Genomic DNA, 55,570 nt, shown 5'->3' with positions numbered 1-55,570 from the left:
CTCTCGCGGGTGACGTCCTCGGTCCCCATCATCAGCCGCAGCCACAGGCCTTCCAGCATGGCGCTCAGCACCAAGGCGATGACTTGCGGCTCATAGGCATAGCCGCCACTCTCTTTGAGCGTTGCGCAGAGATCGATGAAGATCTTCTGGTAGGCCGCGTCGCGCGCGCCGCAGAGCGCCTGATAGGTCGGCCGCGACTTGGCCTCGCCCCAAAAGGCGCACCAGGCGGCCAGCTTGCGCTTGTTGCAGATCGAACGGTCGAAATCGGCAGCGACCAGCGCCCGCAACTGGTGGGCCGGATCCTCGCCGGCCTTGGTCAATGCGGCACGCCAGTGCGCGGCATATTCGTCGGCCATGTATTGCAACGTGGCGACGAGCAGCTTGTCCTTGCTTTCGAAGTGAAAGTTGACGATGCCGCGCGACAGGCCCGCGCCATCGGCGACATCGGCCATCGTCGTTTCCGAATAGCCGCGCTTGGCCAGCGAATCGATCGTCGCCTCGATCAACTGCTGCTGCCGGACCTCCTTCGAGGCCTTGCGGCCGCGCTTTTCAGCGTCACCTTTTCGCGGTGGTTCAGGCGGAACATCCCTGGCTTCTGCGGTCTTCATCGGCGTCATGATCTCCAGCATTGCCGGCTACCCAACCGGCTTTCGACCGCGAAGATGAGTGGGACGGTGTTCACCACTGTCAAGCACCTTCTGCATGGCTTCCCAGGTCCGGATGTTCTTGTCGACATAGGCCGCGCCGACCGCGGCCGCGACCGTCGGATAGAGCGGACCTTTCAGCCTCTCCAACTCGCCGCGGGCGACCTCGCGATACCAGGGATTGCGGTCGCGAATGGTGACGTCGGCAAAGCCTGCCCGCCGCATCGCCTCAGCGTAGCGTACCGGCGAGGCCATGGCGAAGGACAGGCCTTCGGCCGCGACATAGGCCTTCATCTCGGGCGACGGTTCGCCATCATGCGAGATCATCCAGTTCGATGCCGCAAACATTCCGCCCGGCTTCAGCACGCGAAAGATTTCGGCAAACAGCGCGTCCTTGTCGGACACATGCAGCAGCGCATCCTTGGAGAAAACGACGTCGAAGGAAGCATCCGTGAAAGGCAACGGACCGGGCGGCGCCTGGACGAAGCTGACGCGGTCGCCGAGACTTTGTGCGGCCGCGCGCCGGCGTGCCGTCTCGATCACTGGCCGTTCGACATCGAAGCCGATGGCGTGAGCGGTACCGTGGTGCTCGACCAAATGCAATGTAGTGCCGCCGGCGCCGCAGCCGATGTCGAGGATCGTCTTGCCCGCGAGCGACAGGCCTTCGACGACCCGGTCGACCTCGTCGGGCCCGCCCGGCGACAGATAGCCGGCGCCCCAAAGCGCCTCCAGGAAGCGGATGGCGGCGTCGTCATATTCCGGCTCGGCGTCCGCCGTTTCGATCATCTGACCTCAGCTCCGACTGCCTGCTGGACAGTCCAGAATGTCGGCAAAGCCTAGCGCATAAACAGGAAAATGCAACATCATTTGTTGAACATTCATTCAATATGACTGGACAAAACGACTGAAGCCGTGCCAAATTCCGAGCATTCGGGAACAGATCACATAAAAATGAACGGTGAGATCGCCATGAAGGCTCGGCGTATATGAAGGCGTGGGATGCGATCGTCATCGGTGGCGGCCACAACGGGCTGGTCAACGCCTGCTACCTGCAGCGCGCCGGCCTCGACGTGCTGGTGGTGGAGAAGAACGACTGGGTCGGCGGTGCGGCCACCAGCAGGGAACTGACGCCCGGTTTTCTCTATTCCAACTGCTCCTATGTCTGCTCGCTGTTCCGGCCCGAGATCATGCGCGACCTCGAGCTGCCGCGCTTCGGCCTGCAGGTGATTTCCTATGAAGGTGGTGCGGTGTTCACCAGGGATGGCGACTATCTCGCAAACTACCGCGATCACGACGCCCATCGGCGCGAGTTCGCCCGTTTCTCCAAACGCGATGCCGAAGCCTATGACCGCTATGCCCGAGACGTGACGCGGCAGTGCCGCTTCATTCAGCCGCTGCTGATGCGCACCGCGCCGGACCCGACAAGCTTGCGGCCGCGCGACATCGGCGAGTTGCTCTATCTCGGCAAGAAATTCGCCGGACTGTCGGCGGAAGAAATGGCGCTGACGCTGCGCTTCTGGACCATGTCGATCTCGGACTTCCTCGACGAATATTTCGAGACCGACGTCATCAAGGCGAACTTCGCGCTGTCAGGCATCATCGGCACCGCGCTTGGGCCGATGTCGCCCGGCACGGCCTACGTGCTGCTCCACCACTATATGGGCGAGGTCGACGGTTCGGTCGGCGCCTGGGGCTATGCGCGCGGCGGCATGGGCGCTGTCACCAAGGCGCTTGCCGCCTCCTTCAAGGCTTCCGGCGGCACGATCCGCACGGGAGCCGAGGTCGATCACGTGCTGGTCAAGCGCGGCAAGGCGAAAGGCGTGGTGCTGGCCGGCGGCGAGGAGATTTATGGCAAGCTCGTCGTCTCCAACGCCGACGTGAAACGCACCTTCTTGAAACTGGTCGAAGAAAAGGAACTGCCCGACATCTTCCTGCGCCGGGTCAGGAATTTCAAGATCCGGGGCTCGTCGGGCAAGGTCAACATCGCGCTGGATTCGCTGCCCGAATTCCCGGCGCTGCCGAAGGATTCGCCGGTCTATCGCGGCGATATGCATTTCACCGATTCGATGGAACGCATGGAGCGCGCCTATGACGACTGGAAGGCCGGGCGCTGGTCGGCCGACCCGTTCCTCGACATGGTCATCCCGACGACGCTCGACCCGACCATGGCTCCGCCGGGCAAGCATTTCATGAGCTGCTTTGTGCAATACGCGCCACCCAAGGTGAACGGCCACGACTGGACCGACGCCGATCGCGACGGGTTCGCGGAAAGCGTGATTGCGCAGATCGCCGAGTACTCGCCTGGCTTCCGCGACCGCATCGTCCACATGGAGGTGCGCACGCCGCGCGAAATCGAGGCCGAGGTCGGGCTGACCGAAGGCAACATCTTCCAGGGCGAACTGACTTTCGACCAGCTTCTGTTCAATCGTCCGGTGCCCGGCTACGCGCAATACCGCTCGCCGCTCAGTGGGCTCTATATGTGCGGCTCCTCCACTCATCCCGGCGGCGGTGTCATGGGCGCGCCCGGCCGCAATGCCGCCGCCGAAATCCTGCGCGATCTCGCTAAATCAACCTCGCATATGAGCCCCGCCCATGACGTCATTTGATGCGATCATCATCGGCGGCGGCCATAATGGCCTTGTCGCCGCTGCAGTGCTGGCGAAGAGCGGCCGCAAGGTGCTCGTGCTGGAGGCTGCCGACGATGTCGGCGGCGCTGCCCGCACCGAGGAGTTCGCGCAGGGCTTTCGTGTCTCCTCCGTCGCCCATGTGCTCAACCGGCTGCATCCCGATGTGGTGAAGACGCTTGAGTTGGAAAGACACGGCCTGCAGGTCGCGCGCGACGATTTCGCCCCGTCCGTGGCGCTGTCGAAGGACGGTCCGCTCGTCCTCTATGGCGCCTATGGCGAGGTGCTGACCGGCGCCAGTTCGTCCGAGCAATCGGCATGGAAGGAATTGCGCGCGCAACTGCTGCGCTATGCCGGCATTTTGAAGCCGTTCTTGTCACGCCGCCCACCTGATCTCGCCGGCATGTCGCTGCTTGAGACGGCAGCACTTGGCCAGACAGCGCTGGCGCTGAAGAAACTCGGCAAGGAGGACATGCGCGATTTCCTGCGCGTGCTTTTAATGAATGTCGCCGACCTGATCGACGAGCAGCTCTCGGACGACCGGCTGAAAGGTCTGCTTGCCTTCGATGCCACGCTCGGCAGCCATCTCGGTCCGCGTTCGCCGACCTCATTGCTCGGCCTCTACTACCGGCTTGCGGGCGAAACGGGCGGCATCGCCGGCGCGCAGATGCTGCCGAAAGGCGGCATGGGCGCGGTCGTCGCCGCCATCCGCGCAGCGGCGGAGAGGGCCGGCGTAACCATCCGCGCAGCGTCACCTGTCGCCAGGATCATCGTCGAAGAAGGTCGCGCCGTCGGGGTCGCGCTCGAGAGCGGCGATGTGCTGCATGCGAAAACGATCGTCTCCGCGGTCAATCCGGCAACAACCATCCTCGATCTCGTCGGACCGCGCGAGGTCGACACCGGCTTCGTGCGCAAGGTGAAAAATATCCGCATGAAGGGCGATGCGGCCAAGCTCAATCTGGCGCTCGACCGGCCGCCGCAGTTCGCCGGTGTCGACGCCGCCGGCCACAAGGGCCGCCTGGTCATCGCGCCCTCGCCCGATCAAGTCGAGCGTGCCTTCAATCCCTGCAAATATGGCGAGTTCTCACCTGAACCCGTGATGGAGATTACGCTGCCCAGCCTCGCCGATCCGTCGCTTGCGCCCGCCGGCGCCTGCGTGCTGTCGGCGGTCGTGCAATATGCGCCCTATGTGCTGAAGGAAGGCTGGAGCGCGGGCAAACCGAAATTCCTGAAGGCGACTATGGCTCAGCTCGAGACTTACGCGCCGGGCATTTCCAAGACCGTGCTTCACATCGAACTTTTGACACCGGCCGACATCGAGGCGCGTTACCGGATGCCCGGCGGTCACTGGCATCACGGCGAATTGCAGGCCGACCAGATGCTGATGTCGCGGCCAGTCTCCGGGTGGTCGGGCTACGACACGCCGGTCGAAGGGCTATTCCTCGCCGGCGCAGGCTCGCACCCAGGCGGCGGCGTTTCCGGCGCTCCGGGTTTGAATGCCGCGCGGCGCATTATCGCGATGAGGGGGTAGGGATGATCAACCAATCGGCCAAGCCCGTGCTCTACGACGCCCCCCTCTGTCCTGCCGGACATCTCCCCCACTTGGGGGGAGATTGGCTCTCATCAACGCTTTCGCCAATCACCAACGCTGCAGGAGATGAGCCGGCCATACGGCCAGCCGATCTCCCCCCTTGTGGGGGAGATGTCCGGCAGGACAGAGGGGGGCGCGAAGGAACGCCGTCATGAACCATCATCCTACCATGAACCCAACGACCGCCCGCACCGCTGCGCAATCTCATTTCCGCACCTTGCGCCTCGACACGCCGTTCCAGCCGCGCATCGATGCATTGGCGAGGACCCAGGACTGGTACAATTGGGCCGGCTACCGCGCCCCGCATTCGCTGTGGGACGAGGAACTGGAATATTTCGCCATCCGCAGTCAGGCCGCCCTGTTCGACATCTCGCCAATGACGAAATACCGCATCGAGGGTCCCGACGCCGAGGCCTTCCTCAACCGCGTCACCTTGCGCGACGTGACCAAGCTCAAGCCGGGCCGCGTCCACTACACCGCCTGGTGCGACGACGAAGGTTTTGTCCTCGATGACGGCACGCTGTTTAGGCTTTCCCCGACACGCTTCCGGTTATGCTCGCAGGAGCGGCATCTGCCCTGGCTACTCGACAGCGCCATAGGCTTCGGTGTGAGCATCGAGGAAGAAACTGAAGCCGTTGCCGGCCTCGCCCTGCAAGGCCCAACCTCGTTCGCCGTGCTGCGCGATGCCGGTTTCGCAGGCGTGGAAAAACTGAAGATTTTCGACCTCGCCGAGTTCCCACATGATGGCGACACGATCACCATTTCGCGCACCGGCTTCACCGGCGACCTCGGCTACGAACTGTTCGTGCCAACCGAGAAGGCGCTAAGCCTCTGGGACCGGCTGATGACTGCCGGCGAATTGCGCGGCATCCGCGCCATCGGCTACACGGCGCTGAACCGCGCCCGGCTGGAGGCCGGGCTGATCGTCGCCAATGCCGACTTCACCACCGCCGGGCACGCCATCCGCGCCGACCGCTTGCGCATGCCCGACGAGATCGGCCTCGGCTTCATGATCGACGTGGAGAAAGGCCATTTCAACGGCCGCCGCGCCATCCTCGAAGCGCGGACGAAGCGGAAGCTGCGTCATGTGCTGGTCGGGCTGGAGATCGAAGGCAACATCCCGGCCGAACATGCCATCGTCTACCACAAGAGGAGCCAGGAGGTCGGGCTGGTCAGCGCCGCCATGTGGTCGCCGATGGCCAAGCGCAACATCGCCATCGCGTCGCTGGCAAGGCCTTTCGGCGACACGATGGTCGAAGACCTTTGGGTCGAGATCTACGCCATGCGCGAGCTGCAGTACCAGAAGCTGATGAAACGGGCCAAGGTGGTGCAGCGCCCCTTCATCAAGCTCGACCGCCGCACCGCCAACCCGCCGGCGGACTTCTGACCATGATCGACGAGGCCGAGCTAGAAGCCTCTGAGCAGTGGCAACTGGTCAACACGCCGCTCGGTGAAAAATGGTCGGGCCGCACGCGCTATGCCGCTGCCATGTTCTTCTACAAGCGCGGCGAGATGAGCGCCGAGACGCTCGAGGTCTATCGCATCTGCGCGCGGCTGGATTCCACCGATCCGTTACCGATCATCCGCGACCGCGGCGGCGGCCAGGATTGGCTGAAGCGCATGGGATCAGGCCAGTAGCGCCGATCTACCCTATTGTCCGCTCGAGCATGCCGATCCAGTTGCGGTAGGCGATCTTTTCGATCAACGCGCGCCCGAAGCCCCGCGCGGCGAGCGCGTCGATCAGCTTCGGCAGGCCGGCGACATCGCCTATGACGGCCGGAATCATCGCGCCGTCGAAGTCCGATCCCAGCCCGACGCCGTCCTCACCCAACGCCTGCAGCAGCGAGTCGACATGGCGCACCATGATCTCGAGTGAGGTGTCGGCGTTCATCCTGCCGTCCTCGCGCAGGAAGCCGGTGGCGAAGTTCAGCCCGACCATGCCGCCACTTTCGCGGATGGCGCCGAGCTGCCAGTCGGTAAGGTTGCGGGAATGGCCGCAGATCGCGTGCACGTTGGAATGCGTGGCGACCAGCGGCGCATCACTGATTTCAGCGACGTCGCGAAAACCCTTCTCGTTGAGATGCGAGAGGTCGACCATGATCTTGAGCTGGTTGCACGCCTTGACCAGCGCCTTGCCGGCATCGGTCAGACCGGGTCCGGTGTCGGGCGAGGACGGAAAACGGAACGGCACGCCGTTGCCGAAGGCATTCGGGCGGCTCCAGACGATGCCGAGCGAACGCAGGCCGGCGGCGTGCAGAACGTCGAGCATGGTGAGTTCGGGATCGATCGCCTCGACGCCCTCGATGTGGAACACCGCCGCGATCGAGTCTTTCGCCATCGCGTCGCGCACATCGCCGGCGCTGCGGCAGACGGTCAGCGCTCCGGCCCGCTCCAGCCGAAACAGGATCGAGGCCATGGCGATGGTCGAGGTGAGGGCTTCACTGCGCGGAAGCTCGGGCGGCAAGGGCTCGTTGTCGCTCGGCGCCGGCGGCACCGCGGCGCGTTTGGTTTTCTCGACCGGCGGCGGGAAGATCGCGAACATGCCGCCGGCAAAGCCGCCCTTGTTGGCGCGCGGCAGGTCGATATGGCCGCCCTGCGTCCCCTCGATGAATAGCTTTTCGACATCCGCACCCTTCGACTGATAGAGCCTCAGCAACGTATCGTTGTGGCCGTCGAAGACGGGGACGAGATCGGTTTCGGTCATCAGGAAGCCATTCGGTTGAGGGGCCGCAGGCCGGGAGCAAGCCTGCGGGCGATACCTCTACTTAGGCAAGATGGACAAATCGCGCAAATGCCAGACAGGTGATTGCGTTTGTTTCTGCCCGCGCGGCCGTGTGTCTCCGCGCGGACAAACGCCTATTGCTTCAGCACGTCGGCCCATTCCGGATGGCGGCGGAACTGGGCGTTGGCGAAAGGGCAGAGCGGGATGATCTTCTTGCCGGCCGCGCGCGCGTCCTCTACGGCGCGGGTGACGAGCCGAAGCCCCGCGCCCTGGCCGCGAAACGCATCCGGCACCTCGGTGTGGTCGATGATGAGCTGGTGCTCGCCGATCTTGGTGAAGGTCATCTCGGCCTCGGCACCGCCAGGTCCGCGCAAGAAATAACGACCCTTGGAGCCGCGGTCCTCCAGTTCGATCTCAGGCAATTGGTCAGGCATTGCTTAGGCTCCTTCAACAGGCACGCCGGCGAAGAACCGCCGGGCGGCCTCGATTTCATTCGGCCGCACCTCGTGCCCGCCCTCATGCCACTCCACAGTGACATCGGCGCCATCGGCGCGCAAATAGGCCTCGAGCCGCGACGTCAGGTTGGGCGGACAGATCGGGTCGCGCTTGCCGGCAGTGACCAGGATGTGGCGGCCGGCAAGGCTGCCTTTCACCTCCGGCTCGAACGGGATCAGCGGATGCATCAGCACCGAGGCATCGAACAGGTCGGGTGCCGCGAACACCACCGAGGCCAGGATGTTGGCGCCGTTGGAATAGCCGAGCCCAAGCACCGACGACGGCTTTGCTGCCTCGACCTGCGCCCTGACGAAGCCCGCCATCTTGTCCGTGGCCCGAGACAGGTCATCCATGTCGTAGACGCCCTCGGCGGTGCGGCGGAAAAAGCGTGCGGCGCCCATTTCGGCAACGTCGCCGCGCGGCGACACTATCGTTCCGTCTGGAACGAGATCGCGCCCGAGCGAAAGCAACTGGCTCTCGTCTCCGCCGGTGCCATGGAAGACGAAGAGCAGCGGGCCGCCCGGCGAACCGGGCAGCAGCTTGTGGATGTAGGCGTCCTTGCTCATAGCCCTCAACCCTCCAGCTTCTGCAGATGCTGTTCGAGATAGGGCCTCAGATGCTGGTGCTGCGCCGGCAGCTTCAGCGCCTCGCCGAGATGGGCAGTGTCCTCATCGCGGTCGAAGCCCGGCTCATTGGTGGCGACTTCGAACAGCACGCCACCCGGCGTGCGGAAATAGATCGCCCAGAAATAATCGCGGTCGATCACCGGCGTCACCTGATAGCCAGTCTCCATCAGCGCCTTGCGCACTTCGAGCTGCTTCGCGCGGTTTTCGACGGCGAAGGCGACATGGTGGACCGAACCGGCGCCGAGATTGGCGAAAGCGGCACCCGGCAGCGATTCGATGTCGACGACATCGGCGCCGTTGCCGTTCTTGACCGCCAGCCGCCGGACATTGCCGGACTTGTCGACCTCCTCATAGCCCATGAACTTCAGCAGCTCCTCGGTGGCACCGCCATCTTTCAGGCGCAGCGACACCGAGTGGAAGCCACGGATCGCTTCGTCGGCAGGTACGCCGCCCTTCACCCACGGCGCACGGCTGTCCGCCTTGTCCTCGACCAGCGCGAAGCCGTCGCCATCGGGACCGGTAAAGGCCAACCGCTTCTCGCCGAACGCTTCTTCGCGGGACAGCCCGGCAACGCCCTCATCGGCAAAACGCTTCTCCCAATAGGCAAGCGTGCCTTCGGGCACGGAATAGACGGTGGTGCCGACTTCGCCGACGCCATGGCGGCCCTTGCCGATGTTCGGGAACGGAAAACAGGTCATCACCGAACCCGGCGTGCCGACCTCGTCGGCATAGTAGAGGTGGTAGACGTCGGGCGCGTCGAAATTGACGGTTTTCTTGACCCGGCGCAGGCCAAGCTTCTTGGTGAAGAATTCATTGTTCTGGCGCGCATCGCTGGCCATCGAGGTGACGTGATGCAGGCCCTTGATCTGGTCGAGCATTTTTCTGCTCCTTCCCTTGGTACTTGTGCGGCCCATGCCGCTGTCCATGCCAATATGAGGATAGGCACGCCGGCGGCCAAGGACGCAAACACAGAATGGACTGTGCTGTAAAAGTGAACGAAGAAGCGCGTTTTGTTCACCAGTCACGAACCTACTCCGGCTTGCAACGGTCCGGAATTTCGGCTCCATGAGCGGCGCGCCTTCATCCAGTGAGGAGACCCAGATTGGCCAAGTCCGGTAGACGCCCAAACATTCTCCTAATCACCTGCGACCAATGGCGCGGCGATTGCCTGTCCGCCGCCGGCCATCCCGTGGTGAGGACTCCGAACGCCGACGCGCTTGCTGCCGACGGCGTCCTGTTCCGACGCCACTATGGCGGAGCCGCACCATGCTCGCCGGCGCGTGCCTGCCTCTACACCGGCCTCTACCAGATGAACAACCGCGTCTGCCGCAACGGCACGCCGATCGACGCTCGCCACGGCAACATCGCGCTCGCGGTCAGGGCCCTCGGTTATGATCCGACGCTATTCGGCTACACCGACGTCTCGCTCGACCCGCGCCGCCTGGCGCCTGGTGACCCCAGGCTGAAGAGCTACGAGGGCGTGCTGCCCGGCTTCAGCGTACGACAGTTCCTGCCCGAGCACCAGAAACCCTGGCTGTCATGGCTGAAGGCGCGCGGCGTCGAAACCGGCGCCGGCTTTCCCGACATCCATCGCCCTGTTGGTGGAGAGGCCGGAGATGACGTGACCCTAACGCCGCCCGTCTATTCGAAGGACGAGACGCCGACGGCCTTCCTCGCCGGAGAGTTCATCCGCTGGCTCGGCGAACAGGAAGGCGGCGCGCCATGGTTCGCACATCTCTCCTTCATCAGTCCGCACCCGCCCTTCATCGTGCCGGAGCCCTACAACACACTATACGATCCCGCCGACGGTCCGGCCTTCCGCCGTGCCGAGAACTGGCAAGCCGAGGCCGAGAGCCACCCTTATCTGGTTTACGATCTCGGCCGGCAGAAGCGAAAAAACTTCCGGCCTGGCAGCGAAGGCAAGGTGCGCGACTGGGGCGACGACAATTTTCGCGCCATCCGCGCGCTCTATTACGGCATGATCTCGGAAGCGGACGCACAACTCGGCCGCCTCTGGCAAGCGCTCAAGGCGGCAGGAGCCTGGGACGACACAATCATCGTGCTGACCTCGGACCACGCCGAGATGATGGGTGATCATTTCATGCTGGGCAAAGGCGGCTTCTTCGACGGCAGCTTTCACATCCCGCTGATCATCCGCGACCCGCGCCTGAGCGATGTATCAGGCAGCCAGGTCGACCGCTTCACCGAGGCCGTGGACATACTGCCGACGCTGCTCGACCTGCTCGGCCAGGATCCGCCGCCACATCTCGACGGATTTTCGCTGAAGCCGTTCCTGGAGGGCGAGACGCCCAAGGACTGGCGCGACGCAGCACACTGGGAATTCGATTTCCGCTCGATCGCCGGCGGCGAACCCGAACGCCATTTCGGCATTGGCTCGCGCCAGTGCAATCTTGCCGTCATCCGCACGGAAGATTTCAAATATGTGCATTTCGGCGGCGGCCTGCCGCCCCTGCTGTTCGACCTGACGAAGGACCCCGGCGAGTTGACCAACATGGCCACCGATCCGGCCTATGTCGCGGTGCGGCTCGAGTTTGCCGAAAAACTCCTAGCCTGGCGCGCCGCCCATCTCGACCAGTCACTAGCGCTGGCCGAACTGACGGAAAATGGCGTTGTGGGATACATCAGTAGGCAGTAGGCAGTAGAACATCCCGAACGACCTGGTGCTTGGCCAGTTCTTCTTCGCCTACTGCCCCATTGCCTACTCCCTACTCCCTATTCCCTTACTTCACCATCATCCGCTGCTGGTCGCGCTTCTCGGCGTAGCTGCCCTTGTCGTAGGCGGCCTGTGCCTCAAGCTGCTCCTTGGTGAAGGTGGTGTAGAGATACTTCTTGCCGTCCTTGTCGGTCATGAATTTGAGATTGTCCATGCCGACAGCCACTTCCTTCTCCCCGACGCCGAGGAAGCCTCCAACGTCGACGATGACCGCGTCAGTCTTGCTGTCCGGCGCCAGCACGACATCGCCAATCTCGCCGACCTTGACGTCGTTGGCGCCGTAGACGGTCGTCCCTTTGAGGTCATCACCTCTGATTTCGCCGACCGGCATCTCTGTCAGCGTCGACTTGTCGATCGCCGCGGTTTGCGTGGGGTCGGTTGCCTTCACATCGGGCGCGGGGGCAGCCGGAGCCTCAGCTGTTACTTCGGGCGCAGGGGCGGCCGGAGCCTCAGCTGTCTTCTCCCCCGGGGCCGGAGCGGTCGTTGTCGGGGCGGCGGCCTTCGGGACCTCGTTCGAGGCCGTGCTGGCCGCCGGTGCCGGATCATAGGCCTTGCGGTTGAAGTCCGGCTGCGCCTGCAGCTCTTCCTTCGTCGTCTGCACGACCAGCCAGCGATCGCCGTTCCGTTCGGCCCATTGCGTCTTTGCGAAGTCATAGGCGACGTTCTTTTCGCCCAGGCCAAGGAATCCACCGACGCCGATCACAAGCGACTGCGCCTGGTTGTCCTTGGTCAGAACGATGTCGTTCACATCGCCAATACTCTGGGCGTCGTCAGCGGTGCCGTTATAGACGGATTCGCCAATGATGTTGGTAGCCAGGTTCCCATCCGCCTTCTTCACGACAGGTTCGGCCGGCGCTGCATTCATGTCGACGGGCTTCTGTGCTCCGGTAGCGTCGGTGGAAGACGTATCGGTCGTTGCTGGCGGGACAGGATCGTAAGGCTTCCTGTCGAAGTCCGGCAGCGCCGTCAGCGCTTCCTTCGTCGTCTCCGCGACCAGCCAGCGGTCGCCGTTCTTCTCGACCCATTGCAGCTTGTCGTAGTCGAACGCGACATCCTTCGCCCCGATGCCAAGAAAGCCGCCGACGCCGATGACAGCGGATTTCGCCTTGCCGTTTTCGTCAAAGGCAATATCGCTGACCTCGCCGATGCTTTGGGCATCGTCGGCCGTGCCATTATAGACGGATTCACCGATGATGTTGGTCATCAGGCTGCCTTCTGCGCGCACCACCGGAGCCGCGGGAGCAGTCTCGGTGGCGGGTGCCTCTGCAGGCGCTGGGGTTGTTGCTGTCTGTGCGAAAGCACCGGTTGCAATCAGCGTTGCCAGCGCGGTCGTCGCTAAAAGAGTGCGGATCATGATCGTCTCTCCTCGTGCCTGATTTCTGTGTGCCGAGCCCAGACGAGACGTCCGCCTCGGCATCCTCCTACTGGTTCACAACGTCGTGACCACGCTGTTGTTCCGAAATTAGGCGTGCTCGGCACATCCGGATAAGTCGCAGGAAACCTTGCGGGATTTCGCCCCCAGCCAGGGGAACCTTTCATCGGCCACTTCGTTTCAGCCTTTGGCTGGGACCTTCCCGGCCCGATGGATTGTGAAGAAAATCGGAGCGGGTATGCGATTTGCAGCGGTGCTGAACCGGGACGGCGGCACCTTGCGCACGACCGATCTCCCGGCCTTTTCCGATCAAATGCGCAGGACGCTGGAGGCAGCGGGCCATTCCATCGACGTCGATATCGTTGCCGGCGGCGACATCGAGGCCGCGCTGGAGAAAGCCGCGGCGCGGCGTGGTGTCGACGTCGTGCTTGCCGGTGGCGGCGACGGCACCATCTCGGCCGCGGCGGCCCTGCTGATGAACCGCAAGAAGGCATTGGCCATCCTGCCCGCCGGCACCATGAACCTTTTCGCCCGTGGGCTCGGCATCCCGCAAACGCTCGACGCCGCCGTGAAATCCTTTGCCGACGGTGAGGTGATCGCCGTCGACATTGCCAGCGCCAACGGCCGGCCTTTCGTGCATCAGCTCTCGATCGGCCTGCATGCAAAAATCGTGCAACTGCGCCAGAAGATGGAGTTCGGCTCACGCCTGGGAAAGATGCGGGCCTCGGTACGTGCCGCCTGGGCAACCATCAAGAACCCGCCGGCCATGAAGGTGACGCTGACCATTGGCGAAGCCGAGATCGTCACCCGTACGACCGGCATCGGCATCTCCAACAATCTGTTCGGCGAGGGCCACCTGCCCTATGCCGAAAATCCTACCGGCGGCGTGCTCGGCATCTACGTTGCAGTGGCGCGGCAGCGTGGCGAGTTGGCCAGGTTCTTCCTCGACATGGCGCGCGGCAGATGGCGCGACAGCGAGCATGTCGAAATCCACCAGGCCGACAGGGCGGTCCTGAAAATCCATTCGGCAGCAAAAAAATTCCGCGCCGTCATGGACGGCGAGCTGATCAGGCTCGAGCGTGAAACGGAAATCCGGATCCACCCCGGCGCGTTGAACGTGCTTGTGCCCGCGCGCGCCGCTCAGGCCAGGGCGGCGTGATGCAGCCCGACGCCATGAAGCCGCAGCTAGCCGGCGGGTGCCTGGTCTTGTTCGGCGGGCGTGTTGGTGTCGATCATCTCGCCATAAATCTCGGCGATGCCCCATGCGACAAAAGCCAGAAGCAGGGCCGCGATCAGAATCCTGAGGCCGTGCCGCCCCCAACGTCCTTGACGGGCCTTATCTTCAGGGATGATTTTCATAGTCGGCTCCCCCATGGTTTTGCGCCGGCGGACGAGACTGGCAAAGCATGGTCGGGTAACGATTCCTTGCTACGAAGGTTCCGCGGGCAGCCGCGTCTGACGGCATGGCGGCTTGCGACCACAAACCCGGGTATTTGGGGGCTCGGTGGACAACAGGGTTGAAAAAGCACCGGCTCTGCCGGCCGAAGTCTTCGACGCCGTAACCGCGCCGGACCGGCTTGCCGTCCTCCATGGCCTCGATGCGCTCGATACGGCAGCTGATCCAGACTTCGATCGCATCAGCGGCCTCGCCGCGGCCGTCATGCAGGCGCCTGTCGCGCTGATCACCCTGGTTGATGCCGAGCGGCAGTGGTTCAAATCCTGCATTGGCTTCGACGAGACCGAAACGGCGACCGAAATATCCTTCTGCGCCCATGCGATCGCCGCCGGCGACGAGCCGATGGTGGTGGCCGACGCCACCCTCGACCCTCGCTTCGCCGGCAATCCGCTGGTCACCGGCCAGCACCATGTCCGTTTCTACGCCGGCGCGCCGATGGTGGTGGCCGGCACCCGCATCGGCACGCTCTGCGTGCTCGACCGCAAGCCTCACGCCTTTCCTTCGGCCGCCAAGCTCGAGCAATTGAAGGCGCTTGCCGGCCTTGCCGCCAGCCTGTTCACGCTGAAGGACGCCACCCGCAATGGCGCCATCGCCGCGGCCGCACTTGAGCGCGAGGAAAAGCGCCGCGCCATCGCGCTAGACGCCGCATCGCTCGCCAGCTGGGCCTGGGACATCCGCACCGACATCATCGAATGCGATGTGCTGCTGTCGGAGCTGTTCAACCTGCCGCATTCCAACCGCCTGAGGGCCCGCGACATCCTGGCCGCCATCGACCCGCGCGACGTCTACCAGACCGAGACTCGCTTTCGCGACGCGCTGACCGGTAGCGACGACTACTTTGGCGAATATCGCGTCAAGGGCATACATCCGCCGCGCTGGGTTGCCACGCGCGGCCGTGTCATCGAGCGCGATGGCGACGGCAAACCGACACTGATCTTCGGCGTCAACTACGACATCACCGAGCGCAAGCTCGGCGACGAGCGGCAAAGGTTGCTGTTGCGCGAGCTGAACCACCGCGTCAAGAACACGCTGGCGACCGTGCAGGCGCTGGCGACACAGACCGTTCGCCATGCCCGCCAGCCCAGCGAATTCCTCGAAGCCTTCGGCGCCAGACTGCAGGCGCTGGGAGTTGCCCACAATCTGTTGTCGGACCGTGAATGGCGCGGCATCGGCATCAGGGAGCTGGTGCAGATCGAGGTCAAACCGTTCGACAGCACCGAGCGGCCGCGCATGACAATTTCCGGCGTCGATCTCCTGCTGACGCCCGACCAGGCGGTTGGGCTGGGCCTGATCCTGCACGAGCTTGCCAGCAATGCGCTGCAATACGGATCGCTGTCGGTGGCGTCCGGAAGGGTCGATCTCACCTGGAAGGCCGAAGGCAAAAGAGGCGCGCGGCGCCTGGTGCTGACCTGGCGCGAAAGCGGCGGCCCGCAGGTGGAGCCCCCTGACCGCCACGGCTTTGGCTCGATCCTGATCCGCCGAAGCCTGGCCAAGGTCATCTCCAGCGAGGTGACCCACGAATACCGCCCCGAGGGCGTCTTTGCCGAAATCTCCATGCCGCTGGAGGATCTGCCGAAGTAAGCCCGAATCTAATTTAGTCAGCTTCGCCGGTATCCTTGTCGTCGGCGTCGGGCTTCACATTCTCGCGGTAGATGGCGTAAGCGGCGAGCGCCACCGCAGGGCCAAGAATGGCGCCCAGGCCGCCCTTGCCCTTGAGCAGCGCCGGCAATACGGCAAGGGCGGCCGTGATGCCGATCGCTTTCATGTCGGCGCTACGCCTGCGCGCCCGGCGCCGCGCGCGGGCACCGGCCGACAACTGATAGACGATGAGGATAAGCCCTGCTACCGCCAGGAAACCGACGCCGAAGCCTATGGCGGCGGCCAACGAGCCATAGCGTTCTGCCGCCCAGATGTAGGCCGCGCCGATCAGGAAGCCGAGGCCGCATAGTGCGGCAATCGCGGCAACTGCATAGACGATTGCGGCCGTGCGCGCACGGCGCAGGGCCGCAACCGTTTCGCCTGTGGCGAGGGCTGAGATCAGCGATGCCAGCATTCCCATCTGTGCAGGGACTAGCGCCGCGCCAGCAGCGCGAAGAGGAAGCCTACGCCGGCGGCGATCGCCAGCGAGGTCACCGGCTTTTCACGCACATTCGCCGCGATCTGCGCTTCAATATCCTTGGCATTGCCGCGCAAACTGTCGAAGGCGGCTTCGCCCTGGGCGCGCAATTGTTCGACGCCTTCGCTGGCGGCACGCCGCGCCGTGCCATACCCATGTTCGCCGGTCTTGGCCAACTGCTTGGTGAGTTTTTCGATGTCGGCTTTCAATTGCCTGATGTCGGCTTCGAGGTCCGAATTCGCCCGGCTTTCGTTCGCGGTCTTTCCAGTGGCAGTCGCCATTGCTTAACTCCTTGCGTTTGCTTGATTTCAAACGCCCGACACACGCCGAGGTTCCGAACATACGCCCCAAGGTTCCGAAATCGGAACGACGACCATGAAAGGGTGTTTGCGCTTATGAGTCCAGCCCGGTTCGAATTCCTTCGGCCGAAGCGTCAGATCAGCGGCCGGCGATCCTCACTCAGCCCCTCCCAATGGGCGAGTTCCTTGAGTCTGTCGCTGTCGACCACCTCACAGCCGCCATCGCGCCAAACGATCAGCTTGCGGTCCATCAGCGTGCGGATCGTCTTGTTGGTATGGACCAACGACAGCCCAAGCGTATCGGCGATGTGCTGTTGGGTGATCGGTATCTGCACCGGTATCTTGCCGTTGAGGCCGACCGCGCGGGCGCGGCTGGAGATGAAGGCGATGAGATAGGCGGCACGTTCCATCGCCGTGCGCCGACCGATGCTGAGCAGGTTCTCGTCCAGCATGCGCTCTTCCCGCGATGCGATCCAGGTGATGTCGTAGGCAAGGCCCGGATGATTGCGATAAAGCTCATGCAGTTGTTCGCGCTCGAAGACGCACAGCAGCATCGGCGAGAGCGCCTCGATGGAGTGCTGCATCTCGCCCATCAGGCTGCCCTGCAGGCCGATGAGATCGCCGGGCATCGAATAGTTCAGGATCTGGCGGCGGCCGTCCGACAGCAGTTTGTAGCGGAAGGCCCAGCCCGAGAGCACCGTGTAGAGATGCGCGCTGTGGCTGCCCTCGACCAGGACCGTGGCGCCCTTGTCGACGGCCAGTTCCCCCTTCTTGAACGTGCTGATGAACAGCAGTTCCTTCTTCTCGAACTCGCGGAACGCCGGCAGCGGCCGCAGAGGGCAGTCTTCGCATGGATATTGACGGCTGGAGAAAGAACGACCGTGTTGCGCGGGCATTTCGACCCCTCTTCGAAACCCGGCCTCTGACGGGGCCGACTGCAAACGCGTTGCCGGAACGGAAGGTTCCGCAATCGCCATGGCCATGTCTTTTTTAAATGACAGACCGCCAAATAGCGATCATGACTCGCTCCGTTTCAAGGAGACATTGCCCGGTGCCCTCATTGCTCGACGGATTGCGTATCCTCGTCCTCGAAGATGAATTCCTGATTGCCATGGATGTCGAGCAGCTGTGCCGCGACTATGGAGCCGGCAACGTAGTGATTGCCCGCGACCTTACGGAAATCAAGCCCCAGGATGTGGTTGCGCAATTTGATGCGGCCATCGTCGACCTCATGCTGGGTGGCGCATCGACACGCGACTTCGCCTCGGCACTGCGCGAATCGGGCGTGCCCTTCATCTTCGCCTCCGGTCATTCGGACGCCGACGAGATCAAGGCGTCTTTTCCAGGCGTCAGGCTGGTCGCAAAACCCTATTCGGGAGACGATCTCGTCGAGGCTGTGGCTGCGGCCTGCGGGCGCTCGTCCGGACCAGTCTGAATCAGGATGTCGTGCACCGGGGCCAGTTGACGCTCACGCTGCGTTCGACCCCGTCACCTGCGCCGAGATCGCATCCGGGCCGTACTCGTCTTCGCCGGAAATCTTCAGGATCTCCTGCAGTCGTGTGCGGGCCCGGCTGACGCGGCTTTTGATCGTGCCGACCGCACAGCCGCAAATCTCGGCGGCTTCCTCGTAGGAAAAACCGGACGCGCCGATCAGGATGATGGCTTCGCGCTGGTCCTCGGGTAGTTGCTCGAGCGCGCCGCGAAAATCCTTGAGGTCGAGCTGGCCGTGCTGGGCCGGATGCACCGCGAGCCTCGCCGTCATGATGCCATCGCTGTCCTGCACCTCGCGGCCGCGTTTGCGCATTTGAGAATAGAATTCATTGCGCAAAATGGTGAACAGCCAGGCCTTGAGATTGGTGCCCGGCTGGAAGCTTTCATGCTTGTCCCAGGCCTTGACCAGCGTTTCCTGCACCAGGTCGTCGGCCTTGTCGGCGTTCTGCGTCAGCGACACGGCGAAGGCGCGCAGGCTCGGGATCGAGCCGAGCAGATCGGTCTTGAAGCTCTGGGAAACGGCCGTCATGCTCAGTCCTTCTTCGGCGCGGGTTCGGTCCGCTCCAGCTGGCTGAGCAGCTGGGCAAAACGATCCGGCACGTGATCGGAGACCAGCTCATCGTAATATTGCTTGAGTTTGCGGCCGATTTCCGAATTTGGCCCGAGCGGGTCACCGGAAGCAGCCCGGCGCCTGCCCGCGGCGCCAGCCGTGATATCTTTCGTCATATTCTTCATTTTGCCCTTGATTCCAGCACCCGAGCCGCACCCCAACAACACAAAACAAAAGGCAAGCGGCACCCTCGTCTGGTTTGCCCATCCCAGCCCAGAACGCCATCCTCTTATATTAGTTCCACGTTGATCGGAACTTTTTAGGAAAGCTGGCGTTTGGGTCTTCGGGACTTGCATTCAGCTAGACCTGCGACTTATGCAATTGCGTCATCTGAGGGAGACGTCCATCATGAGCCTTTCCGCCACCATCGCGCCGCACCTGCCGTTCCTGCGCCGCTTCTCGCGCGCCGTTTCCGGATCACAGGAAAGTGGCGATGCACTGGTCGCCGCGATGCTCGAAGCCATCATCGCCGACGTCGATATCTTTCCCGCTGCATCGAACGACCGTATTGCGCTGTACAAGGTTTTCGCCAGGCTGTTCACCTCGATCGCCATCCGTGTTCCGCAGGAGCATGCCCAATCGGCATGGGAGCAACGCGCCGCGGCCAATCTGAACGCGATCGCCCCGCGCCCGCGCCAGGCTTTCCTGCTGGTCGCCGTCGAAGGCTTCAGCGAGGATGAGGCGGCGGAAATTCTCGATGCCGACGAACAGGAATTTTCGGATCTGCTTGCCCAGGCGAGCAACGAGATTTCCCGCCAGGTGGCGACCGACGTGCTGATCATCGAGGACGAGCCGCTGATTGCCATGGACATCGAGGAGATGGTCGAGAGCCTTGGCCATCGCGTGGTCGGAACGGCGCGCACCCATGCCGAGGCGGTGACGATATTCGGCAAGACGCGGCCGAAGATGGTGCTGGCCGATATTCAGCTTGCCGACGGCAGCTCGGGCATCGAAGCGGTGAACGAGATCCTGTCGTCCACATCGGTGCCGGTGATCTTCATCACCGCCTTTCCCGAACGCCTGCTGACCGGCGAACGGCCTGAACCGGCCTTCCTCGTCACCAAGCCGTTCAACCCGGATATGGTCAAGGCGCTGATCAGCCAGGCGCTGTTCTTCGACAGGCAGGCCAAGGCAGCCGCATAGGCCGAGGCCCGCGCCATCGGGGCGCTTGTTTCCCAATGAGATGACGTGTTGCGCGCCGGTCGCTCGACCGCCGCGCCGCAAGGTTAATTTCGCGCCTGGAGCGGCTTTCCGGGGATCGTCTTTTTCGGCAAATGGTGGAACAAACACCAACCAACCACGTTTTGCCTCAGCATTGGAAGGAGACGGATCATGCTATACTGGGCGCTCGTATTTCTCGTCGTGGCGATCATCGCCGGCGCGCTTGGTTTCGGCGGCATCGCCGGCACCTCGGCCGGCATTGCACAGATACTGTTCTTCATCTTTCTCGCCTTCTTGATCATTTCGCTGCTTGCCGGCCTGTTCAAACGGGCGTGAAGGGCGCGATCTGACACTGGAAGCCGCACCCCTCAAACGGTTTCCAGCCACCGCCGGGCGGTGCACTCCAACGAGGTGCCGCCCGGCGGACCGTTTAAGGGGAACCCATTTCAGAATGAACCGTTCAGCCTGGGTTCGGTGGCAAAAAAATGCGTTCCAAGGCCCCAGACATGAACGACAGCCGGCGGAGTGATGAAGTCATCGCTCTGCATCCGGCCGAAAGCGGAATGCAGCTTGGCCGGGCTCTTCTTCATGCGCTGCACAATGCCGGAATTTCCGTTCTCTACCAGGATCGCGACATGAAGACCGTGTGGGCGCGCAACATGCGCGCGCCATGGGCGTCCGACGCCGCCGACAGCAACGGCATACTGCCGCCGGCGCAGGCAGAGCGCATCGGCGCCGCCAAACGCAACGTCGTCGCCTCAGGCAATCCGGAACGTCTCGAACTCGGTGTTCCCGTCGAGGACGGCATACGTTGGTTCCAGGTGTGGATCGATGCCGATCATGGCGAAAGCGGCGCCGTACAGGGGGTCGTCACCACCATGGTGGAAACCACCGAGCAGAAACGCCGCGAGCAGACCTTGAAGACACTGCTGCGCGAGGTCAGCCATCGCTCGAAGAACCTTTTGGCCATCATCCAGAGCATCGCCACCCAGACCGGCCGCTATTCCGAGACGCTCGGTGATTTCCTGACGCGCTTTCGCGGCCGGCTGCAGTCGCTGGCCTCGTCCCAGGATCTGGTGACGTCCTCCAACTGGCGGGGTGCAGCTCTGCGCGAGCTGGTCTCCGGACAGGTTGCGCGCTACGGCTCCGACCCCAGGCGAAGCTTGCATTTCGCCGGCGAGAATCCCTACCTCAACCCCAATGCCGCCTTGCATATTGGCCTGGCGATGCACGAACTCGCCGTCAATTCGGTGAGCTACGGCGCCCTGTCGCGCCCGGATGGCTTTGTCGAGGTCACAGCCAAACTGACCGCCGCTTCGGCCGACAAGCCTGCCCTGTCGCTGACATGGGCCGAAGCCATCGGCGCCCGTGACCGGCAACCCAGCGAGAAGCGTTTTGGCAGCGTTGCGCTCGAGCGCGTCGTACCGACATCGTTGAACGGAACGGCGACGCTCGAGATCACCGGCGACCGTGTCGAATACCGCCTCGTCGTGCCGCACGGCAATTTCGAAACGGACTGACCGGATATCGCGTGCCAACACACGAGAAAGTTGCAGTTCTTAACCGGCTGTTCACCATAAAATTGGATGCTGCCTTGGCCGGATAGCACTGGAGCCTGCCGACCCGGCGGATATCCCGTCGCGGTCGCAGCGCAACAGAGCAATTCCAGGAAGTGCGCAGCGGTTTTCCGTCCGGAATTGCGCAAAAACAAATACTTGGAGCGGGCAGCGTTTCTATCAAAACCGCTCTAAGGGAGGATTGGTCTTGACGGTTGCCGACATGAACAGGGTTGAGCAAGCCGCCCGCGTCTCGATGAGTGGATTCCAGGACCCCGAGGCCCCGACCTCGGCTTCGCGGCACTTCCACCCTTTGCTTCACTTCGCCGCTGTCGTGTTGGTCGCTGCCGTGGTGCTGGCGGCGGCATGGCAACTGACCTGACGTCGAACCCGAACAATCTCGCGCTCGTCTGAAGATCACAGCGGAGCCTTGCGAGCCAGGCTGTGCAAGAACTCGGCTCGCAGCAGCCGGACACGGTCGCCGCGAAGCGATGCTGCGGCTCAGCTCGGCCTAATCGCCGTAGTGAAGGTCCGGATCGCGGAAGGAAGGCGGGCCGCGCTATCGACCCAAGTCGTATGCTGGGATGTCCGCTTGCAGGCACTTGTCCACTGCAAGCGTCGCCGGCGACCTGCTGCGCATCAGTCGCGCGATACAGACAGCCCCGCGAGAAGCGGCGCGTACGCGGCGAGCCTGCGGGATACGAACTCGGTGAAGAGCCGCACGCGCTTCGTCTTGCGTGTCTCCCCCTGTGTGAGAAGCCAAACCGTTCCGTACATGTGCAGGTCGGTGCCCGGCACCCTCATCAGTAGGGGGTCGGCATCGCCAATGAAGCACGGCAGTGTCGTCATCCCGAGCCCTTGCCGTACAGCAACGATCTGCGCCTCGGCGTCCGTGGTCCTGAACGGAACGCCCGTGGTACGAACCTCACCCTCGCTGGCCCATTCCGGAATTCCATGAATGCTTATGACGATCCACCGGATGGGATCAGGCGCGCCCGTACGCCACGCGGCTAGTCGATCGCAGGACATGTAGACGCCGCCGAACAGCTCCGGTCCCTTCAGGCCGTGAAGATTGAGCGGCAGGGTTTTGCGGTCGTAGACGACGCGGATCGCGACGTCGGCCTCTCGGTTGGTCAGATTTGCCAGCTCGCCGGACGACAAGATTTCCATCTCGATGTCCGGATGCAGACGCGCGAAATCGGCGAAGTCCGGCATGAGCAGGTGTGTCGTGAGGGGCGGTGCCAGCGTCACCCGCAGAAGCCCGCGCACGCTCTGGTCGCGCCCGAAGACGCGCGTCTCCAGCAGGTGCGACGACACTTCCATCTGGTCCGCGAACTCGAGGACCTCCTCGCCCGCAGCCGTCAGGCGGTAGCCCGAAGGCAGCTTTTCAAACATGTGCACCCCGAGGCGTTCCTCGAGCTGGGCGACGCGTCGCAGCACGGTCGAGTGGTTCACACCGAGGCGCTCGGCGGCAGCCCGCACCGAGCCTCCGCGCGCGACGGCAAGAAAGTAGCGAACGTCATCCCAGTCGATCATGGTGCAATCCGGCACCGCGCGGTGCGCCTCCAAAGCCCGTATCTAACACATCGAACAGCATCTCGTATGTGGGTGGCGCGGGGCGGTCATCATAGCCCATGCCGACAAGCAAGGCCCATTCCAAACGGTGGGCATCGATCGTAGCGACTGGCGTCAGTCGTCCAACCGGATCGATTTTGCACCACCGATGTGCGCGCTTCCGCACTCAAAGCCTGACCCCGGCACACTTAATTCCAGGCTCTCGGGGTTCTTCCCGAACGACCAAAAGGCAGAGCCTGAAAGGAAAAGTCATGGGAAAGCTAGACGGTAAGGTTGCAGTCATCACGGGTGGATCGAGCGGCATGGCGCTGGCGAGCGCCAGGCGGTTTGTTGAAGAAGGCGCCTATGTTTTCATCACGGTCGAAGGCAGGAGGCGCTCGACGAGGCCGTCAAGCTGATTGGCCGGAACGTGACCGGCGTGCGCGGCGACGCGGCCAATCTCGACGACCTCGACCGTCTGTTCGACACGGTCAAGCGGGAAAAGGGCAAGATCGACGTCCTGTACGCGAGCGCCGGCACGGGCGAAGCCGTCCCACTGGGCAAGATTACCGAGCAGCATTTCGATGCGACCTTCGGCGTGAATACGCGCGGCACGCTGTTTACGGTTCAGAAGGCGTTGCCGCTCTTCAACGATGGCGGATCCATCTTCATGACCGGGTCAGTTGCTTCGGTGAAAGGTTTTCCTGGTTACGGCGCGTATTCGGCGAGCAAGGCGGCGTTGCGCTCATTCGCACGCACTTGGCTCAACGAACTGAAGGGCAGGAATATCCGCGTGAACGTGCTGAGCCCGGGGCCGATCGCCACACCGATGCAGGACCAGGTTCCCACCGAGGAGGGGAAGCGGATGTTCGAATCCCTGATCCCGCGGGGAAAGATGGGGCGTCCTGAGGAAATTGCGGCGGTCGCGCTGTTTCTTGCTTCAGACGATTCGAGCTTTGTGAATGGGGTGGAGTTGTCTGTCGACGGCGGCTTCTCGGCCATCTGAAATCGCGCCGGATCGCGGGAAGTGGCTGATCGCCGGGAACTAGCATGTCCATGGTGGAACGACGGGACGTCTACGCAAAGGTCGCCACACAGCAGAACGGATAACCCAGCGCCGTTGAAGGCCAGGGAATCAATACCAACACGGATCGGAGAAGCATTATGAGCTACGCGATTGTAGGATTCGGTAAGATAGGCCAGGCCCTCGCCCACGCCTTCGCCCGTAAAAACATCGACGTGACCGTCGCGAGCCGCCGGCCGCCCGAGGCGTTGGCGCCGCAGGCTCGGGCGATTGGACCCACGGTCGTCGCCAGGTCGCTGCGGGAAGCACTCGAGGCCGACACAATCATCTTGGCGGTCCCTTTCGGGGAGCACCGCGAGGTTGCGAAAGCCCTGCCGAGCTGGAAAGGCAAGACGGTCATCGACGCGATGAACGCGTTTCCTGTCCCTGAAGAGCTGGACGGCCTCCCGTCCTCCGCCTTCGTTGCGAAGTCGTTCACCGGCGCCAAGTTCGTTAAAGGCTTCAATCACCTGGTTGCAGCCACCATGGCTACCGATCCGCTCGTCGAGGGCGGCCACCGGGTCGTCTTTCTGTCGAGCGACGACGAGGACGCGACCGCTCCCGTGGCGGCCTTGGCCAAACAACTCGGGTTCGCACCCGTCGAGCTGGGAAAGCTCAACGAGGGTGGCGCGCTGGTGCACGCACGCGGCCGCACTTGGGGCCAGCTGATCTTCCAGGACCTGTTCAAGAAGGAGCAGTAACGGATATACTGTCCACTGTCAGAGGTGCTGCTTGCCCAGGCCCGTCCATGAGACTCCACGCGGGCTAAGTCATAATCCGAGGTCCGGAAGCGGCGAGGGCTTCGACGTCCCCTTTCCACCCCCAAGCGAATTTCAGGAGGTCGGCTTACCAGACAGCGGCCGTGGTGGCGCCATCTCCTGATCAGGTTTTTGCACAGCCTGGAGCAGCTATCCCCAATTGTTGGCTGCCGCGCCGCCGGCGCAGGAACTTTGGCTGATTTCGACCGTTCTTATGGCGAGAGGTTTGTCGCCATGGAACACATCGCTGCTTTGCTCCTGGTCATCGGCTGCTCGAACACCATGACCGAGTGCCGTGAATTGTCCGTGCCGGTCAGCGTCTTCGAGACCGCCGCGGAATGCACCGCCGAAAGGCCTTTTGCCCTGACCGATGTCCAGGGCAAGGCTCCGCATATCGTTGCCGAGTGCCTCACTGTCGATCCGGCGCTGGAGGATGACTACGACCAGATCGTCTGGAACGTGCGCCCGGACGGCACGCTCAATGCCTCCTTGCAGGTTTCCAACCTTGTGGTTGCATCGAACGCTGCGCGCCCCGAAAAAGACTATCTTAGCCAACAGTAAAATCGGGCGGGCAAAGGCCGTTGTTTCATGCTAAATGACGGCTGGTACTCGCTAAAATCAGGACAAAGTGAGGAGAGACTCTATGCGGAAAGTGATTATTGCCATGGTTGCCGTGGTCGCAATCAGCGGCTGCAGCACGACCGAGCAGGACGTAGGCGTCGGTACGCTGGTTGGCGCCGGTGTCGGTGGCCTGGTCGGCGGCGGCAGGGGTGCGCTCATCGGCGCAGCCGTCGGTGCCGGATCCGGTCTGCTCGTGCGCAACCTGCGCAATGGCTATTGCCAGTACCGCGACAATCGCGGTCGTCTCTACACGGCCCGCTGCTGATCCGCTTCGGCATGCAAGCATAGCAACGGCGACCGGCTCGTCCGGTCTCCGTTTTTCTGCCTGGCGCAGTCCGCTTACCGCAGCGGCGATTCAGACCAATGGGATCCTGATTTTCACCTTCAGCCCGTCGGCGTGAAAGTCGCGCTTGATCGTACCGCGCAATTCGCGCGTAACGTTGAGGTCGATCAGCTTGGTGCCGAAGCCTGTCTTGGCTGGCGCTTCCAGTGTCTTGCCCCCTGTTTCATGCCAGTTGAGCGCCAGCGTCCTGTCATGCCCGCGGCCTTCGACCGACCAGTCGACCTTGAGCGCGCCCACCGAATTGCCGGCCTCGCCATATTTCAGCGCATTCGTCGCCAGCTCATGGAAGGTCAGGCCGAGCGCCTGCGTCGTCGTCTCGTCGAGCAGCACTTCCGGCCCCGACAATATCCCCTCTGGAAGCTCCTTGCCGAACACCTGGCCAAGCTCGATGCGCAGCAGGTCGCCGAGATCGGCCTTCTGCCAGCGCGAGCGCGTCAGCATGTCCTGCGAAGCAGCCATCGCCTGCAGCCTGGCCGAGAAGGATGACGAGAACTCCTTCACGTCGGTGGCGTGTGATGCCGTCTGGCGGGCGATCGCCAGCACCCTTGTGATCGAGTTCTTGATGCGATGCTTCATCTCCTGCAGCATCAGGTCCTTTTCGAGCAGGCTCTTTTCGGTCGTCTCGTGCAGCAGCGAGACCGCGTCATAGGCCCGCTCCTGAAAGCGGGCCACCAGCGCAATGGCGCCGGCAAGCAGCAAACCGAACAGACCAAGCATCACCGGAATGGCGCGCGAAGATGGTTGGGAGAAGGCGCTTGTCGGCCTGAACAGGACGGTCCATTGCCGCCCTGCCACGACGAGCTTGCGGGTGACCAGCAGCCGGTCGCCGAATATCGAAACCGGCGGCGTCTCAGACTGGAACAGCAGATGTCCGGCATCCACTTCGCCGTCATAGATCTCCGTGTTGACCGGCAGCAGCGGCGCCCGGCTGAGCGCGACCTGGAACAGGTCGCGGGTGCGGAAGGCCGCATAGAGGAAACCCGCTGTCGACGAGCGCGTGGCGTTGATGACGTCAGGCGCGGTCTCGACACTGAGCCGCACGAAAACCAGAAAGCCGGTGAAAGTCTGCGCGGCACCTGTCCCCTGGCCGAGCTGGATCAGGCCGCTTGCGTGCTGCTGGTCGTCGGCCATCGCCTTTTCGATCGCCGCCCGCCGCACTGGTTCGGTGAACATGTCGAAGCCGATGCTGGCCTGGTTGGACGGGTCCATCGGTTCGAACAGCACGACCGGCGTCCGCCATGGCTGCGTCGTCGCCGGATAGACCGCATGCGCGACACCCTGGTCGCGCAGTATATCGCGCTCGACCGCGGCCTCGTCGCCTGTTTTGGCCAGCCTGAGAAAGCCGATGCCACGCAGTCCGGCGAAATTGTTGTCGACGTCGAGCGCGCTGAAGAAAGCCTTGAACTCGCCACGCGAGATGTCGCCGTTGCGGGCGTCGAACAGCGCCTGGGTCGAGCGCAACAACGACAGATGCAGGTCGATGCGGCTCTCGATGCGGTTGAGCGCGTCATCCGCCGTCGCGGCGAACTTGATGCGCGCTGCCTCTTGCGTGGCGAAATACGCAAAGCCCGCCATCGTCAGGCTGATCAGCGCGACGGCGATGAAGGCGACGATCGGGAAAAACTTCTTCAATGGATGGCGTTGCCCATGGCGATTCGGACCCTTTTATGGGCAAGTCCCCGCGCCAACACAATGGCGCGGCCAAACCATCATGACGGCTGGCATATCACATAGAAGACAGTTAGCCGGCTTACTTGATGTCTCAGGCAGCGATTTTCAGCGCGCCTGGCCCGGGAATGGCGCCGGGCGGGCATTTGCCGAGGATGATCATGCCGAGCACCTCGTCCTGGGTAACGTCGCTGGTGCGCGCCGTGCCGACGACCTGGCCGTTCTTCATCACGCAGACCCGGTCGGCAAGCTCGAATACGTCGTGGATGTCGTGGCTGATCAGGAAAATGCCGATGCCGTCGGCCTTGAGTTGCCTGACCAGTTCGCCGACCTGGGCCGTTTCCTGCGGGCCGAGTGCGGCCGTCGGCTCGTCCATGATCAGGATGCGGGCGTTGAACAGGATGGCGCGCGCGATCGCCACCGACTGCCGCTGGCCGCCCGAGAGTTTGACCACCGGTTCCTTGAAGCGCTGAAAGCGCGGATTGAGCCGGCCCATCACCTTGCGCGCCTCGGCTTCCATGGCGACATCGTCTAGCGTGCCCCAACCGGTCATCAGCTCGCGGCCAAGGAAGAGGTTGGCGGCGGCGTCGACATTGTCGGCCAGCGCCAGCGTCTGGTAGATCGTCTCGATGCCGTATTTCTTGGCGTCGCGCGGATTGGATATCGAGGCCTCCTCGCCGTTAACGAAAATCTGGCCCGCATCGCGCTTATAGGCGCCGGACAGGATCTTGATCAGCGTCGACTTGCCGGCGCCATTGTGGCCGAGCAGCGCCACTACCTCGCCTGGGAAGAGATCGATCGATGCATCGTCGACGGCGCGAATGCCGCCGAAGGCGATCGAGATGTTGCGCATGTCGATCAGCGGTGTGCCCGTGGGAGCAGTCTTTTCCATAGCCGCGTCCTCCTCAGACTCGCTTGCGATAGACGGTGTCGAGCCAGACGGCGACGACCAGCACGGCGCCGACGACGATGCTCTGCAGCGGCGAGTCGATGCCGAGCAGGACCATGCCGGACTGCAGCGACTGCATCAGCAGTGCGCCGAGCATGGCGCCCAGCACCGTGCCCGAACCGCCGGCCAGCGACGTGCCGCCGATGACGGCGGCGGCGATGACCAGAAGCTCGTCCAGCGTGCCCAGCGCATTGGTCGAGGCATTGAGGCGCGCCGACGAGATCGCCGCGCTGATTGCCGCCAGCACGCCCATAATCATGAACACCTTCATCGTCACCCAGCGGGTGTTGATGCCGGCGAGTTCCGCCGCTTCCGGATTGCCACCGATGGCGAAGACATAGCGGCCGAAACGGGTGCGTCTGGTGATGAAGGTCATGATGATGCCGACCGCGACCGCCATCAGCACCGGGATAGCAATGCCATGGGCGATGAACAGGCCGCCTTCGGGGATGGTGATGCCGTTCTGCTGCGCGTACTGGCGCACGATGCCGACCGGCCACGGATAGGAATTGGCGATCCACACCGCGCCAAGGATGGCGGCGCAGGCGACGATGCCGAGGAATGTCTCCGCCCACACCGGGCGCAGCGGGAAGTTGAAGCGTTTGCGCTGCGAGCGGCCGTTGAGCAGCGCGAAGGCGACTGCCGCGCAGGCCGCGACACCGACGATCCAGCTGGCAGTCGCACCGATGGAGCCACGCGGGCCGCCGCCCATCAGCTGGAACGTGGCGTCGAGCGGCGCGACCGTGCGGCCGCTGGTGATCAGCCACGCCATGCCGCGCCAGACCAGCAGGCCGCCCAGCGTCACGATGAAGGCAGGCACCTCCATATAGGCGATGATGAAGCCCTGGAACGCGCCGATCAGAAGGCCGAGCGCCACGCCGGCGGCGAGTGCGATGATCCAGAGCCAGGGATTGCCGAGCTGGAAGCCGATGACGCGAATGAGGAATTCGGCCTGCGCCACGCCCATGATCATACCGATCACGCCTTCGACGGAGCCAACAGAAAGGTCGATGTTGCGCATGACGATGACCAGCACCATGCCGGTCGCCATGATCGCCACCGACGAGGTCTGCACCGACAGGTTCCACAGATTGCGCGGCGTCAGGAAAAGCCCGCCGGACAGGATATGGATGCCGATCCAGATGACCAGCAGCGCGCCAACCATGCCGAGCATGCGCGTATCGAGCTCGGTTGCCTTGAGAAAGCGTCCGACGGCGCTGAGCTCGGCAGCCCGCGCCCCATCCGCGGTCGCATTGGCGACCGGCGCGTTGGAAGCCGTATCGGTCATGATATCCTCCCACCGGTCTCCGTCTGGCGCGGTTGCCGGAATACGATGCTATTTGCTTTCCCGGCTCAATTGAAGCGGAAAGCCCTTGGAGAAACGCCGCGGCTTTTGGGCCGCGGCGCCGAACTCGCTACCGGTATCAGCCGGCTTTAGTTGCAGGTCGCGACGCTGCCTGCGGCAACGCCAGCGCAAACCTCGTCCTTCTTGATCCAGCCGGCGTCGATGACGACGTTGAGATTGTCCTTGGTGATCGCGACCGGGGTCAGGAACAGCGACTTGACAGTGTTGCCGCCAGGCGTCGTGAAGTCCGTGACGCCGGCAATGTCGGTCATCTTCTTGCCGTCGGCCAGTTGCGAGGCAATCTCGGCGGCGTTCTTGCCGAGCTCGCGCGCATCCTTCCACACCGACACGGTCTGCGTGCCGAGCGCGATGCGGTTCAGCGCGGCGTGGTCGCCGTCCTGGCCCGAGACCGGAACGGTTCCGGCCAGTCCCTGCGCCGTCAGCGCGGCAACGACGCCGCCGGCGGTGCCGTCGTTGGCCGCCACCACCGCATCGACCTTGTTGTCGTTGGCGGTCAGGAACTGTTCCATGTTCTTCTGCGCATTGGCCGGCAGCCAGCCGTCCGTATAGGCCTCGCCGACATTCTTGATCTTGCCGCCGTCGATGGCTTCCTTCAGCACTTCCATGGAGCCGGCGAACAGGAAATCGGCGTTCGGATCGGCACCCGAACCCTTGATGAAGACGTAGTTGCCTTCGGGCTTCGCCTTGAACACTTCGCGGGCCTGCATGCGGCCGACTTCCTTGTTGTCGAAGGTCAGGTAGAACACGTCCTTGTTCTCGATCAGGCGGTCATAGCCGACGACCGGAATGCCCTCGTCAAGCGCCTTCTGCACCGCCGGCCCGATGGCCGAGGCGTCCTGCGCCAGCACGATCAGCGCATTCGCACCTTGCGAGATCAGGCTTTCGACGTCGGTCAGCTGCTTGCCGGGATTAGACTGTGCGTCGGCGGAAATGTACTTGTCGCCGGCGGCTTCGATCGCTGCCTTCATCGCCGCCTCATCGGTCTTCCAGCGCTCTTCCTGGAAGTTCGACCACGACACGCCGATGACCTTGTCCTTCGCCTGCGCGACCGACGCCAGCGTCAGCGACATGGCGACACCCGCCAGCATGGCGACTGCAAATTTCTTCATGATATCCTCCCTGCGCCGCGCACGGCGCGACAAACTGACCCGAAGGCCGGCACAAGGCTCTATTTTTTCGAGCCTCGAAAAAATACTGATCCAACGCCGAAGCCCTGTCAACATCGATTCTGACGGTTTTTGATGGGCCGTCGAATTTTTTTCGGGTCTCGGAATAAATAAATGACAGGACTTCCCGATTCTGCCAATATTCAGTGAGCGCGTCGACGGCCTTCGACGTTCACGAAAGGCTGCGGCGGCGGCAGGGAGGAGACGCAGGCCATGTCGGTTGGAATCCGCCACGACGATCTACGCCGGCGCAACCGGGCGATGGTGATTTCGGCCGTGCGCAGGGCCGGCCAGCCGTCACGCACCGAGATCGCCGCGACCACCGGCCTCAGCCATTCGACCATTTCGGCGATCTCCTCCGACCTGATCCAGGAAGGCATCCTCACCGAGAGCAAGCCGAGCGAAGCGGCTTCGCTGAAGCGCGGCCGGCCACAGGTCGGCCTCGGCCTCAATCCGGAAGCCACCGCGGTGATGACCGTGGTGCTGTCGCTCAACTTCCTCTCCGTCGCCGTCATCGATTATGCCGGACAGGTCATTGCCGAAGAGCAGCGCCGCCTCGACACGCAGACCATGCCGCGCGACGAGCTGATCGGCGAATGCACGGCGATAGTCCGGCGCCGGTTCGAGGATCCCGACCTCGATGTGCGCAGCGTCGCCCGCATCGCGATGGGCATCCAGGGCATCACCGACACCCATGCCCGCGCCATGCTGTGGTCGCCGATCACGTCGCTGACCGACATCCCCTTTGCCGACATTCTGGAAGGCGAGTTCGGCATTCCCGCCACCATGGAAAACGACTGCAACATGATGGCGGTGGCGCTGCAATGGCGCGATCCCGAACGCTACCGCGACGATTTCATAGCCATCCTGCTCTCGCACGGCATCGGCATGGGGCTGGTGCTGAAGGGCGAACTGTTCACCGGCACCCATTCGTCCGGCGGCGAGTTCGGCCACATGATCCACCGGCCGGGCGGCGCGCTCTGCCGCTGCGGACGGCGCGGCTGCGTCGAGGCCTATGCCGGCAACTATGCCATCTGGCGCAACGCCAGGATGATGAGTGAGGATGCCGAACCGACCGATGTCGGCGACGCCGACATGCGCGCGCTCGCCGCCAGGGCGCGCGAGACCGATGGCCCGGAGCGCGAAGCCTATCGCAAGGCCGGCGAGGCGCTCGGCTTCGGCCTTGGCAGCTTGTTCGCGCTGATCGATCCGGCGCCGGTCGCCATGGTCGGCGTCAGCGCTGCCGCCTTCGACCTGATCGAACCGGCGTTGCGCGAGGCGATTGCCCAGACCGCCGGCGGCCAGCATTCGAAATCGATCTCCTTCGACACCGAGCCGAATGAGCTGCCGCTGATCCGCGAGGGCTGCGCCATGCGCGCGCTTGGCTTCGTCGACCAGGAGATTTTCGCACCGGGCGTCCAGGCAAGGGCGGGCGCTGGGAAGAACGTGGCGTGAGTATCGGTAGAGACCGATCTTAGTGACGACCGGGTTCGCGAGCTTTCCATGTTGAAAAGCTACAAAAATCGATCCGGCGTAACGTCGAAGGAGGCAACTGTGTGTTCGGCCATGATCCTGTCCTCGTGGGCGTGATCGAAACGGCTCAGCCGAAGCGGCCGGTGATGTAGTCCTGCGTGCGCTTCTCGCGCGGCGACGTGAAGATCTTCTCCGTGCTGTCGAACTCGACCAGTTCGCCGAGATACATGAAGGCCGTCTGCTTCGAGACGCGCGCGGCCTGCTGCATGTTGTGGGTGACGATGACGATCGTGTAATCGGCCTGCAATTCGTCGATCAGCTCTTCGATCTTGGCTGTCGACAACGGGTCGAGCGCGGAGGCCGGCTCGTCGAGAAGGATGACTTCCGGCTTCACCGCCACGGTGCGGGCAATGCACAGGCGTTGCTGCTGGCCGCCGGACAGGCTCAATCCGCTGGCATTGAGCTTGTCCTTGACTTCGCTCCACAGCGCCGCGCGCTTCAGGGCCTGCTCGACGCGGACGTCCATCTCCGCCTTGCCGATTTTCTCGTAGAGCCTGACGCCGAAGGCGATGTTCTCGTAGATCGACATCGGAAACGGCGTCGGCTTCTGGAACACCATGCCGATCTTGGTCCGCAACAGGTTGAGGTCCTGCGTGCGGTCGAGAATGTTCTTGCCGTCGAGCAGCACCTGGCCTTCAGCGCTCTGCTTCGGATAGAGCTCGTAGATACGGTTGAAGACGCGTAGCAACGTCGATTTCCCGCAACCCGACGGGCCGATGAAGGCGGTAACGCTGCGCTCCCGCAAAGACAGCGTGATATCCTTCAGCGCTTTCGACTGGCCGTAGTAGAAGTTGAGGTTCTTGACATCGATCTTGGTCTTCTCGGCAATTGCCGCGGGCATGCTCAACTCGGTGGACAACATGGGTTTCATCCGTTCTCTCTGCGTCCCGTGAGGCTTCGGGCAACGATGCTCAACGCGAGAACCGTCAGGGTGATTACGAGCGCGCCGGTCCACGCCAGTTGCTGCCATTCCTCATAGGGGCTGAGCGCAAACTGGAAGATGGTTACCGGCAGACTGGCCATCGGCGCGTTGAGGTTGCTCGACCAGAACTGATTGTTGAGCGCCGTGAACAGCAGCGGCGCGGTCTCGCCGGAAATGCGGGCGATCGCCAGCAATATGCCAGTGACGATGCCGGAAAGCGCGGCGCGATAGGCAACCGACTTGATGACGACCCAGCGCGGCGCGCCGATCGCGGTGCCGGCTTCGCGCAACGCATTGGGCACCAAATTAAGCATGTCTTCCGTCGTGCGGACGACAACGGGAATGACCAGGATGGCGAGCGCGACGGCGCCTGCGAGCGCCGAGAAATGCCCCATTGGCCGCACCATCAGTTCGTAGACGAACAGGCCGATGACGATCGACGGCGCCGACAAAAGAATGTCGTTGATGAACCGCACCACCGTGGTGAGTTTTGAAAAGCGGCCGTATTCGGCCATGTAGGTTCCTGCAAGCACACCGATTGGCGTGCCGACAATAACTGCGATGACCGTCATCACCACGCTGCCGAAAATGGCATTGAGAAGGCCGCCGGCTTCGCCGGGCGGGGGCGTCATTCCGGTGAAGACCGACAGCGAGAGCCCGGCCAGGCCCTTGTAGAGCAGGGCGCCGAGGATCAGCGCAAGCCAGGCAAGCCCGATGCCCGCGGCGACGACGCAGAGCGTCATCATGACGGAATTCCTGGTCTTGCGGCGGCTGTAAAGCGAAGATGCTGCAGATTGTGTCGGCATCGGTCAGGCTCCCGTGCGGGCGTCGATGCGCATCAGCATGTAGCGGGCGATGGCGAGGATAAGGAAAGTGATAACGAACAGGATCAGGCCGAGCGCCACCAGCGACGAGGTGTAGAGGTCGCCGACGGCTTCGGTGAATTCATTGGCGATGGTCGCCGAAATCGTCGTCGCCGGCGCGAACAGCGAGACGCTGATGCGATGCGCGTTGCCGATGACGAAGGTCACCGCCATGGTTTCGCCGAGGGCCCGGCCAAGACCCAGCATGACGCCGCCCATGATGCCGATGCGGGTATAGGGAATAACCACGTGTCGGGTCACTTCCCACGTCGTGCAGCCGATGCCGTAAGCCGACTCCTTCAAAACTGCCGGCACGGTGTCGAAGACGTCCTTGGTGATCGAGGTGATGAAAGGCAGCACCATGATCGCCAGGATCAGCGACGAGGTCAGCAGGCCGATGCCGTAAGGCGGGCCGGCAAACAGGCTGTTGAGGCCGGGTACGCCATGGAAAATGCCGATGACGAAGGGCTGTACGGTCGTCTGCAGAAACGGCGCAAAGACGAACAGGCCCCAGATGCCGTAGATGATCGAGGGAATGCCGGCGAGCAGCTCGACGGCCATGCCGATCGGGCGCCTCAGCGGGCGCGGGCAAAGCTCGGTCAGGAAGATGGCGATACCGATGCCGATCGGCACGGCGATCACGATGGCGATGGCCGAGGTGACGATGGTGCCATAGATCGGCGCCAGCGCACCGAATTTTTCCGTAACCGGGTTCCAGCTTTCGCTGGTCAGGAAGGAAAAGCCGAAGGTCGACAGCGCCTGCCATGAGCCGGCAAACAACGAGACCGCCACACCGCCGAGCAGAACCAGTACCAGGATCGCGGCCGCCCGGGTGAGCGCGTGAAAGACGGCATCGGTGAACGCGAACCGTTTCACCGTTGCTTCGCGCGAACTTCGAACGGCCGGCAAGGCTTCCTGGGCAGCGCTCATGTCAATTCGGCTCTTTGTCGGGGAAAGGAGCGCCGCGATGCGGCGCTCCCGGGATGGTGTTACTTGCCGGTGTAGACGGGCTTGCCGTCGGCCTGGATGTCGGCCTTCCACGAGGTCTTGATCAGGTCGACGACGTTGTCGGGGATCGAAACATAGTCGAGCTTCTTCGCGGTTTCCTTTCCGTCCTTGTAGGCCCAGGCAAAGAATTTCAGCGCTTCGCCGGTGGCTGCGGCGTCTTCCGGGGCCTTGTGGATCAGCACCCAGGTGGACGCCGCGATCGGCCAGGTGGTGTCGCCGGGCTCGTTGGTGATGATGACGTTGAAGTTCTTCGCATCCTGGAAATCGGCATTCGAGGCCGCCGCGTCGAAGGATTCGAGCGACGGTGCGACGACCTTGCCGGCAGCGTTCAACATCTTGGAGTAGGACAGCTTGTTCTGGGTCGCATAGGCATACTCGACATAGCCGATGCCGCCGTCGGTCTGCTTGACGGTGTTGGCGACGCCTTCGCTGCCCTTGGCGCCGACGCCGACCGGCCATTCGACGGCGGTGTCCGAGCCAACCTTGTCCTTCCAGTCCGGCGACAGCTTGGAGAGGTAGTCGGTGAAGTTGAAGGTCGTGCCCGAGCCGTCCGAACGATGGACGACCGCAATCGCGGTGGACGGCAGCGTGAGGCCCGGATTGAGCGCCTTGATAGCGGCATCGTCCCAGCTGGTGATGGTGCCCATGTAGATGCCGGCGATGGTCTTGCCGTCAAGCACGAGTTCGCCCGGCTTGATGCCGGTAAGATTGACGATCGGCACAATGCCGCCCATGACCATCGGGAACTGCACGAGGCCGTTCTTTTCCAGATCGGCATCGGACATCGGCTTGTCTGTCGCGCCAAAGGTCACGGTTTTGGCGATGACCTGCTTGATACCGCCGCCGGAACCGATCGACTGGTAGTTGAGGCCGACGCCGGTATCCTTCTTGTAGGTGTCGGCCCATTTGGCGAAGACCGGATAGATGAAGGTCGAGCCGGCGCCGGAAAGGTCGGCTGCCATTGCCGCGGAAACGGTGAGGGTAGACGCCGTGGCCATTGCAATCGCAACGACCGCCGAGCGGATGAAATGTCTCATTGGGCCTGCTCCTGTTCGGAAGGATGATCTCGCGGCACCGTTGCTTTTCGGCGCCCGCGGAGGCCACTAGTCCCCGATTATTACAGTTGCATGGCAGTTTCGTGCCGGGCTGGTAACGTTTCCGGGAGCACGCAAAACGACCGCCAGCGGGTCACGCCTGGGCAGTCACACACTTTGCCTCCGTTATCGGGAGGCGGCCGAGCTCTTCGATCGACTGGTCTAGTCTTCCCGGATCGCGTATCCGGCCCCGCGGATGGTGCGGATGACGTCGGGCATGCGGCCATTGTTGACCGCTTTGCGCAGCCGGCCGACATGCACGTCGACCGTGCGCTCGTCGATATAGATCGTCTCGCCCCAGACATTGTCGAGCAACTGGCTGCGCGAGAACACCCGGCCCGGATGCCGCATCATGAATTCGAGCAGGCGGAACTCGGTCGGCCCGAGCCTGATCTCGCTCTTCTTGCGGTAGACCCGGTGCGACTCGCGGTCGAGCACGATGTCGCCGACCTTCAGCATGCTGGACAGCACTTCCGGCTTGGCCCGGCGCAGCAGCGCTTTCACCCTTGCCATGAATTCCGGCGTCGAGAACGGCTTGACCAGATAGTCGTCGGCACCGGTGGAGAGGCCGCGCACGCGGTCGCTCTCCTCGCCGCGCGCCGTCAGCATGATGATCGGCAGCCGTTCGGTCTCGGGCCGCATCCTCATCCGCCGGCAAAGCTCGATGCCGGAAACCGCCGGCACCATCCAGTCGAGCACCAGCAGATCGGGAACGTTTTCCTGCAGGCGGATCTCGGCCTCGTCGCCGCGTGTCACCACCTCGACCTGATAGCCTTCGGATTCCAGATTGTAGCGGAGCAGCACCCCCAGCGGCTCCTCGTCCTCCACCACCATGATGCGTGGCGCTATCATCAGTCGATTACCCCTGTCATGCAGTCGGCGCGGACATCGCCGTCTCGTCCTGTTTGGGACGATTGACGGGCAGTTGCGAACCGGTGAGCACGTAGTAGGCGTTCTCGGCGATGTTGGTGACATGGTCGCCGATGCGCTCGAGGTTCTTGGCGCAGAACAAGAGGTGCGTGCAAGCCGTTATGTTGCGCGGATCTTCCATCATGTAGGTCAGCAGCTCACGGAATACCGAAGTGTATTTGACGTCGATGCGCTCGTCGTCGTTCCGGAGCTTGGCGAGTGCCGCCGCGTCGGCGGCAGCGTATTCCTCGATCACCCCTTGGACCTGAATCAGCACCAGCTGCGCCATGTTGTCGATAGAATGCGACAGATCACGGGGCGTGACGCTGAGGCCGACGGTGCCGACGCGCTTGGCGATGTTCTTGGCAAGATCGCCGATGCGCTCGAGATCGCCGGCCATGCGGATAGAACCGACCACCGCCCGCAAATCATTGGCCATCGGCTGGCGCTTGGCGATCAGCGTTATGGCGCGGTCGTCCAGCTCGCGCTGGCGCGCATCCATGATGGCGTCGTCGGAAACCACACGCTGCGCCAGCGCATTGTCCGAGGTGAGAAGCGCGCGCGTCGAGCCGGCGACCATCGAGCGGGCGAGATCGCCCATGTCGGAGATCAGCTTGCTGATCTGCCCGAGATCCTCGTCGAAGGACGCAACCGTATGATGTTCACCCATGATCCTGTCCTCGTGCCTGGAAGTTGCCGCCGGACCGCTCAGCCGAACCGGCCGGTGATGTAGTCCTGGGTGCGCTTGTCGTCGGGGTTGGTGAACATCTTGTCGGTGGCATCCTCCTCGACCAGATAGCCGAGGTGGAACATGGCCGTGCGCTGCGACACGCGCGCCGCCTGCTGCATCGAATGGGTGACGATGACGATCGTGTAGTTCTGGCGCAGCTCGTCGATCAGTTCCTCGACACGGGCGGTGGCGATCGGGTCGAGCGCCGAGCAGGGCTCGTCCATCAGGATCACTTCCGGCGACACGGCGATGGCGCGGGCGATGCACAGACGTTGCTGCTGGCCGCCGGAGAGACCAGTACCCGACTCGAGCAGGCGATCCTTGACCTCGTTGAACAGGCCGGCCTTCTTCAGGCTCGATTCGACGATCTGGTCCAAATCGGTCTTGCCCCTGGCCAGGCCGTGAATGCGCGGGCCGTAGGCGACGTTCTCGTAGATCGACTTCGGAAACGGATTTGGCTTCTGAAACACCATGCCGACACGAGCGCGCAGCTCGACGACATCGATTTTCGGATCGTAGACATCCTCGCCGTCAAGCGTGATCTTGCCGCTCACCCGCGCCGAGTCGATGGTGTCGTTCATTCGGTTCAGGCAACGCAGGAAGGTCGACTTGCCGCAGCCCGACGGGCCGATCAACGCCGTCACCTGGTTCTCGCGGACGTCGAGATCCACGTCGAACAGAGCCCGCTTCTCGCCGTAATGAACAGAGACCTTTTCGCCCTTCATCTTGATCGAAGGTTCGTTGGTTTCGGTTCTCAGTTTCTGTTCGACGCTTGCTTCCGTCATGATGTTCATATCCCTCTACTCCTTACCAGCGCCGCTCGAAGCGCCTGCGCAGTATCACCGCAATTGCATTCATGATGACCAAGAACAGCAGCAAAATCAAAATCGCCGCCGAAGTCTTCTGCTGGAATCCGGCTTCCGGGAAATCGGCCCACATGAATATCTGCACCGGCAGGATCGTCGCGGGATCGGTGAAGCCGCCGGGAATGTCGACAATGAAGGCGACCATGCCGATCATCAGCAACGGCGCGGTTTCGCCCAGCGCATGCGCCATTCCGAGGATCGTGCCGGTCATGATACCCGGCATCGCCAGCGGCAGGACGTGATGGAATACAGTTTGGACCTTGGACGCTCCGATGCCAAGCGCCGCCTCGCGGATCGACGGCGGCACGGCGCGCAGGGATGCGCGTGAGGCGATAATGATGATAGGCAGGGTCATCAGGGCCAGCACCATGCCGCCGACCACCGGAGCCGAGCGCGGCAGGCCGAAGAAATTCAGGAATACGGCAAGTCCAAGCAGGCCGAAGACGATCGAAGGCACCGCCGCCAGATTGTTGATATTCACTTCGATGATCGTCGTCAGCCGGTTCTTGGGCGCAAATTCCTCAAGATAGATCGCCGCCGAAACGCCGATCGGGAAGGCGATGGCGAGTGTTACGATCATGGTCAGGAACGATCCGACGACCGCGCCCCAGACACCGGCCAGTTCCGGCTCGCGGCTTGCGCCGGTGAAGAAGAAGATCGAGTTGAACCGGCTTTCGATCACGCCGGCGCTCTTCAGCGTGTCGAGCCAGACGATCTCCTTGTCCGAAATCTTTCGCGATGCTTCCGGCGTATTGATGACGCGCAGGACTGCCTGGCCGCTCGCGGCGGGCGTCGTGCTGTCCAGCGCCTCGATCACCGTGCCCTTTGCGGTCGCCGTCCCGTTGGCCCCAGGCGACAGCGCGTTCAGTTTGACCGTGCCGCCATTGAACGCGACCAGCAGCGATGGCGCGCCGCTCGTTAGCGTGAGCATGCCGTTTTCGCCCTCGGTCGCACCATGGCCGCGCGCCAGGGCCAGCATGCGATCGTCGCCGAAGGTCAGATCGATATCGCCGCTGGTTTCCGAAGGCGTGACGCTTGTCGAAATCGCTTCGTTCGAACCGACGTCGGCAAGCAAACCCTTAAGATAGAGGTCGGCAAAATCGTCAAGTGGAACTGCATAGTCCACCGTCCTTCCGAGCATCCCCGGATCAGCCGCAATATCTTTGCGCAGGAAGACGCCTGTGCCGGTGGAAATCAGCCCGCGCAGCAGGCGCTTGTCCTGACGGCTCGTCACGTCCGGAAATTTTGCCGTAAGCGCTTCCTGGGCGATGGAGTCGTAGTTTACGGCATCGAGTTTCGCCGGGTCGACCTTGGCCGCCGAAAGATCGATCGGCAGTGTCAGATAATTCAGTCGAAGCGCGGGGATCGCCTGCGTGACGACCGTCGACAAGAGCAACACAAGGAAGAGGGCGGCCAACGCGACGGCTCCCGCGCCAAGCCATTTGAACCACATTTCCGTGCGGTAACGGCCCTTCAGCCGCGCCTTCGCGGCACCGTCGGTATGAACGCTGACCGGTCGTCTGACGGCGCCGAATGACGAGGTCGCATCAGTCATATTGCTCTCGGTATTTCTGGACGACGCGCAAGGCGACGATGTTGAGGGAAAGCGTGATGCAGAACAGCACCAGGCCGAGTGCGAAGGCTGCAAGCGTCTTGGCGCTGTCGAACTCCTGATCGCCCACAAGCAGCGTCACGATCTGCACTGTCACGGTGGTGACCGCTTCGAGCGGGTTGGCCGTCAGGTTAGCCGCCAGCCCCGCCGCCATGACCACGATCATTGTTTCGCCGATTGCGCGGCTGACGGCGAGCAGCATCGCCGAAACGATGCCGGGAAGGGCAGCGGGAAGGATCACCTTGCGGATGGTTTCCGACTTGGTCGCGCCGAGGCCGGCGGAACCGTCTCTCAGGGATTGCGGAACGGCGTTGATCACATCATCGGAAAGCGAGGAGACGAAGGGAATGATCATGATGCCCATGACCACACCTGCGGCGAGCGCGGATTCGGACGCAACGCTAAGGCCTAGGCTTTCGCCCATACCGCGGAAGAAGGGCGCAACCGTCAGCGCGGCGAAGAAGCCGTAGACGACGGTCGGAATGCCGGCGAGGATTTCCAGTATCGGCTTTGCGACCGCGCGGACGCTTTTGGCGGCGTAATCCGAAAGATAGATCGCAGCCATCAGCCCGATAGGCGCGGCCACCAGCATAGCGATGAAGGTGATGAGCAACGTGCCGGCAAAGAGCGGCACCGCGCCAAAAATGTCCTGGTTGACGGCGCCGGCTTCCGTTCCGGCGCCGGTGAAGGCGCTCTGCGGCGACCAATGCGTGCCGAACAGGAACTTGTAGAACGGAACCTGTTGGAAGAACCGCAGGGATTCGAAGATAAGCGACAGGACGATACCGATAGTCGTCAGGATCGCGACCACTGAACAGGCGATCAAGAATACGCGAAGAATGCGCTCGACCACGTGGCGCGACCGGTAGGCCGGTGCGATGCGCGAATAGGCCCAGTAAAATCCGGACGCGGAAAGCACGAGCACGACGGCCCAGATGATCCAGGTGCTGGTCGCATGGATCGATTTGTAGACGGCTGCGGCCGCCTCTTTCGTGGGATCGGCGAAGCCGACAAGCCCGCCAAAGGCCATCGCGTGAGCATCGCGGATGAAAGCTTCGACCTGCGGAACGCCCATTCCCGACAACTCGGCGGAGAAGCGGTCGGCAATGATTGACGATTCAATTTCCGGCGTCACCATCGACCACAACACGATCGCAAGCAGCGCGGGACCAGCAGCAAGAAGCGCCAGAAACATGCCATGCTGGCCAGGCAGCGAATGCAGACGCGCGACGTCGCCATTGACGCTGGCAATGGCGCGTGTCCGGCCGATCCAATAGGCAGCAGCAGCCAGAACCAAGAGAAGAACAACGAGATAACCGACCATGATTCAGGACGTCCCCTCGACCGCCGGTCATTCACCGGCTCAAAGCACGGGACGTTGGTCCCGCGCTTTGTGCTTTAGAGCATCAGGGTCAGAGCGGATATACGCCCGGACCCCGAAACATCAGGAGCCCATGCCTTTCAAGGCCTTGGCGCTTTCTGCCCACTTGGCGCGCTCGGCGTCCGGCAGCGGGATCAGGCCCTTGTCGGCCAGATAACCATCAGGACCCCATGCAGCGTCCGTGGTGTACTCGGCGATGAACTCCTGCATGCCGGGGATGACGCCGACATGCTCTTTCTTGGCATAGATATAGAGCGAGCGGGAAACGCCGTAATCGCCGGACGCGATGTTCTCGAATGTCGGCTCGACGCCGTTGACCTTGTGGCCCTGCAACTTGTCGGCGTTCTGGTCAAGGAACGAGAAACCAAAGACGCCGAAGGCATTCGCGTTGGCTTCCAGCTTCTGGACAATCAGATTGTCGTTTTCACCGGCTTCGACAAAAGCGCCGTCTTCGCGGATTTCGCCGCAACCCTTTTCATTAGCCGCCTTCACCTCTTCCTGGCAGGCCGCATCCATGACGAGTTCAACGAACGCATCGCGCGTGCCAGACGTGGGCGGCGGGCCGAGTACCTCGATCTTTGTTGCGGGAAGCGACGCATCGACATCCGACCAGTTCACGTAAGGATTGGGGACGACCTTTCCGTCAACAGCGACGTTCTTGGCGAGCGCCTTGAAAATCTGTTCCTTGGTCAGATCAACGACAGTCCCTGCCTTCGAGTTGGCGAGCACGATGCCGTCGAAGCCGACCTTGATCTCGACCGGCGTGACGCCGTTTGCCTTACAGGTTTCAAGTTCGCTGTCCTTGATGGCGCGCGAGGCATTGGTGAAGTCAGGGGTATTTTCGCCGACGCCCTGGCAAAACAGCTTCATACCGCCGCCGGTTCCAGTTGATTCGACGACCGGGGTCTTGATCTTTCCGCTCTGGCCGAGCTTTTCAGCGACAGCCGTCGTGAAAGGGAACACTGTGGACGAACCGACGATTTGGATCTGGTCGCGCGCGGCGGCATAACCTGCCGACGCGGCGAGCGCAAGCGCCGCGGCCGACGCCGTGAGGAGGAATTTCTTCATGTGGCCTGCTCCTGTTCGGAAGGTGGTCTTTCGGCGCCATTTCCTCCGGCGCCCGCTGAGGCCAATAGCTCCCGATTATTACAGTCGCATGACAGTTTCATGTCAGCCCTGTAACGTCTGACAAGCATGTCGAAACCGTTGCCCGCCAAGCCTTGGCAGCTCAGTCGCGGTTTACCACGGGAATCAGGGACTTGCGAGATTTTCTAGCCTCATCTGCCCTCAGCGACACGAGCCGCGCCGCCGAGAAAAGAAAAGCCGGACGGAAACGCGTTGCCCTTGGCCAGAGCGTGTCATGGCCGAGCCATCGCCGAAAACAGGTCCGTTGGGGTAGATTCGACGCTGTTCTAGTCGGCGGTCGCTGCTCCCGCCCGTAACCGAGGGAGCCAAATTCGATGCACCCATTGTCACGGCTGGTCGCCGGTTTTGGTATGGTGCGATCGCACCATACCTTAGGGTAACCCGGCGTTTCCGGGGCGCCGCGAGCAGATCGCGTGCGGCGGCGACCGCCCATCCAGGGACGGTGCACAGCCGCACGCGGAGATAAGATCTTTAGCCGGCGCTGCGCTGGACCTGACTGTCCGCGCCGATCCAGCGCTCAAGCTTTTCGAGCAGCGCCCTTGGGCTGATCGGCTTGGGCAGATAGTCGTCCATGCCGGCCTCCAGGCAGCGCTCGCGATCGCCCTTGAGCGCATGCGCGGTGACGCCGACGATCGGCACATGCGTGCCCGTCTCTTCCTCGAGGCGGCGAATGGCGGCTGTCGCCTCCAGCCCGTTCATCTCCGGCATTGACACGTCCATCAGGATCATGCGCGGATTGAGCCTGCCGAAGGCGTCGAGCGCCTTGCGGCCATTGCCGACGATTTCGAAGCCGTAGCCGGTCTCGCCGAGGATCTGGGTAAACACCATCTGGTTCACCTCATTGTCCTCCGCGACCAGAATGTCGAGCCCCCGCTCGCCCGTGGCCCGGACGCGCGCCCGAACCGGCGGCGGTTGCAGCTGGGCCCGCACCGAGGCGGTCGAGGAAGGCTGTGCCGTCGACGGCGCCTGAACGCCCCCGCCGCTCGCCAAGGGCAGCACGCGGCTCGCCTCCTCAGTGTGGTGGTGGCGCTGGATGGTGGCCACCAGTGTCTCAAGCAACACCGATGAGCGCGCCGGCTTGATCAGCTGGGCATCGATGCCGAGGTCGCGGTAGCTGGTGTTGGCGAGAGACTGGTCGACGGAGGTCAGCATGATGATCGGCGTATGGGCGAGACCCGCGGTGTTGCGCACGATCCGCGCCATTTCGGCGCCGCTCATGTTGGGCATCTGGTAGTCGAGCACGACGCAGTCGACCGGAACGCCATAGGCGGCGGCTGCGATCAGCACCTTCAGCCCTTCGGCACCGCTTTCGGCCGCGCAGGAATCGAAGGTCCACGACGCCATCTGCTCGCTCAGGATCGACCTGTTGACGGCATTGTCGTCGACGATCAGCACGCGTGCGCCGGTCACGTCCACCGGCATGATCCGTTGCCCGCTTTGCTGCTCTGCCCTGGGCAGCGTCACCGTGAACCAGAAGGTCGAGCCCTTGCCTTCGGCGCTCTCTACGCCGATCTCGCCTTCCATCAGCTCGACTAGCCGCGAGGTGATGGCGAGGCCGAGCCCGGTGCCTTCATGCCGCCTGGTCGACGAGGTGTCGACCTGGTTGAATTTCTCGAAGACGGCTTTCAGCTTCTCCTCGGGAATGCCGATGCCGGTGTCGGTGACCGAGATGGTGAGCTTCGTTCCCGCAGGAACCCGGACGCCGGTGACATCGACCAGCACATGGCCTTCGTCGGTGAACTTCACCGCATTGCCAAGCAGGTTGGTAACGATCTGCCTTACGCGCCCGACATCGCCGATGAACTGGCTTTCGAGGCCGGGCTGGACGCGCACGATGAGCTCGAGATCCTTCTCCTTGGCGCGTGTCGACACCAGCGTCGCCACGTCCTCGATAGCCTCGGCAAGGTTGAAGGGCGCCGGGTCGAGCACGAGCTGGCCGGCATCGATCTTGGAGAAGTCCAGGATGTCGTTGATGATGGTCAAAAGCGCGTTGCCCGACTTGACGATGATGTCGGTGAACGTCTTCTGCTTCGGGTCGAGGTCGGACTTGGCCAGCAGCTCCGCCATGCCGAGCACACCATTCATCGGCGTGCGGATCTCGTGGCTCATATTGGCCAGGAATTCCGACTTGGCGCGGTCGGCAAGCACCGCGCGCTGGCGCGCCTCGCTGAGCTCGGCCTCGCGCTGCTTCAGCTCGGTGATGTCGGTGGTCGAGCCTATCAGATAGAGCGAGCCATCGGACGCGATCATCGCGCCCTTGCGCGCGAACTGATGCCGCACGCTGCCGTCGGCCAGCGTCACTGTCTCCTCGATCTCCTGCGTCTCGCCGGTGCGCAGCACGGCGAGGTCGCTGGCGACGAAGGCTTCGCCGTCCGGTCCGAATATCTCGACGTCGGTCTTGCCCGTCGCCTCGTCCTTGGCGAAGCCGGTGAGATCGCACCAGCCCTTGTTGACGTAGAACTGCCTGAGGTCGGAGCGCTTGGCGTAGATCGACACCGGCACGTTGTCGATGAGGCTGCGGAACACCTCGTTCTCGCGCATGCTCTCTTCCAGCGCCCGCTCGCGCGCCTTTACGTCGGTGATGTCGGTGCTGGAACCAACCAGATGCACCGACCCGTCGAGCGCCACCAGCCGGCTCTTGCGCGTCATCAATTGCCGCAGCGTGCCGTCGCGATGGGTAACGGGTTCCTCGACCTCCAAGACCTTGCCGGTGACCACCACCTCGGTGTCGTCGAGGCTGTAGCTTTCGGCATCCTCGGTGCCGAACAGCTGGCGGTCGGTCCGGCCGATGACGTCTTCCTTGGTCAGACCGGTCAGCGCGCACCAGGCCTTGTTGACGAATTCGATGCTGAGATCCTGGGCCTTGATGAAGGCAGCTACAGGCAGTTCGTCCATGACGTGCCGGAACAGGTCGATCTGGCGCATCGAGTCGTGCAGCGCCTTCTCGCGGCTCTTGATGTCGGAAATGTCGACGCGCACCCCGATAAAGGTGCCGTCGTCGGTCCGCATGTCGTAGACCTGGTACCAGCGGCCGTCGGGATTGAGGCGCTCGTAGCAGGAGTTGGGCAGTCGGTAGCGGGCGAGGATGGCGTCCAGCCAGATGCCGAGATCGCCATCGTAGAGCCTGTCGATATCGGCATCGCCGCTCAGCCGGAAATAGCCGGCCGAATGTCCCAGCTCCAGCGCCTCGCGGAAACTGCGACCGGGCTGCCATGCCGACTTCAGCGCCGGCAGCGTGTCCTGCAGTTTGCGGTTGGCGAAGACGAAATTGTCGTCGCGGTCGTAGATGATGACGGCGGCAGGCAGCGATTCCAGCACGGTGGCAAGGTTCTTGCGGGCCTCCTCTGCTTCCGTCTCGCGCCGCTTGATCACCGCTTCGGCCAGCCGCGATTTCTCCAGCGCCTCGGCGAGCTCGGCCTCGCGATCCTTCATCTCGGTGACATCGACATAGGAGATCAGCCGCTTGCCGCCGGACAGCGGCGCCAGCGATGCAATCAGCGTACGGCCGTCATTGCGCGGCAATTGCCTGGAGCCCGCCACGCCGGCCATGATTTCGGCCTCGCGCTCCACGATGTGGCCCTGCCATACCGCGTCGTCGGTGCCATAGGGGTCCGTGTCGCGGCTGGCCTGCATCAGCTCGCGGAAACCGCAGCCAATCCCGGCGCGCTTGGGATCGATTTCCCAGAAGTCATAGAAGGCGCGGTTGATCAACTCGGCGCGCATATCCGCATCGAGGACAAGGACGCCAATCGGCATCTGATCGACCATCGTACGAAGATTGGCGAAGGTCTCGGTGATCTTGGCGTTGGCGCTCTCGATCTCGGCATCGCGACGCTTGACCTCGGTGACGTCGTAGTAGGTCAGCAGCCGCCTGCCGCCTGACAGCGCCGTCACCGAGAACATCATCGTCTTGCCGTTGGCATGGCGAAACTCGCGTGGCGCGACGGAACCGGCGCGAATCTCCTCGATGCGGGTGGCGAGGTAGCGCTGCCATTGCTGTTCGTCGATGTCGCCATAGATGCCGTTGCGGCGGTTGAGTTCCATCAGCAGGCTGAACGGAGCACCGACGGTCACGGCGCCGTCTGGAATCCTGGAGAGTTCGCGATAGGCCTTGTTGACGATCAGCGTGTCGAGCCGGGCGTCGAGAAGCACGACGCCCATGTGCATGGCATCCATCGTCCGCTCGAGATCGGCGAGATGCTGTTCGCTGCCCTCGCCGCGGGACAGGTCATTCTGACCGAGGTCCTCGAAGGCACCTGCGAGTGCCGTCACGTTGCGACCGATGCCGTGATAGCCGGCAAATTTACCCTCGCCGTCGAAGCGCGGCAGGCCGGTGATCGAGATCCACCGGCAATCGCTGCGGCCGCCCTTCAGCTCATAGACGAAGTCGCGAAACGGCCGCTGTGCCTGCAGGTCCTCCAGATGCGCGGCGGCGCTATGGCTGCCCTTCAGCACCTGCTTAAGAAAATCGAAGCGGAAACGGCCGAGAATACTGGCGGGTTCAATGCCGGTGGCGGCCTGATAATTGTCCGAAAGCCGGGAAAACCGCAGCTCGGCATCTGTTTCCCAGGTCCAGTCCGCGGCCGCGTCGAGCATCTCGCGCAGCGCCTCGGGCGAAGACGCCTGCCCGGCGGGCGCAAGCGCGTCGTCGCCACGCGCAACCGCCTTGCGGGGAGCGTGCTTGCCAGCCGTCCCGACCGTCTCGTCCACTTCCGCCATGCCGCTCCCACCCCCAGGACCGAACCCCCTTCGCGGCCCGTCGGCGGAATGTGCCCGAGAAGCATTAACGGACCGCTAACCATAACAAATCGCAGCGGCCTCCGGCTGGGATTCCGCATCGGCCCTGACTGCGGCATTGCATCGGTTGTCGGCCACGGCTCAGCCGCGTTATAAGTATATTGGGGTGTTGCTAATGTTCGGACGATTCCTGCTTGTTTTCCTTTTCCCGGCGCTGCTTGCAGCGGGCGGGTGCGCGCGCAGCGGCGATGGCACCGTGGTCATCCCGCAGCCGCTCGACGTCAGGCGTATCTGGGACAAGCCTCCACCCCATGCGCAAACCAGCCAGTCGCAGGTGGGTGTCTTCCCGGTCGCACCACCTCAGGCACCAACACGCGCGGCGGCCCGCAGGCTCGCCCCGCCGCCCATCCGGGCAAGACGGGTGACATCCGCTCCTCCACCCCTCACGTCTTCCGATCCGGCCGCGGTGCTCGCCTGCAGGAATGTCAGCAAACCCGGCACGCGCTACCGCGTCGTCTGCGAATAGATTCGGCGAGCGAGACTTGCCCGACAGTTTGACTGCGCAAAGGACAGTTGCTACAGCAATTCCAGGAAAAGTGCGTAGCGGTTTTCAGTCCGGAATTTGCGTAAAAACAAAGGGTTAGAGCGATGCCGCGCCCTTCTTGGGCTCCTTGGCGCCAAGCTTGTCCAGCGCGATGCGAACCTGCCGCAGCTCGTCCTGCCAGCCGTCATCGTCGCTCATCGGTCCTTCCGACGCTGCACGCTGCAACCCGCGCGCCTCGGATTCGATGTCGCGAAGCCTGGCGATCTTTTGTTCGGTGGTCAGGGACTGGTCCTCGACAATTTCCTGTACCTTCATTTCCCTGAATGTGACCATGTCGATGGCTCCGGTTGGTCGTCTGTCACAACGCGGCAGCCGGCAAGCCGTTCCGGCGGCGAGCCGTTCGCTGGATCGGGCGCGCCCTGACCAGCCATCCGCCGAAAGGTCAGTCCGCTGGGAAAAAGGCCGGTCCGACCACCCGCGCCGGCCGCGCGCCGGCCAGCTCCTCGACCGCACAAAACTACAGTTTCAATTCAAGATTGAGACAGGCGAAAGGCAGTGCCGGCGCCACCATCCGCCGGCACGGTCGAGCGTGACCAATTTCACGGTGGTCGGCCGCTTCCTGTGAAACCTTTGTCCGACATCCCGCGTTGTAGGTAAATAAAAAGGAGGGCGAAGATGTCTATCCACTTCACCGTCTCGGGGCTGACAAGGAACCTGATCCACTCGCTTGGACTGGATCATGAGTGGTGGCCAAAAGCCCTGACCCCGGAGCAGAAACTGTTGGTGGAATGCTACCTGGCCGGCCAGATTCCGGAATCGGCCTGGAACGACTACGTGTTCGAGATGCCCGAGCTGGCACGGCACGTCAACGTCAGGCGCGGACACCATTGAGCCTACATCGGCCGGTCGCGAAGCGCGCCGTCTGCGCCGGCAGGCGACCGCCTATTGCTTCGGTGACTTGAACTGCAGCGTAAACACATTACCCGCAACGCCCTTGGCAAGCGCCGGCGAAAAGCTCAGCGGCAGGCAGTTCCGCAACGCGGCAGTCGCGGCATCGACAAAGGCCTGACGCGCCTTTTCGTCACCGGCCACCTTGATGGCCGTCGTCTTGGGCGGGCCGATGAGCGTGCCGTCGCGCTTGAAGCTGAAGCTCAATGTGACCGTCGAATTGCCGGCATCCGCCGGCGGCGTCCAGCACGCCTGGATCGCCGTTCCGACATCGTTCATGGTGTTGAGCGATGCGGCACTCGATTGAGCGATTGCCGCCATCAATACTGTTCCCACAATCGCCGACAGTGCTGTGCCGCTTTTCATTTGCAGGTCCTCGTTTCTTCCACCGGTTGCCAGTCCGCACAGGACAACTAAAATCGATGATAGGGTCGAAGCTGGCAATGACAATATGCTTCGCAAGGACTTGATGCGGCTGCCGGTAGCGCGACTGCTCCCCGTCCCCGGACAAAAGCCCTTTCAAAAGCAAAAGGCCGGCGCATGGCCGACCTTTCCTTCCACCTCTCGCTCCGCGCCAGTACATCCGTGGTCGCAGGCTGGAGATGAATTGCTATGCAGTAGACAGGGCTTTGGTTAACGAATCCTTGTCATTCGAGCAATTCCAGAAGAAGTGCGCAGCGGTTTTCCGCCCGGAATTGCGTAGAAACAAAGAATTAGAGCGGGTCGGCGATTCTATCAAAGCTGAACCGCTCTAAAGCCGCGCCGTCACACTTTGGCTTGCGACTTCACATAGGCGATATAGCCGCGCACGTCGGCGGCCGGCTCTGCATAGGCCTTGCCGAGCTTCTTCTCGACCGCCGCCACATATTCCTTTGCCCATTTGGGCAATGCGTAGTCGATGACCGCCAGGAATTCGAGCGTTGCCGCCAGACGGATGTCGGCGATCGACGGGTTCTTGCCGCCGATGAACGGCTTGCCGTCCCGGAAGAAGCTGTGAAACACCTCCAGCGGCTCGGCGATCGCGGCCATCGCCGCCTTCTGGGCCTCGGACTTCTTGTCGGGGTGGGCGTCGCTATGGCCGACCTCGCCGGCATATTGCGGGAAACCGAGGAACGGATAGGTGGCGCGCGCCACATAGGGGTAGAGCGTGCCGACCAGGTAGAACATGGCACTGTCGATCATCGCCCGCTTGGCCGGCGCCTTGGGATAGAATTTCTCCAGCCCATGCTTGTTGGAGAGGTATTGCATGATGGCGCAGCTTTCCCACAGCACGCCTCTGGGAAGCCCCTTGTCCTCGATCATCGGCGTCAGATGGGCCGGGTTGCGTGCCATGAATTCCGGCGAGCGGGTGTGGCCCCAGGCATCGGTCTCCGCAGCATCCAGCCCGGCCGCGCGCGCGAACACCCGGACCGTCATGTTGTTGACGCTGGGCTTCAGCATGCTGAGTTTCACGGCAGGTTTCTTCGCCGGCTTCGCCTTGGGCGCGGCTTTTGCCGTCGCTTTCGCGGCTGGCTTGGTCGCTGCTTTGGCCGCAGGTTTCTTCGCACTCTTCGTCGCTGTCTTGGCCATGTGTTCCTCCCTATGTTTTTGTTTCAGTATGGGTTCTTCGGCGCCCGGTCGTCCGACAAGGTGGCGCGGGAGCGCTCGACCAGCGCCTGGATCGCATCGGCGAGATGCACTTCGGCAATGTTGTAGTCGCCGCGCGCGACGCGCAGTCTGTGCGCTTCCATCAGCACATCGGCATGGGTGAAGCCTGCCGGCGGTTCGAAGCGGTAGGACGCCAGCTCGATCAGCAGGCCGAGCGGATCCTCGAAATAGATCGAATCCATGAAGCCGCGATCCTTGACGCCGCTGTGCTTGATGCCGCGCTCGTCGAGCCGGGCGACCGCCTGCAGGAAGGTGACGCGCGACACTGCAAACGCGATGTGATGGACGCAGCCCGGATCGGTCGGCGTGCGCCGCTTCTCCGGCGTGCGGCTCTCATCGGTGAAGATGGTGATCAGCCTTCCGTCGCCCGGATCGAAATAGAGATGGCTTTCACTGGCCTTGTCGAGATTGGGCTGCTCGAAGATGAACGGCATGCCGAGCACGCCTTCCCAGAAATCGATCGAAGTCTGACGCCCGGCGCCGACCAGCGTGATGTGATGGACGCCCTGCGATTGCAGCTTCTGCATCGGCCTTCCTCCCGTGGCATCAACTGTCGTCCGGATCTGCCCGGCGCCCGGCGTTCTGCGCACCGCTTGAGCCCGTGCGATGCTAATGCAATCGGCTGCCGCACGCCAGAAGCAGCGAATGCAACCAGACCCTACCCGACGCAAAGCGATGGATTCGGTTGATGGTGCGGAAAGCTTGGAGAGACTTGGTACGCCCAAGGGGAATCGAACCCCTGTTCCCGCCGTGAGAGGGCGTAAGCTTCAAGGCCGCATTCTTCGCCATTGCCCGCATTTGTTTTTTGTCTGTTCCCTGTTAATTCACCTTTGGCGGGACCGTCTTCGCCATTGTTCGCAGTCGCGCGCGGCTGTATAATTGACGGATATTAGACGAATCTGGTTCGGCTCGATGTCGAAGACCCTACGCGAAGCACCATTGACGACCCCGAACGCCCGTAAGGGTTTGAGAGAGGGCGTGCATTGGCGCGGCGTAAGCGCTGAGGTTCATCTTGGCTATCGGAAGGGAAAACGCGTTGGCCGCTGGCTGGTGCGCTGGCGTCTTCCTGATGGCAGATACAAGCAGGACGGTCTTGGAGCTGCTGATGATGGTCTGGCGGCCGATGGCGTCGAAACGCTGAACTTCGAACAAGCGAAGTCCAAGGCGGCTCGATACGTCGAGCAGGAGCGCCAGAAGCAGCAGGATGCTGGCAAGGCCCCGATTCCAACAGTGCGCGAAGTGGTGGAGGCCTATGCAGCCGGCCGGAAGGCGCGCGCCATGAAACAGGAAGGGGCCAGACCGGACGACGCCAAGGGCCGCCTGAGCCAGCATGTGCTTTCCCATCCCGTCGCGGCAAAGCGGCTTGATGTGCTGACCGACGAGGATTTAGCCGACTGGCGCGAAGGCTTGGGAGCAGAACTTGCCGTCTCGACGGTGCGGCGAATCGTGAATGACTTTCGGGCAGCACTGAATGGGCTGCCCGCCAGGACATTGAAACGCTTACCAGCAACCTACCCCATGACCGTCAAGCTTGGCCTCAAGGTCGGAGAGGCGGAGCCTGCTGCGGCTCGGGATGGCGCCGCCCTGCCTGATGCCGATATTCGGCGCATCATCGACGCCGCGAAAGCGGTGGACAAGGCGGAGGAATGGAACGGCGACCTGTTTCTTATGGTGCTGGTCCTTGCCGCGACTGGCGCCCGCTTCTCTCAGGTTAGTCGAATGCTCGTAGGCGATGTGCAGCCAGTGCAGTCGCGGCTGATGGTTCCAACTTCCCGCAAAGGACGAGGCCAGAAGCGATCGACCCATATTGCAACGCGTGTGGGCGCGGATGTCATCGAATCTCTGCGGCCTTCTATCGCCGGCAGACGCTCGGCCGATCCCCTTCTAGAGCGCTGGCGGCACCGACAAGAGAAGGCTAAGCCAGGTGCGAGGCCAGAGTGGGTGCGCGACAGTCGCGGCCCTTGGAAATCACCGACCGAGATTACCCGCCCTTGGGCAGCCATCATCGAGAAAGCAGGCCTGCCAGTCGATACGGTGCCTTATGCGTTACGGCACTCGTCCATTGTGCGTTGCCTCCGGGCTGCACTGCCTGTCCGGCTGGTAGCCCAATTACACGACACATCGGACAAGATGATTGAACGTCACTATGCCTCCGCAATCGTCAACGCGCTGGACGATCTGACGGCCGCTGCAGTGGTGCCGCTGGTCGATGCAGAGCGCGGTACGGTGGTGAGTTTGCGAGGATGAAAATTCTGCAATAGCCCGGAACCGGAACACTCAAAAGGTCTGATTGAAACCGCAGGGATAGGCCGGCCAGCCGACAAGTCAGGGTGCACCTCCTGGCTTCCCTGCGGCCCACTTCAAAGGTGCTTCGCAAGGTGCGCGATGCAGCAAAACTGGATACCGTTCCTAGAAGCTGTTGAGAGAGTTTTCTCGCGGCTGTTCATTCCAGAATTCAAGGCAAAGCCCCTATTGCGCGCCGCCTGTAACACGGGCCGTATTCAAAGCCGTGGGGAATACCACGAAGCAGGGCAAATCATCTTCAGTGGCAGCGCCGATCTATCGCAAGATCCAAGCGCGTTGAGAGTAGGCGGCTTCTACTATGCCAGGGAAACTTACCCAGCAGAAATTGGGCTCCAAAGCCTTCAGGCTTGGATCGTCTCGATGGAGCCCGATACGTTTTCATTGGCGCAACGGTCCGCTGTTAGCGAAGGCGAGCCAACCAATGGAGGCGAAAAACAGACGGCTCACTACATCGCGATAGATTACGCCGTCTCAGAGCTTGGCGATGCCCTGAAGGGCCTTTCGGTCGCGCGGTGGGAAGACACAATTCGCAAATTCTTGGGCGACCGCAACAGGCTGGTGCCAAGCACGAAAACGCTAGGCCGATACCGAAAGGACAAGATCGGACAAAATCGACCATAATTGGCCAGCGCCGGCCATCGATCTGTGGCCGCAATTGTCCTGCGTTGTCAGTTACTTGCGCCCGTCAAATCGTTGATCCTTTCCCCATGTCCACCGCGCTTGCTGGTGAACAACGGCGAAAGGAAAACCAGACGACATGACAGCAATATCCTTTACGATCAAGAATGCCTCCGAGGTTTCGGGGCTCGGTCCCACGAAGCTTTACGAGCTTATCAAGACGCGGAAGATCGAGGCGAGGAAGGAGGGGCGTCGTACCCTGATCTTGGCTGATAGCCTCCGCCGCCACATCGAAAACCTTCCTTCGATTGTGGAGGCATGATCCGATGCATCTCCATAGCGAAACGCCGCACCTGACGGGCTCAATCGTCAGGCACGGCGCACCGGTGGTTATGAAAGCTGGACAGCTGCAAAACTACCAAAACCAAGTTTCCCACGCAACGGAAATAGCAGCCCGCCATCTGGCGGCAAAGCACCGCTTGCCTCTTCATATCGCTCGGCTCGTCTGCGAGTTGGCGCGCATCGGCGAAAGGGCTGCGGCATGAACATCCGGTTCGCAGCTCAGGCTCTCTTTGGCGACGTGAGCGGCCGGGATTCGGTTCTATGCCCCGGCCCCGGCCATTCCATCAAGGACCGCTCATTGTCGGTGACGTTCGACCCGAGGGCGCCGGACGGCTTTCTGGTTCACTCCCACGCCAACGACGACTTTGCGGCGTGCCGTGACCATGTGCGGCAATTGCTCGGCATTGAGCGGCAAACTCACGGCGAGAGACGGGCCGTGTATGTACCCCGCCAAACAGATCCCTCGCCCGAGGCTATGCAGCGCCGCGAGTTCGCGTTGTCGATATGGCAGGAGGCAAAGGCCATCGGCGGCACGCCGGCAGAGCGCTATCTCAGAGGCCGGAAAATCGAAATCCCAACCGTGGTGTTCAGAGGCCGCGCCCTTCGCTTTCATTCGGCATGCCCGTTCCGGCTCGACAATGGCGAGACCATCCGGCTGCCGGCAATGGTTGCGGCGATGGTGGGCATCGTTTCGAACGACTTTCGGGGCATCCACCGCACGGCGCTCGCGCCGAATGGCAACGGCAAGGCTCGGGTACGCGGCCTGGACGATGCAAAGAAAATGCTCGGCTCCAACAAGGGCGCCGTGGTGAAACTCTCGCCCAACGAGGATGTCATGCAAGGCCTTTCCATTGGCGAGGGCATCGAGACCGCCTTGGCTGTGATGGGCAATTTCGGTATGTCGCCGGTCTGGTCCACGATGACGGCCGGAACGCTCGCCAACTTCCCGGTGCTGCCCGGCGTCGAATGCCTGTCCATCTTCGCGGACAATGACACGGCCAAAGTGCAAGCTGGCAGGCTTCGGCAGGCGGGCAATGAGGCCGCACGCAAATGCGCCGAGACATGGGCCGATGCGGGCCGGGAAAGCGTCATATGGATGCCACCGGACATCGGTACCGACTTCAACGATATCGCCGGGAGGGCGGCGGCATGATCGAGTTCTCCCCCGAAGAAAAACTGCGCGCCGCCGGAGCATCGAAGCAAATCAGTGCTCCGATCCTCACGCCCATTGATGGCGGCAAGGCCAGGGAAGCGGGGCGCAAAAGGCCTTCGAGATTCCAGCGGACAAATACAACCACGATTATGGCGACGGTCTACCCTGCCATTCGGTGGATTGTGCCCGGCTACATCAGCGAAGGCTTATCGGTGCTCGCCGGACGAC

The 55,570-nt window shown here is 62.7% G+C and carries 56 protein-coding genes and 1 pseudogene (2 of these 57 running past the window's edge); 24 read left to right on the top strand and 33 right to left on the bottom strand.

Going from position 1 to position 55,570, the window contains the following annotated elements; genetic code table 11:
• On the bottom strand, positions 1 to 629 hold the 5' portion of the coding sequence (betI, locus tag DH08_RS27325; RefSeq protein ID WP_192182308.1) for a transcriptional regulator BetI. It extends 58 nt beyond the left edge of the window; 629 of the gene's 687 nt are visible here — the first part of the coding sequence; it begins with the start codon at positions 627 to 629; its stop codon lies beyond the left edge, outside the window.
• Positions 630 to 635: 6 nt separating this feature from the next.
• Positions 636 to 1,430 (bottom strand): class I SAM-dependent methyltransferase, encoded by a 795-nt coding sequence (locus DH08_RS27320; RefSeq protein WP_192182307.1) that lies wholly within the window; start codon positions 1,428 to 1,430, stop codon positions 636 to 638.
• Between the two features lie 200 nt (positions 1,431 to 1,630).
• On the opposite strand from DH08_RS27320, the gene DH08_RS27315 reads away from it, so the two are divergent.
• The 4 genes from DH08_RS27315 (at position 1,631) to DH08_RS27300 (ending at position 6,497) form a co-directional block, all read left to right on the top strand.
• On the top strand, positions 1,631 to 3,250 hold the full coding sequence (locus DH08_RS27315; protein WP_192182306.1) for a phytoene desaturase family protein: 1,620 nt from the start codon (positions 1,631 to 1,633) through the stop codon (positions 3,248 to 3,250).
• Positions 3,237 to 4,799, top strand: coding sequence for a phytoene desaturase family protein (locus tag DH08_RS27310; protein ID WP_192182305.1), 1,563 nt, complete (start codon positions 3,237 to 3,239; stop codon positions 4,797 to 4,799). The genes DH08_RS27315 and DH08_RS27310 overlap by 14 nt, the downstream gene beginning before the upstream one ends.
• Positions 4,800 to 5,010: 211 nt before the next feature.
• Positions 5,011 to 6,246 carry an aminomethyl transferase family protein gene (locus DH08_RS27305; protein WP_192182304.1) on the top strand — a complete coding sequence of 412 codons (1,236 nt, stop codon included), beginning with the start codon at positions 5,011 to 5,013 and terminating at the stop codon, positions 6,244 to 6,246.
• 2 nt (positions 6,247 to 6,248) lie between these two features.
• Positions 6,249 to 6,497 (top strand): hypothetical protein, encoded by a 249-nt coding sequence (locus tag DH08_RS27300; protein WP_192182303.1) that lies wholly within the window; start codon positions 6,249 to 6,251, stop codon positions 6,495 to 6,497.
• 7 nt (positions 6,498 to 6,504) lie between these two features.
• On the opposite strand, the gene DH08_RS27295 is transcribed toward DH08_RS27300, so the two are convergent.
• From DH08_RS27295 to DH08_RS27280, 4 genes are all read right to left on the bottom strand, one after another.
• The gene (locus DH08_RS27295) at positions 6,505 to 7,563 is read right to left on the bottom strand and encodes a dipeptidase (RefSeq protein ID WP_192182301.1); all 1,059 of its coding nucleotides are present in this window, start codon (positions 7,561 to 7,563) and stop codon (positions 6,505 to 6,507) included.
• Between the two features lie 152 nt (positions 7,564 to 7,715).
• The gene (locus DH08_RS27290) at positions 7,716 to 8,015 is read right to left on the bottom strand and encodes a GNAT family N-acetyltransferase (protein ID WP_006200562.1); all 300 of its coding nucleotides are present in this window, start codon (positions 8,013 to 8,015) and stop codon (positions 7,716 to 7,718) included.
• A 3-nt stretch (positions 8,016 to 8,018) separates the two neighbouring features.
• Positions 8,019 to 8,642, bottom strand: coding sequence for an alpha/beta hydrolase (locus tag DH08_RS27285; protein ID WP_192182299.1), 624 nt, complete (start codon positions 8,640 to 8,642; stop codon positions 8,019 to 8,021).
• Positions 8,643 to 8,647: 5 nt separating this feature from the next.
• Entirely contained in the window at positions 8,648 to 9,580 is a 933-nt protein-coding gene (locus DH08_RS27280) for a VOC family protein (protein ID WP_192182297.1), read from the bottom strand.
• A 224-nt stretch (positions 9,581 to 9,804) separates the two neighbouring features.
• Here DH08_RS27280 and DH08_RS27275 point away from each other — a divergent pair, with 224 nt between their 5' ends.
• Positions 9,805 to 11,358, top strand: coding sequence for an alkaline phosphatase family protein (locus tag DH08_RS27275; RefSeq protein WP_192182295.1), 1,554 nt, complete (start codon positions 9,805 to 9,807; stop codon positions 11,356 to 11,358).
• A gap of 85 nt (positions 11,359 to 11,443) precedes the next feature.
• On the opposite strand, the gene DH08_RS27270 is transcribed toward DH08_RS27275, so the two are convergent.
• A complete protein-coding gene (locus tag DH08_RS27270; RefSeq protein WP_192182293.1) occupies positions 11,444 to 12,790 on the bottom strand; it encodes a PRC-barrel domain-containing protein in 1,347 nt (448 codons plus the stop codon).
• 256 nt (positions 12,791 to 13,046) lie between these two features.
• Between DH08_RS27270 and DH08_RS27265 the strand changes: the two genes are divergently transcribed.
• On the top strand, positions 13,047 to 13,967 hold the full coding sequence (locus DH08_RS27265) for a diacylglycerol/lipid kinase family protein (RefSeq protein WP_192182291.1): 921 nt from the start codon (positions 13,047 to 13,049) through the stop codon (positions 13,965 to 13,967).
• Between the two features lie 26 nt (positions 13,968 to 13,993).
• Here DH08_RS27265 and DH08_RS27260 read toward each other — a convergent pair whose 3' ends face one another.
• Complete coding sequence (locus tag DH08_RS27260) at positions 13,994 to 14,167, bottom strand: hypothetical protein (RefSeq protein ID WP_246801010.1); 174 nt, start codon at positions 14,165 to 14,167, stop codon at positions 13,994 to 13,996.
• A gap of 145 nt (positions 14,168 to 14,312) precedes the next feature.
• Here DH08_RS27260 and DH08_RS27255 point away from each other — a divergent pair, with 145 nt between their 5' ends.
• Positions 14,313 to 15,845, top strand: a complete 1,533-nt coding sequence (locus DH08_RS27255) for an HWE histidine kinase domain-containing protein (RefSeq protein ID WP_192182287.1) — start codon at positions 14,313 to 14,315, stop codon at positions 15,843 to 15,845.
• A gap of 13 nt (positions 15,846 to 15,858) precedes the next feature.
• On the opposite strand, the gene DH08_RS27250 is transcribed toward DH08_RS27255, so the two are convergent.
• From DH08_RS27250 to DH08_RS27240, 3 genes are all read right to left on the bottom strand, one after another.
• Positions 15,859 to 16,323, bottom strand: a complete 465-nt coding sequence (locus DH08_RS27250) for a hypothetical protein (protein WP_192182279.1) — start codon at positions 16,321 to 16,323, stop codon at positions 15,859 to 15,861.
• Positions 16,324 to 16,334: 11 nt separating this feature from the next.
• Complete coding sequence (locus tag DH08_RS27245) at positions 16,335 to 16,661, bottom strand: ElaB/YgaM/YqjD family protein (RefSeq protein ID WP_192182277.1); 327 nt, start codon at positions 16,659 to 16,661, stop codon at positions 16,335 to 16,337.
• Between the two features lie 152 nt (positions 16,662 to 16,813).
• The gene (locus tag DH08_RS27240) at positions 16,814 to 17,575 is read right to left on the bottom strand and encodes a Crp/Fnr family transcriptional regulator (RefSeq protein ID WP_192182275.1); all 762 of its coding nucleotides are present in this window, start codon (positions 17,573 to 17,575) and stop codon (positions 16,814 to 16,816) included.
• A gap of 215 nt (positions 17,576 to 17,790) precedes the next feature.
• Between DH08_RS27240 and DH08_RS27235 the strand changes: the two genes are divergently transcribed.
• Positions 17,791 to 18,114: a response regulator gene (locus DH08_RS27235; protein WP_192182576.1), complete on the top strand. Its 324-nt coding sequence runs from the start codon at positions 17,791 to 17,793 to the stop codon at positions 18,112 to 18,114.
• A gap of 33 nt (positions 18,115 to 18,147) precedes the next feature.
• Here the strand turns inward: DH08_RS27235 and DH08_RS27230 are convergent, their stop codons facing one another.
• Together DH08_RS27230 and DH08_RS27225 are read right to left on the bottom strand one after the other, a co-directional pair.
• Positions 18,148 to 18,699 carry an RNA polymerase sigma factor gene (locus DH08_RS27230; protein WP_006203856.1) on the bottom strand — a complete coding sequence of 184 codons (552 nt, stop codon included), beginning with the start codon at positions 18,697 to 18,699 and terminating at the stop codon, positions 18,148 to 18,150.
• A 2-nt stretch (positions 18,700 to 18,701) separates the two neighbouring features.
• Positions 18,702 to 18,905, bottom strand: a complete 204-nt coding sequence (locus tag DH08_RS27225) for a NepR family anti-sigma factor (protein WP_192182575.1) — start codon at positions 18,903 to 18,905, stop codon at positions 18,702 to 18,704.
• Between the two features lie 223 nt (positions 18,906 to 19,128).
• Here DH08_RS27225 and DH08_RS27220 point away from each other — a divergent pair, with 223 nt between their 5' ends.
• From DH08_RS27220 to DH08_RS27205, 4 genes are all read left to right on the top strand, one after another.
• On the top strand, positions 19,129 to 19,923 hold the full coding sequence (locus DH08_RS27220) for a response regulator (protein WP_192182274.1): 795 nt from the start codon (positions 19,129 to 19,131) through the stop codon (positions 19,921 to 19,923).
• Positions 19,924 to 20,112: 189 nt separating this feature from the next.
• Positions 20,113 to 20,277 (top strand): DUF1328 domain-containing protein, encoded by a 165-nt coding sequence (locus DH08_RS27215; RefSeq protein WP_140554166.1) that lies wholly within the window; start codon positions 20,113 to 20,115, stop codon positions 20,275 to 20,277.
• A 149-nt stretch (positions 20,278 to 20,426) separates the two neighbouring features.
• Positions 20,427 to 21,461, top strand: a complete 1,035-nt coding sequence (locus tag DH08_RS27210) for a sensor histidine kinase (protein WP_192182272.1) — start codon at positions 20,427 to 20,429, stop codon at positions 21,459 to 21,461.
• 244 nt (positions 21,462 to 21,705) lie between these two features.
• On the top strand, positions 21,706 to 21,879 hold the full coding sequence (locus DH08_RS27205) for a hypothetical protein (protein WP_192182271.1): 174 nt from the start codon (positions 21,706 to 21,708) through the stop codon (positions 21,877 to 21,879).
• 257 nt (positions 21,880 to 22,136) lie between these two features.
• On the opposite strand, the gene DH08_RS27200 is transcribed toward DH08_RS27205, so the two are convergent.
• Positions 22,137 to 23,033 carry a LysR family transcriptional regulator gene (locus DH08_RS27200; protein WP_192182269.1) on the bottom strand — a complete coding sequence of 299 codons (897 nt, stop codon included), beginning with the start codon at positions 23,031 to 23,033 and terminating at the stop codon, positions 22,137 to 22,139.
• 290 nt (positions 23,034 to 23,323) lie between these two features.
• On the opposite strand from DH08_RS27200, the pseudogene DH08_RS27195 reads away from it, so the two are divergent.
• The 4 genes and pseudogenes from DH08_RS27195 (at position 23,324) to DH08_RS27180 (ending at position 25,758) form a co-directional block, all read left to right on the top strand.
• Positions 23,324 to 24,057: pseudogene (locus DH08_RS27195) on the top strand (SDR family NAD(P)-dependent oxidoreductase).
• 158 nt (positions 24,058 to 24,215) lie between these two features.
• On the top strand, positions 24,216 to 24,815 hold the full coding sequence (locus DH08_RS27190) for an NADPH-dependent F420 reductase (protein ID WP_210328894.1): 600 nt from the start codon (positions 24,216 to 24,218) through the stop codon (positions 24,813 to 24,815).
• Positions 24,816 to 25,106: 291 nt separating this feature from the next.
• On the top strand, positions 25,107 to 25,433 hold the full coding sequence (locus DH08_RS27185; protein WP_192182573.1) for a hypothetical protein: 327 nt from the start codon (positions 25,107 to 25,109) through the stop codon (positions 25,431 to 25,433).
• 82 nt (positions 25,434 to 25,515) lie between these two features.
• Entirely contained in the window at positions 25,516 to 25,758 is a 243-nt protein-coding gene (locus tag DH08_RS27180; protein ID WP_192182266.1) for a YMGG-like glycine zipper-containing protein, read from the top strand.
• Positions 25,759 to 25,848: 90 nt separating this feature from the next.
• On the opposite strand, the gene DH08_RS27175 is transcribed toward DH08_RS27180, so the two are convergent.
• The 4 genes from DH08_RS27175 to xylF form a co-directional block, all read right to left on the bottom strand.
• Complete coding sequence (locus DH08_RS27175; protein WP_192182264.1) at positions 25,849 to 27,468, bottom strand: CHASE domain-containing protein; 1,620 nt, start codon at positions 27,466 to 27,468, stop codon at positions 25,849 to 25,851.
• A 130-nt stretch (positions 27,469 to 27,598) separates the two neighbouring features.
• Positions 27,599 to 28,396, bottom strand: coding sequence for an ATP-binding cassette domain-containing protein (locus DH08_RS27170; protein WP_192182262.1), 798 nt, complete (start codon positions 28,394 to 28,396; stop codon positions 27,599 to 27,601).
• 13 nt (positions 28,397 to 28,409) lie between these two features.
• On the bottom strand, positions 28,410 to 29,741 hold the full coding sequence (locus DH08_RS27165) for a sugar ABC transporter permease (RefSeq protein WP_192182260.1): 1,332 nt from the start codon (positions 29,739 to 29,741) through the stop codon (positions 28,410 to 28,412).
• A gap of 146 nt (positions 29,742 to 29,887) precedes the next feature.
• The gene (gene xylF / locus DH08_RS27160) at positions 29,888 to 30,928 is read right to left on the bottom strand and encodes a D-xylose ABC transporter substrate-binding protein (RefSeq protein WP_192182258.1); all 1,041 of its coding nucleotides are present in this window, start codon (positions 30,926 to 30,928) and stop codon (positions 29,888 to 29,890) included.
• A gap of 270 nt (positions 30,929 to 31,198) precedes the next feature.
• On the opposite strand from xylF, the gene DH08_RS27155 reads away from it, so the two are divergent.
• Positions 31,199 to 32,440: an ROK family protein gene (locus DH08_RS27155; protein ID WP_192182256.1), complete on the top strand. Its 1,242-nt coding sequence runs from the start codon at positions 31,199 to 31,201 to the stop codon at positions 32,438 to 32,440.
• Positions 32,441 to 32,585: 145 nt separating this feature from the next.
• On the opposite strand, the gene pstB (DH08_RS27150) is transcribed toward DH08_RS27155, so the two are convergent.
• The 11 genes from pstB (DH08_RS27150) to DH08_RS27100 form a co-directional block, all read right to left on the bottom strand.
• Positions 32,586 to 33,389 (bottom strand): phosphate ABC transporter ATP-binding protein PstB, encoded by an 804-nt coding sequence (gene pstB, locus DH08_RS27150; RefSeq protein WP_192182254.1) that lies wholly within the window; start codon positions 33,387 to 33,389, stop codon positions 32,586 to 32,588.
• Entirely contained in the window at positions 33,386 to 34,246 is an 861-nt protein-coding gene (gene pstA / locus DH08_RS27145) for a phosphate ABC transporter permease PstA (protein WP_192182252.1), read from the bottom strand. The genes pstB (DH08_RS27150) and pstA (DH08_RS27145) overlap by 4 nt, the downstream gene beginning before the upstream one ends.
• 3 nt (positions 34,247 to 34,249) lie before the next feature.
• Positions 34,250 to 35,233: a phosphate ABC transporter permease subunit PstC gene (gene pstC / locus DH08_RS27140; RefSeq protein WP_192182250.1), complete on the bottom strand. Its 984-nt coding sequence runs from the start codon at positions 35,231 to 35,233 to the stop codon at positions 34,250 to 34,252.
• 59 nt (positions 35,234 to 35,292) lie between these two features.
• A complete protein-coding gene (gene pstS / locus DH08_RS27135) occupies positions 35,293 to 36,348 on the bottom strand; it encodes a phosphate ABC transporter substrate-binding protein PstS (protein ID WP_192182248.1) in 1,056 nt (351 codons plus the stop codon).
• A gap of 219 nt (positions 36,349 to 36,567) precedes the next feature.
• Positions 36,568 to 37,257 (bottom strand): phosphate regulon transcriptional regulator PhoB, encoded by a 690-nt coding sequence (gene phoB, locus DH08_RS27130; protein ID WP_192182245.1) that lies wholly within the window; start codon positions 37,255 to 37,257, stop codon positions 36,568 to 36,570.
• Between the two features lie 16 nt (positions 37,258 to 37,273).
• Positions 37,274 to 37,984, bottom strand: a complete 711-nt coding sequence (gene phoU / locus DH08_RS27125; protein WP_192182243.1) for a phosphate signaling complex protein PhoU — start codon at positions 37,982 to 37,984, stop codon at positions 37,274 to 37,276.
• Positions 37,985 to 38,022: 38 nt separating this feature from the next.
• A complete protein-coding gene (gene pstB, locus DH08_RS27120; protein ID WP_192182242.1) occupies positions 38,023 to 38,838 on the bottom strand; it encodes a phosphate ABC transporter ATP-binding protein PstB in 816 nt (271 codons plus the stop codon).
• A 13-nt stretch (positions 38,839 to 38,851) separates the two neighbouring features.
• Positions 38,852 to 40,465, bottom strand: a complete 1,614-nt coding sequence (gene pstA, locus DH08_RS27115; RefSeq protein ID WP_192182240.1) for a phosphate ABC transporter permease PstA — start codon at positions 40,463 to 40,465, stop codon at positions 38,852 to 38,854.
• Entirely contained in the window at positions 40,458 to 41,846 is a 1,389-nt protein-coding gene (gene pstC / locus DH08_RS27110) for a phosphate ABC transporter permease subunit PstC (RefSeq protein WP_192182238.1), read from the bottom strand. Before pstC (DH08_RS27110) ends, pstA (DH08_RS27115) begins: the two co-directional genes overlap by 8 nt.
• 120 nt (positions 41,847 to 41,966) lie before the next feature.
• Positions 41,967 to 42,971 (bottom strand): PstS family phosphate ABC transporter substrate-binding protein, encoded by a 1,005-nt coding sequence (locus DH08_RS27105; protein WP_192182236.1) that lies wholly within the window; start codon positions 42,969 to 42,971, stop codon positions 41,967 to 41,969.
• A 549-nt stretch (positions 42,972 to 43,520) separates the two neighbouring features.
• The gene (locus tag DH08_RS27100; RefSeq protein ID WP_192182234.1) at positions 43,521 to 47,768 is read right to left on the bottom strand and encodes a PAS domain-containing protein; all 4,248 of its coding nucleotides are present in this window, start codon (positions 47,766 to 47,768) and stop codon (positions 43,521 to 43,523) included.
• A gap of 193 nt (positions 47,769 to 47,961) precedes the next feature.
• Here DH08_RS27100 and DH08_RS27095 point away from each other — a divergent pair, with 193 nt between their 5' ends.
• Positions 47,962 to 48,312, top strand: coding sequence for a hypothetical protein (locus tag DH08_RS27095; protein ID WP_192182225.1), 351 nt, complete (start codon positions 47,962 to 47,964; stop codon positions 48,310 to 48,312).
• A gap of 114 nt (positions 48,313 to 48,426) precedes the next feature.
• Here the strand turns inward: DH08_RS27095 and DH08_RS27090 are convergent, their stop codons facing one another.
• Positions 48,427 to 48,663 (bottom strand): hypothetical protein, encoded by a 237-nt coding sequence (locus DH08_RS27090; protein ID WP_192182223.1) that lies wholly within the window; start codon positions 48,661 to 48,663, stop codon positions 48,427 to 48,429.
• Positions 48,664 to 49,005: 342 nt separating this feature from the next.
• Here DH08_RS27090 and DH08_RS27085 point away from each other — a divergent pair, with 342 nt between their 5' ends.
• Complete coding sequence (locus tag DH08_RS27085; RefSeq protein ID WP_192182221.1) at positions 49,006 to 49,221, top strand: hypothetical protein; 216 nt, start codon at positions 49,006 to 49,008, stop codon at positions 49,219 to 49,221.
• 51 nt (positions 49,222 to 49,272) lie between these two features.
• Here DH08_RS27085 and DH08_RS27080 read toward each other — a convergent pair whose 3' ends face one another.
• The 3 genes from DH08_RS27080 to DH08_RS27070 all read right to left on the bottom strand — a co-directional run bounded on the left by DH08_RS27080 (position 49,273) and on the right by DH08_RS27070 (position 51,452).
• Positions 49,273 to 49,599, bottom strand: coding sequence for a hypothetical protein (locus DH08_RS27080; protein WP_192182572.1), 327 nt, complete (start codon positions 49,597 to 49,599; stop codon positions 49,273 to 49,275).
• Positions 49,600 to 50,043: 444 nt separating this feature from the next.
• Positions 50,044 to 50,847 carry a glutathione S-transferase family protein gene (locus DH08_RS27075; protein ID WP_192182219.1) on the bottom strand — a complete coding sequence of 268 codons (804 nt, stop codon included), beginning with the start codon at positions 50,845 to 50,847 and terminating at the stop codon, positions 50,044 to 50,046.
• A 23-nt stretch (positions 50,848 to 50,870) separates the two neighbouring features.
• On the bottom strand, positions 50,871 to 51,452 hold the full coding sequence (locus DH08_RS27070) for a VOC family protein (RefSeq protein WP_192182217.1): 582 nt from the start codon (positions 51,450 to 51,452) through the stop codon (positions 50,871 to 50,873).
• Positions 51,453 to 51,804: 352 nt separating this feature from the next.
• Here DH08_RS27070 and DH08_RS27065 point away from each other — a divergent pair, with 352 nt between their 5' ends.
• The 5 genes from DH08_RS27065 to DH08_RS27045 form a co-directional block, all read left to right on the top strand.
• Positions 51,805 to 53,172: a site-specific integrase gene (locus tag DH08_RS27065; RefSeq protein WP_246801009.1), complete on the top strand. Its 1,368-nt coding sequence runs from the start codon at positions 51,805 to 51,807 to the stop codon at positions 53,170 to 53,172.
• Positions 53,173 to 53,310: 138 nt separating this feature from the next.
• Positions 53,311 to 53,850 carry a hypothetical protein gene (locus DH08_RS27060; protein ID WP_192182215.1) on the top strand — a complete coding sequence of 180 codons (540 nt, stop codon included), beginning with the start codon at positions 53,311 to 53,313 and terminating at the stop codon, positions 53,848 to 53,850.
• A 136-nt stretch (positions 53,851 to 53,986) separates the two neighbouring features.
• The gene (locus DH08_RS27055; RefSeq protein WP_192182213.1) at positions 53,987 to 54,169 is read left to right on the top strand and encodes a helix-turn-helix domain-containing protein; all 183 of its coding nucleotides are present in this window, start codon (positions 53,987 to 53,989) and stop codon (positions 54,167 to 54,169) included.
• A 324-nt stretch (positions 54,170 to 54,493) separates the two neighbouring features.
• On the top strand, positions 54,494 to 55,342 hold the full coding sequence (locus tag DH08_RS27050) for a DUF7146 domain-containing protein (RefSeq protein ID WP_345892457.1): 849 nt from the start codon (positions 54,494 to 54,496) through the stop codon (positions 55,340 to 55,342).
• Positions 55,339 to 55,570, top strand: the beginning of a protein-coding gene (locus DH08_RS27045) for an AAA family ATPase (protein ID WP_192182209.1). The gene runs 887 nt beyond the window's last position; 232 of the gene's 1,119 nt are visible here — the first part of the coding sequence; it begins with the start codon at positions 55,339 to 55,341; its stop codon lies off the right edge, out of view. The genes DH08_RS27050 and DH08_RS27045 overlap by 4 nt, the downstream gene beginning before the upstream one ends.

The sequence above is a fragment of the Mesorhizobium amorphae genome, assembly GCF_014843845.1.
Taxonomy (GTDB): Bacteria; Pseudomonadota; Alphaproteobacteria; order Rhizobiales; family Rhizobiaceae; genus Mesorhizobium; species Mesorhizobium amorphae_A.
This window is presented reverse-complemented; position numbering and strand designations above follow the sequence as displayed.

Bases quoted from the DNA above. Each gene is read 5' to 3' on its own strand.
- pstC (WP_192182250.1), bottom strand. From the start codon at position 35,233: ATGAGCGCTGCCCAGGAAGCCTTGCCGGCCGTTCGAAGTTCGCGCGAA.
- DH08_RS27210 (WP_192182272.1), top strand. From the start codon at position 20,427: ATGCGTTCCAAGGCCCCAGACATGAACGACAGCCGGCGGAGTGATGAA.
- pstA (WP_192182252.1), bottom strand. From the start codon at position 34,246: ATGCCGACACAATCTGCAGCATCTTCGCTTTACAGCCGCCGCAAGACC.
- DH08_RS27295 (WP_192182301.1), bottom strand. From the start codon at position 7,563: ATGACCGAAACCGATCTCGTCCCCGTCTTCGACGGCCACAACGATACG.
- DH08_RS27265 (WP_192182291.1), top strand. From the start codon at position 13,047: ATGCGATTTGCAGCGGTGCTGAACCGGGACGGCGGCACCTTGCGCACG.
- DH08_RS27100 (WP_192182234.1), bottom strand. From the start codon at position 47,768: ATGGCGGAAGTGGACGAGACGGTCGGGACGGCTGGCAAGCACGCTCCC.
- DH08_RS27300 (WP_192182303.1), top strand. From the start codon at position 6,249: ATGATCGACGAGGCCGAGCTAGAAGCCTCTGAGCAGTGGCAACTGGTC.
- pstC (WP_192182238.1), bottom strand. From the start codon at position 41,846: ATGGTCGGTTATCTCGTTGTTCTTCTCTTGGTTCTGGCTGCTGCTGCC.
- DH08_RS27215 (WP_140554166.1), top strand. From the start codon at position 20,113: ATGCTATACTGGGCGCTCGTATTTCTCGTCGTGGCGATCATCGCCGGC.
- pstS (WP_192182248.1), bottom strand. From the start codon at position 36,348: ATGAGACATTTCATCCGCTCGGCGGTCGTTGCGATTGCAATGGCCACG.
- DH08_RS27075 (WP_192182219.1), bottom strand. From the start codon at position 50,847: ATGGCCAAGACAGCGACGAAGAGTGCGAAGAAACCTGCGGCCAAAGCA.
- DH08_RS27315 (WP_192182306.1), top strand. From the start codon at position 1,631: ATGAAGGCGTGGGATGCGATCGTCATCGGTGGCGGCCACAACGGGCTG.
- DH08_RS27185 (WP_192182573.1), top strand. From the start codon at position 25,107: ATGGAACACATCGCTGCTTTGCTCCTGGTCATCGGCTGCTCGAACACC.
- xylF (WP_192182258.1), bottom strand. From the start codon at position 30,928: ATGAAGAAATTTGCAGTCGCCATGCTGGCGGGTGTCGCCATGTCGCTG.
- DH08_RS27245 (WP_192182277.1), bottom strand. From the start codon at position 16,661: ATGGCGACTGCCACTGGAAAGACCGCGAACGAAAGCCGGGCGAATTCG.
- DH08_RS27235 (WP_192182576.1), top strand. From the start codon at position 17,791: ATGGATGTCGAGCAGCTGTGCCGCGACTATGGAGCCGGCAACGTAGTG.
- DH08_RS27225 (WP_192182575.1), bottom strand. From the start codon at position 18,905: ATGAAGAATATGACGAAAGATATCACGGCTGGCGCCGCGGGCAGGCGC.
- DH08_RS27200 (WP_192182269.1), bottom strand. From the start codon at position 23,033: ATGATCGACTGGGATGACGTTCGCTACTTTCTTGCCGTCGCGCGCGGA.
- DH08_RS27105 (WP_192182236.1), bottom strand. From the start codon at position 42,971: ATGAAGAAATTCCTCCTCACGGCGTCGGCCGCGGCGCTTGCGCTCGCC.
- pstA (WP_192182240.1), bottom strand. From the start codon at position 40,465: ATGACTGATGCGACCTCGTCATTCGGCGCCGTCAGACGACCGGTCAGC.
- phoB (WP_192182245.1), bottom strand. From the start codon at position 37,257: ATGATAGCGCCACGCATCATGGTGGTGGAGGACGAGGAGCCGCTGGGG.
- DH08_RS27240 (WP_192182275.1), bottom strand. From the start codon at position 17,575: ATGCCCGCGCAACACGGTCGTTCTTTCTCCAGCCGTCAATATCCATGC.
- DH08_RS27310 (WP_192182305.1), top strand. From the start codon at position 3,237: ATGACGTCATTTGATGCGATCATCATCGGCGGCGGCCATAATGGCCTT.
- DH08_RS27165 (WP_192182260.1), bottom strand. From the start codon at position 29,741: ATGACCGATACGGCTTCCAACGCGCCGGTCGCCAATGCGACCGCGGAT.
- DH08_RS27060 (WP_192182215.1), top strand. From the start codon at position 53,311: ATGCAGCAAAACTGGATACCGTTCCTAGAAGCTGTTGAGAGAGTTTTC.
- DH08_RS27070 (WP_192182217.1), bottom strand. From the start codon at position 51,452: ATGCAGAAGCTGCAATCGCAGGGCGTCCATCACATCACGCTGGTCGGC.
- DH08_RS27055 (WP_192182213.1), top strand. From the start codon at position 53,987: ATGACAGCAATATCCTTTACGATCAAGAATGCCTCCGAGGTTTCGGGG.
- DH08_RS27290 (WP_006200562.1), bottom strand. From the start codon at position 8,015: ATGCCTGACCAATTGCCTGAGATCGAACTGGAGGACCGCGGCTCCAAG.
- DH08_RS27220 (WP_192182274.1), top strand. From the start codon at position 19,129: ATGAGCCTTTCCGCCACCATCGCGCCGCACCTGCCGTTCCTGCGCCGC.
- pstB (WP_192182242.1), bottom strand. From the start codon at position 38,838: ATGAACATCATGACGGAAGCAAGCGTCGAACAGAAACTGAGAACCGAA.
- DH08_RS27280 (WP_192182297.1), bottom strand. From the start codon at position 9,580: ATGCTCGACCAGATCAAGGGCCTGCATCACGTCACCTCGATGGCCAGC.
- DH08_RS27180 (WP_192182266.1), top strand. From the start codon at position 25,516: ATGCGGAAAGTGATTATTGCCATGGTTGCCGTGGTCGCAATCAGCGGC.
- DH08_RS27260 (WP_246801010.1), bottom strand. From the start codon at position 14,167: ATGAAAATCATCCCTGAAGATAAGGCCCGTCAAGGACGTTGGGGGCGG.
- DH08_RS27085 (WP_192182221.1), top strand. From the start codon at position 49,006: ATGTCTATCCACTTCACCGTCTCGGGGCTGACAAGGAACCTGATCCAC.
- DH08_RS27230 (WP_006203856.1), bottom strand. From the start codon at position 18,699: ATGACGGCCGTTTCCCAGAGCTTCAAGACCGATCTGCTCGGCTCGATC.
- DH08_RS27155 (WP_192182256.1), top strand. From the start codon at position 31,199: ATGTCGGTTGGAATCCGCCACGACGATCTACGCCGGCGCAACCGGGCG.
- DH08_RS27305 (WP_192182304.1), top strand. From the start codon at position 5,011: ATGAACCATCATCCTACCATGAACCCAACGACCGCCCGCACCGCTGCG.
- DH08_RS27250 (WP_192182279.1), bottom strand. From the start codon at position 16,323: ATGGGAATGCTGGCATCGCTGATCTCAGCCCTCGCCACAGGCGAAACG.
- pstB (WP_192182254.1), bottom strand. From the start codon at position 33,389: ATGAAACCCATGTTGTCCACCGAGTTGAGCATGCCCGCGGCAATTGCC.
- phoU (WP_192182243.1), bottom strand. From the start codon at position 37,984: ATGGGTGAACATCATACGGTTGCGTCCTTCGACGAGGATCTCGGGCAG.
- DH08_RS27270 (WP_192182293.1), bottom strand. From the start codon at position 12,790: ATGATCCGCACTCTTTTAGCGACGACCGCGCTGGCAACGCTGATTGCA.
- DH08_RS27285 (WP_192182299.1), bottom strand. From the start codon at position 8,642: ATGAGCAAGGACGCCTACATCCACAAGCTGCTGCCCGGTTCGCCGGGC.
- DH08_RS27320 (WP_192182307.1), bottom strand. From the start codon at position 1,430: ATGATCGAAACGGCGGACGCCGAGCCGGAATATGACGACGCCGCCATC.
- DH08_RS27090 (WP_192182223.1), bottom strand. From the start codon at position 48,663: ATGGTCACATTCAGGGAAATGAAGGTACAGGAAATTGTCGAGGACCAG.
- DH08_RS27095 (WP_192182225.1), top strand. From the start codon at position 47,962: ATGTTCGGACGATTCCTGCTTGTTTTCCTTTTCCCGGCGCTGCTTGCA.
- DH08_RS27080 (WP_192182572.1), bottom strand. From the start codon at position 49,599: ATGGCGGCAATCGCTCAATCGAGTGCCGCATCGCTCAACACCATGAAC.
- DH08_RS27170 (WP_192182262.1), bottom strand. From the start codon at position 28,396: ATGGAAAAGACTGCTCCCACGGGCACACCGCTGATCGACATGCGCAAC.
- DH08_RS27190 (WP_210328894.1), top strand. From the start codon at position 24,216: ATGAGCTACGCGATTGTAGGATTCGGTAAGATAGGCCAGGCCCTCGCC.